At 58.1% G+C, this 57,671-nt stretch carries 50 protein-coding genes (2 of these 50 running past the window's edge); 24 read left to right on the plus strand and 26 right to left on the minus strand.

Going from position 1 to position 57,671, the window contains the following annotated elements; translation table 11 throughout:
• The 7 genes from ACJO5Y_RS03155 to ACJO5Y_RS03185 form a co-directional block, all read left to right on the plus strand.
• Positions 1–683: the 3' portion of a carbohydrate ABC transporter permease gene (locus ACJO5Y_RS03155; protein ID WP_406984969.1), read on the plus strand. The gene continues 124 nt to the left of window position 1, outside the view; only the last 683 of its 807 coding nucleotides appear in the window; its start codon lies off the left edge, out of view; its stop codon occupies positions 681–683.
• An 11-nt stretch (positions 684–694) separates the two neighbouring features.
• Positions 695–970 carry a DUF2160 domain-containing protein gene (locus tag ACJO5Y_RS03160; RefSeq protein ID WP_406984970.1) on the plus strand — a complete coding sequence of 92 codons (276 nt, stop codon included), beginning with the start codon at positions 695–697 and terminating at the stop codon, positions 968–970.
• A 294-nt stretch (positions 971–1,264) separates the two neighbouring features.
• A complete protein-coding gene (locus tag ACJO5Y_RS03165; RefSeq protein WP_406984971.1) occupies positions 1,265–3,013 on the plus strand; it encodes an ABC transporter substrate-binding protein in 1,749 nt (582 codons plus the stop codon).
• A gap of 257 nt (positions 3,014–3,270) precedes the next feature.
• Entirely contained in the window at positions 3,271–5,277 is a 2,007-nt protein-coding gene (locus tag ACJO5Y_RS03170; RefSeq protein WP_406984972.1) for a HAMP domain-containing methyl-accepting chemotaxis protein, read from the plus strand.
• A gap of 173 nt (positions 5,278–5,450) precedes the next feature.
• Entirely contained in the window at positions 5,451–6,752 is a 1,302-nt protein-coding gene (eno, locus tag ACJO5Y_RS03175; protein ID WP_406984973.1) for a phosphopyruvate hydratase, read from the plus strand.
• 33 nt (positions 6,753–6,785) lie between these two features.
• Complete coding sequence (gene tpiA / locus ACJO5Y_RS03180) at positions 6,786–7,583, plus strand: triose-phosphate isomerase (protein ID WP_406984974.1); 798 nt, start codon at positions 6,786–6,788, stop codon at positions 7,581–7,583.
• Between the two features lie 15 nt (positions 7,584–7,598).
• Positions 7,599–9,227 carry an NADP-dependent glyceraldehyde-3-phosphate dehydrogenase gene (locus ACJO5Y_RS03185; protein ID WP_406984975.1) on the plus strand — a complete coding sequence of 543 codons (1,629 nt, stop codon included), beginning with the start codon at positions 7,599–7,601 and terminating at the stop codon, positions 9,225–9,227.
• A gap of 13 nt (positions 9,228–9,240) precedes the next feature.
• On the opposite strand, the gene ACJO5Y_RS03190 is transcribed toward ACJO5Y_RS03185, so the two are convergent.
• The 3 genes from ACJO5Y_RS03190 to ACJO5Y_RS03200 all read right to left on the minus strand — a co-directional run bounded on the left by ACJO5Y_RS03190 (position 9,241) and on the right by ACJO5Y_RS03200 (position 13,375).
• Positions 9,241–10,491, minus strand: a complete 1,251-nt coding sequence (locus ACJO5Y_RS03190; RefSeq protein WP_406984976.1) for an ABC transporter substrate-binding protein — start codon at positions 10,489–10,491, stop codon at positions 9,241–9,243.
• A gap of 167 nt (positions 10,492–10,658) precedes the next feature.
• The gene (locus ACJO5Y_RS03195; protein WP_406984977.1) at positions 10,659–11,546 is read right to left on the minus strand and encodes an aldo/keto reductase; all 888 of its coding nucleotides are present in this window, start codon (positions 11,544–11,546) and stop codon (positions 10,659–10,661) included.
• Positions 11,547–11,548: 2 nt separating this feature from the next.
• A complete protein-coding gene (locus ACJO5Y_RS03200) occupies positions 11,549–13,375 on the minus strand; it encodes an alpha-amylase (RefSeq protein WP_406984978.1) in 1,827 nt (608 codons plus the stop codon).
• Between the two features lie 262 nt (positions 13,376–13,637).
• On the opposite strand from ACJO5Y_RS03200, the gene malE reads away from it, so the two are divergent.
• The 3 genes from malE to malG all read left to right on the plus strand — a co-directional run bounded on the left by malE (position 13,638) and on the right by malG (position 17,397).
• Positions 13,638–14,837 (plus strand): maltose/maltodextrin ABC transporter substrate-binding protein MalE, encoded by a 1,200-nt coding sequence (malE, locus tag ACJO5Y_RS03205; protein ID WP_406984979.1) that lies wholly within the window; start codon positions 13,638–13,640, stop codon positions 14,835–14,837.
• Between the two features lie 165 nt (positions 14,838–15,002).
• Positions 15,003–16,496, plus strand: coding sequence for a maltose ABC transporter permease MalF (gene malF / locus ACJO5Y_RS03210; protein WP_406984980.1), 1,494 nt, complete (start codon positions 15,003–15,005; stop codon positions 16,494–16,496).
• Between the two features lie 10 nt (positions 16,497–16,506).
• Positions 16,507–17,397, plus strand: a complete 891-nt coding sequence (gene malG / locus ACJO5Y_RS03215) for a maltose ABC transporter permease MalG (protein ID WP_012137814.1) — start codon at positions 16,507–16,509, stop codon at positions 17,395–17,397.
• Positions 17,398–17,599: 202 nt separating this feature from the next.
• Here the strand turns inward: malG and malK are convergent, their stop codons facing one another.
• From malK to ACJO5Y_RS03230, 3 genes are all read right to left on the minus strand, one after another.
• Positions 17,600–18,715 carry a maltose/maltodextrin ABC transporter ATP-binding protein MalK gene (gene malK, locus ACJO5Y_RS03220; RefSeq protein WP_406984981.1) on the minus strand — a complete coding sequence of 372 codons (1,116 nt, stop codon included), beginning with the start codon at positions 18,713–18,715 and terminating at the stop codon, positions 17,600–17,602.
• Positions 18,716–18,752: 37 nt separating this feature from the next.
• Positions 18,753–20,366 (minus strand): alpha-glucosidase family protein, encoded by a 1,614-nt coding sequence (locus tag ACJO5Y_RS03225; RefSeq protein ID WP_406984982.1) that lies wholly within the window; start codon positions 20,364–20,366, stop codon positions 18,753–18,755.
• Positions 20,367–20,595: 229 nt separating this feature from the next.
• A complete protein-coding gene (locus ACJO5Y_RS03230; protein ID WP_406984983.1) occupies positions 20,596–21,969 on the minus strand; it encodes an SLC5/6 family protein in 1,374 nt (457 codons plus the stop codon).
• A 171-nt stretch (positions 21,970–22,140) separates the two neighbouring features.
• Here ACJO5Y_RS03230 and ACJO5Y_RS03235 point away from each other — a divergent pair, with 171 nt between their 5' ends.
• Positions 22,141–22,461 (plus strand): TraR/DksA family transcriptional regulator, encoded by a 321-nt coding sequence (locus tag ACJO5Y_RS03235; RefSeq protein ID WP_406984984.1) that lies wholly within the window; start codon positions 22,141–22,143, stop codon positions 22,459–22,461.
• A gap of 45 nt (positions 22,462–22,506) precedes the next feature.
• Here ACJO5Y_RS03235 and malT read toward each other — a convergent pair whose 3' ends face one another.
• On the minus strand, positions 22,507–25,263 hold the full coding sequence (malT, locus tag ACJO5Y_RS03240) for an HTH-type transcriptional regulator MalT (protein WP_406984985.1): 2,757 nt from the start codon (positions 25,261–25,263) through the stop codon (positions 22,507–22,509).
• Positions 25,264–25,523: 260 nt separating this feature from the next.
• Between malT and ACJO5Y_RS03245 the strand changes: the two genes are divergently transcribed.
• The 4 genes from ACJO5Y_RS03245 to ACJO5Y_RS03260 all read left to right on the plus strand — a co-directional run bounded on the left by ACJO5Y_RS03245 (position 25,524) and on the right by ACJO5Y_RS03260 (position 30,402).
• Positions 25,524–26,324, plus strand: coding sequence for a C39 family peptidase (locus ACJO5Y_RS03245; protein WP_406984986.1), 801 nt, complete (start codon positions 25,524–25,526; stop codon positions 26,322–26,324).
• A 329-nt stretch (positions 26,325–26,653) separates the two neighbouring features.
• On the plus strand, positions 26,654–27,664 hold the full coding sequence (locus ACJO5Y_RS03250; RefSeq protein ID WP_406984987.1) for a transporter: 1,011 nt from the start codon (positions 26,654–26,656) through the stop codon (positions 27,662–27,664).
• Positions 27,665–27,701: 37 nt separating this feature from the next.
• Positions 27,702–29,327: an OmpP1/FadL family transporter gene (locus ACJO5Y_RS03255; RefSeq protein WP_406984988.1), complete on the plus strand. Its 1,626-nt coding sequence runs from the start codon at positions 27,702–27,704 to the stop codon at positions 29,325–29,327.
• 43 nt (positions 29,328–29,370) lie between these two features.
• Positions 29,371–30,402: a MalM family protein gene (locus ACJO5Y_RS03260; RefSeq protein WP_406984989.1), complete on the plus strand. Its 1,032-nt coding sequence runs from the start codon at positions 29,371–29,373 to the stop codon at positions 30,400–30,402.
• A gap of 2 nt (positions 30,403–30,404) precedes the next feature.
• Here ACJO5Y_RS03260 and ACJO5Y_RS03265 read toward each other — a convergent pair whose 3' ends face one another.
• The 3 genes from ACJO5Y_RS03265 to ACJO5Y_RS03275 are packed head-to-tail and all read right to left on the minus strand — an operon-like array spanning position 30,405 to position 32,800.
• Positions 30,405–31,436 (minus strand): polysaccharide deacetylase family protein, encoded by a 1,032-nt coding sequence (locus ACJO5Y_RS03265; protein WP_406984990.1) that lies wholly within the window; start codon positions 31,434–31,436, stop codon positions 30,405–30,407.
• Positions 31,437–31,459: 23 nt separating this feature from the next.
• On the minus strand, positions 31,460–32,128 hold the full coding sequence (locus ACJO5Y_RS03270) for a DNA-J related domain-containing protein (protein WP_406984991.1): 669 nt from the start codon (positions 32,126–32,128) through the stop codon (positions 31,460–31,462).
• A gap of 27 nt (positions 32,129–32,155) precedes the next feature.
• Positions 32,156–32,800: a TetR/AcrR family transcriptional regulator gene (locus ACJO5Y_RS03275; protein WP_406984992.1), complete on the minus strand. Its 645-nt coding sequence runs from the start codon at positions 32,798–32,800 to the stop codon at positions 32,156–32,158.
• 73 nt (positions 32,801–32,873) lie between these two features.
• On the opposite strand from ACJO5Y_RS03275, the gene ttcA reads away from it, so the two are divergent.
• A complete protein-coding gene (ttcA, locus tag ACJO5Y_RS03280) occupies positions 32,874–33,794 on the plus strand; it encodes a tRNA 2-thiocytidine(32) synthetase TtcA (protein ID WP_406984993.1) in 921 nt (306 codons plus the stop codon).
• Between the two features lie 22 nt (positions 33,795–33,816).
• Here the strand turns inward: ttcA and ACJO5Y_RS03285 are convergent, their stop codons facing one another.
• The 9 genes from ACJO5Y_RS03285 to ccoN all read right to left on the minus strand — a co-directional run bounded on the left by ACJO5Y_RS03285 (position 33,817) and on the right by ccoN (position 42,470).
• A complete protein-coding gene (locus ACJO5Y_RS03285) occupies positions 33,817–34,518 on the minus strand; it encodes a sulfite exporter TauE/SafE family protein (protein WP_406984994.1) in 702 nt (233 codons plus the stop codon).
• A complete protein-coding gene (ccoS, locus tag ACJO5Y_RS03290; protein WP_406984995.1) occupies positions 34,518–34,733 on the minus strand; it encodes a cbb3-type cytochrome oxidase assembly protein CcoS in 216 nt (71 codons plus the stop codon). Before ccoS ends, ACJO5Y_RS03285 begins: the two co-directional genes overlap by 1 nt.
• A 51-nt stretch (positions 34,734–34,784) precedes the next feature.
• The gene (locus ACJO5Y_RS03295) at positions 34,785–37,232 is read right to left on the minus strand and encodes a heavy metal translocating P-type ATPase (protein WP_406984996.1); all 2,448 of its coding nucleotides are present in this window, start codon (positions 37,230–37,232) and stop codon (positions 34,785–34,787) included.
• 5 nt (positions 37,233–37,237) lie between these two features.
• On the minus strand, positions 37,238–37,738 hold the full coding sequence (locus ACJO5Y_RS03300) for a FixH family protein (protein WP_406984997.1): 501 nt from the start codon (positions 37,736–37,738) through the stop codon (positions 37,238–37,240).
• Positions 37,739–37,782: 44 nt separating this feature from the next.
• Complete coding sequence (gene ccoG, locus ACJO5Y_RS03305; RefSeq protein ID WP_406984998.1) at positions 37,783–39,213, minus strand: cytochrome c oxidase accessory protein CcoG; 1,431 nt, start codon at positions 39,211–39,213, stop codon at positions 37,783–37,785.
• A gap of 124 nt (positions 39,214–39,337) precedes the next feature.
• Positions 39,338–40,228 (minus strand): cytochrome-c oxidase, cbb3-type subunit III, encoded by an 891-nt coding sequence (ccoP, locus tag ACJO5Y_RS03310; RefSeq protein ID WP_406984999.1) that lies wholly within the window; start codon positions 40,226–40,228, stop codon positions 39,338–39,340.
• Positions 40,225–40,410 carry a cbb3-type cytochrome oxidase subunit 3 gene (locus ACJO5Y_RS03315; protein ID WP_213478695.1) on the minus strand — a complete coding sequence of 62 codons (186 nt, stop codon included), beginning with the start codon at positions 40,408–40,410 and terminating at the stop codon, positions 40,225–40,227. The genes ccoP and ACJO5Y_RS03315 overlap by 4 nt, the downstream gene beginning before the upstream one ends.
• Before the next feature lie 5 nt (positions 40,411–40,415).
• On the minus strand, positions 40,416–41,024 hold the full coding sequence (gene ccoO, locus ACJO5Y_RS03320) for a cytochrome-c oxidase, cbb3-type subunit II (protein ID WP_406985000.1): 609 nt from the start codon (positions 41,022–41,024) through the stop codon (positions 40,416–40,418).
• A gap of 15 nt (positions 41,025–41,039) precedes the next feature.
• Positions 41,040–42,470 (minus strand): cytochrome-c oxidase, cbb3-type subunit I, encoded by a 1,431-nt coding sequence (gene ccoN / locus ACJO5Y_RS03325; protein ID WP_406985001.1) that lies wholly within the window; start codon positions 42,468–42,470, stop codon positions 41,040–41,042.
• 232 nt (positions 42,471–42,702) lie between these two features.
• On the opposite strand from ccoN, the gene ACJO5Y_RS03330 reads away from it, so the two are divergent.
• Positions 42,703–43,344: an alpha/beta family hydrolase gene (locus ACJO5Y_RS03330; protein ID WP_406985002.1), complete on the plus strand. Its 642-nt coding sequence runs from the start codon at positions 42,703–42,705 to the stop codon at positions 43,342–43,344.
• Here the strand turns inward: ACJO5Y_RS03330 and ACJO5Y_RS03335 are convergent.
• Entirely contained in the window at positions 43,341–45,182 is a 1,842-nt protein-coding gene (locus tag ACJO5Y_RS03335) for a sensor domain-containing diguanylate cyclase (protein ID WP_406985003.1), read from the minus strand. The genes ACJO5Y_RS03330 and ACJO5Y_RS03335 overlap by 4 nt on opposite strands.
• Before the next feature lie 119 nt (positions 45,183–45,301).
• Here ACJO5Y_RS03335 and rlmM point away from each other — a divergent pair, with 119 nt between their 5' ends.
• On the plus strand, positions 45,302–46,378 hold the full coding sequence (gene rlmM, locus ACJO5Y_RS03340) for a 23S rRNA (cytidine(2498)-2'-O)-methyltransferase RlmM (RefSeq protein ID WP_406985004.1): 1,077 nt from the start codon (positions 45,302–45,304) through the stop codon (positions 46,376–46,378).
• A gap of 13 nt (positions 46,379–46,391) precedes the next feature.
• On the opposite strand, the gene ACJO5Y_RS03345 is transcribed toward rlmM, so the two are convergent.
• Complete coding sequence (locus ACJO5Y_RS03345; RefSeq protein WP_406985005.1) at positions 46,392–46,676, minus strand: antibiotic biosynthesis monooxygenase family protein; 285 nt, start codon at positions 46,674–46,676, stop codon at positions 46,392–46,394.
• 101 nt (positions 46,677–46,777) lie between these two features.
• On the opposite strand from ACJO5Y_RS03345, the gene tusA reads away from it, so the two are divergent.
• Entirely contained in the window at positions 46,778–47,005 is a 228-nt protein-coding gene (gene tusA / locus ACJO5Y_RS03350) for a sulfurtransferase TusA (protein WP_406985033.1), read from the plus strand.
• Here tusA and dsbD read toward each other — a convergent pair.
• The gene (dsbD, locus tag ACJO5Y_RS03355) at positions 46,986–48,812 is read right to left on the minus strand and encodes a protein-disulfide reductase DsbD (protein WP_406985034.1); all 1,827 of its coding nucleotides are present in this window, start codon (positions 48,810–48,812) and stop codon (positions 46,986–46,988) included. The genes tusA and dsbD overlap by 20 nt on opposite strands.
• 214 nt (positions 48,813–49,026) lie before the next feature.
• On the opposite strand from dsbD, the gene ACJO5Y_RS03360 reads away from it, so the two are divergent.
• From ACJO5Y_RS03360 to pdxB, 3 genes are read left to right on the plus strand one after another with little or no spacing between them, the layout of a single operon-like run.
• Positions 49,027–49,605, plus strand: a complete 579-nt coding sequence (locus tag ACJO5Y_RS03360; protein WP_406985006.1) for an elongation factor P hydroxylase — start codon at positions 49,027–49,029, stop codon at positions 49,603–49,605.
• Between the two features lie 6 nt (positions 49,606–49,611).
• Positions 49,612–50,907, plus strand: a complete 1,296-nt coding sequence (locus tag ACJO5Y_RS03365) for a DEAD/DEAH box helicase (protein WP_406985007.1) — start codon at positions 49,612–49,614, stop codon at positions 50,905–50,907.
• Positions 50,908–50,927: 20 nt separating this feature from the next.
• The gene (gene pdxB, locus ACJO5Y_RS03370) at positions 50,928–52,082 is read left to right on the plus strand and encodes a 4-phosphoerythronate dehydrogenase PdxB (RefSeq protein WP_406985008.1); all 1,155 of its coding nucleotides are present in this window, start codon (positions 50,928–50,930) and stop codon (positions 52,080–52,082) included.
• On the opposite strand, the gene htpX is transcribed toward pdxB, so the two are convergent.
• From htpX to ACJO5Y_RS03385, 3 genes are all read right to left on the minus strand, one after another.
• Complete coding sequence (gene htpX, locus ACJO5Y_RS03375; RefSeq protein WP_406985035.1) at positions 52,083–52,967, minus strand: protease HtpX; 885 nt, start codon at positions 52,965–52,967, stop codon at positions 52,083–52,085. It abuts the gene before it with no gap.
• 94 nt (positions 52,968–53,061) lie between these two features.
• Entirely contained in the window at positions 53,062–53,544 is a 483-nt protein-coding gene (locus ACJO5Y_RS03380) for a hypothetical protein (protein WP_406985009.1), read from the minus strand.
• Positions 53,545–53,556: 12 nt separating this feature from the next.
• Positions 53,557–54,771: a pyridoxal phosphate-dependent aminotransferase gene (locus ACJO5Y_RS03385; RefSeq protein WP_406985010.1), complete on the minus strand. Its 1,215-nt coding sequence runs from the start codon at positions 54,769–54,771 to the stop codon at positions 53,557–53,559.
• 229 nt (positions 54,772–55,000) lie between these two features.
• Between ACJO5Y_RS03385 and ACJO5Y_RS03390 the strand changes: the two genes are divergently transcribed.
• Positions 55,001–55,483, plus strand: a complete 483-nt coding sequence (locus ACJO5Y_RS03390; RefSeq protein WP_406985011.1) for a glutathione peroxidase — start codon at positions 55,001–55,003, stop codon at positions 55,481–55,483.
• Positions 55,484–55,486: 3 nt separating this feature from the next.
• Complete coding sequence (locus ACJO5Y_RS03395; RefSeq protein ID WP_406985012.1) at positions 55,487–55,954, plus strand: MarR family winged helix-turn-helix transcriptional regulator; 468 nt, start codon at positions 55,487–55,489, stop codon at positions 55,952–55,954.
• On the opposite strand, the gene ACJO5Y_RS03400 is transcribed toward ACJO5Y_RS03395, so the two are convergent.
• Positions 55,905–57,671, minus strand: partial view of an ATP-binding protein gene (locus ACJO5Y_RS03400; RefSeq protein ID WP_406985036.1) — the 3' portion only. Its footprint extends 168 nt past the window's final position; the window shows 1,767 of its 1,935 coding nt (coding positions 169–1,935); the start codon falls outside the window, past its right edge — the gene reads right to left on this strand; it ends in the stop codon at positions 55,905–55,907. The two genes, ACJO5Y_RS03395 and ACJO5Y_RS03400, sit on opposite strands and share 50 nt — an antisense overlap.

Below are 57,671 nucleotides of genomic sequence, written 5' to 3' on the forward strand. Positions count from 1 at the left end.
TCTGGCCGCAGAATTTCACGCTGGATAACTATGCGGTGATATTCACGGACTCCAGTTGGTACTCGGGATACATCAACTCAATGATCTACGTGTCCATGAACATGACCATCACGCTGCTGGTTGCCCTTCCGGCTGCCTATGCGTTCAGTCGCTATAAGTTCGTGGGCGACAAGCATCTGTTCTTCTGGCTGCTCAGCAACCGTATGGCGCCACCGGCGGTATTTCTGTTGCCGTTCTTCCAGCTCTATTCGTCGGTGGGGCTGTTCGATACCCACATTGCCGTGGCACTCGCGCACTGTCTGTTCAACGTGCCGCTGGCGGTCTGGATACTGGAAGGCTTCATGTCCGGTGTACCGCGCGAATACGACGAGATGGCCTATATTGATGGTTACAGTTTCCCGAAATTTTTCATCAAGATCTTCCTGCCGATGATCCGCTCAGGGATTGGTGTCGCCGCATTCTTTGCCTTCATGTTCTCGTGGGTGGAACTGCTGCTGGCAAGAACACTGACCTCCGTGGATGCGCAGCCGATCGCCGCCATCATGACCCGAACGGTCGGGGCCAGTGGTGTTGACTGGGGTGTGCTGGCAGCAGCCGGTGTGCTCACCATTGTTCCTGGCGTACTGGTGGTCTGGTTTGTTCGCAACCACATCGCTAAAGGCTTCGCACTGGGTCGGGTATAAGGAGAATTATCATGATCGCGTGGATGAACTGGACACCTACCGTTGCCATTTTCTTTGCAGTGATTGCAGGAATACTGGCGGTGATGACGGTATACGAAGTTGTTTCGCCGTGTACGGAACGTAAGGGCTTCCTGCCAATTTCGACAACCCGTGGAGACCGGCTTTTCATCGGCCTGCTGTCTGCGGCGTATATTCATCTGGCATTCCTGGCTGTCAGCGACATAAGCCTTTGGGTTGCGTTGGCGGTATCGGTGATCTGGCTTCTGGTGCTGTTGCGCTGGGGGTGATGGGCAGTGATAGGGAGTGATAGGGAGTGATAGGGAGTGATAGGGAGTGGCGTCAAACTTTCGTTTGCCAGGGATGGCCCTAAAAGGTCCTTGTAATTTATCGTTGAAAATGGTTGTAAAAATTTCTATAACGAACTATTTTCATCTCTAATGATCGGAAACGAATATATTTCGGTTCGGCTCCGGTTCCAGGAATAGCGGTCAAAACGCTATACAGGGAAAACCTGAACGCAGTGCAGTGAAGTAAAGCCGTCGCGTTTCGAACAAACCAAAACAACACGAACGAGGTTGGATATGTTCAACAACAATAAATATCCGAAAACCCTGCTCCTGGGTGCCGCTATTGGTGCCGCAAGTTTGGGGCTCAGTTTTCAGGCCAGTGCAGATCAGTATTCTGATGCTGCCCAGAAGTGGATTGACGAGGCATTCAAGAATTCGACTCTGAGCAAAGAAGAGCAGATGAAAGAGCTGGAGTGGTTCATCAAGGCCGCCGAGCCTTTCCGTGGTATGGAAATCAACGTTGTTTCCGAAACCATCGCTACTCACGAATATGAATCCAGGGTGTTGGCTGAAGCTTTCACCGAGATCACCGGCATCGAGCTCACCCACACCCTGATTCAGGAAGGCGATGTTATCGAGAAGCTGCAGACCCAAATGCAGTCCGGTCGAAACATCTACGACGGCTGGGTCAACGACTCGGACCTGATCGGTACCCATTTCCGCTACGGTAAAGTCATGCCGGTTGAGGACATCATGAATGGTGAAGGCAAGGATCTGACCCTGCCGACGCTTGATCTTGAAGATTTTATCGGCCTCGATTTCACCACCGGCCCGGATGGTAAGCTTTACCAGCTGCCGGACCAGCAATTCGCCAACCTGTATTGGTTCCGCGCGGATTGGTTCGAGCGTGAAGACCTGAGAAAGCAGTTCATGGACATTTATGGCTATGAACTGGGCGTGCCGGTTAACTGGTCTGCCTATGAAGACATCGCGGAGTTCTTCTCGGTGCATGTCAAGGAAATCGACGGCGAGCGTGTCTATGGTCACATGGATTACGGCAAGAAAGATCCCTCACTGGGTTGGCGCTTTACGGATGCCTGGTTCTCCATGGCGGGCGCCGGCGACAAGGGCTTGCCGAATGGTTTGCCGGTCGACGAGTGGGGTATCCGTGTAAACGAGTGTCATCCTGTGGGTGCCAGCGTTAGCCGAGGTGGTGCCACCAACGGGCCCGCTGCCGTTTACGCAACCACGAAATACGTTGACTGGCTGGAAAAGTACGCTCCGCCTGCAGCGCCGGGTATGACCTTTTCGGAAGCTGGTCCCGTGCCCGCGCAGGGCAACGTCGCGCAACAGATCTTCTGGTACACGGCCTTTACCGCCAGCATGATCGAGGATGGCCTGCCGGTGGTCAACGAAGACGGCACGCCGAAGTGGCGTATGGCTCCCTCACCACGTGGACCCTACTGGGAAGAGGGCATGAAGCTGGGTTATCAGGATGTAGGCTCCTGGACCTTCATGAAGTCCACGCCCAAAGAGCGTCGCCTGGCGGCCTGGTTGTACGCGCAGTTTACGGTTTCCAAGACCGTATCCCTGGAGAAAACCATCGCTGGCCTGACACCCATCCGCGAGTCTGACATCGAATCGGATGCCATGACCGAAATGGCCCCCAAGCTTGGCGGCCTTGTCGAGTTCTATCGCAGCCCGGCCCGTGTACAGTGGTCGCCGACCGGCACCAACGTACCGGACTATCCAAAGCTGGCACAGCTCTGGTGGCAGTACATCGCCCAGGCTGCAAGTGGTGAAGCAACACCACAGAAAGCACTGGATGGTCTGGCGCAAGCCCAGGATCGCGTCATGGAACGCCTCGAGCGGGCCAACGTCATGCCTAACTGTGGTCCCAAGCTGAACGAGCCGCGTGACCCGCAGTACTGGCTGGATCAGCCGGGCGCACCCAAGCAGAAGCTGGACAACGAAAAGCCGCAAGGCAAGACCGTCCGCTACGAAGAGCTGCTGAAAACCTGGGAAGAAGCTCGCGAGAGTTAATTTCCGACGCAACTTATCAGCAGTGATTTACCTGTAGTGCCCTGCTGCTGTCCCGAGTCTCCAGGGGCAGCAGCAGACCTAACACCGTCAGGTCGGTGGGTCTTGGCCGGTTGCTTTAATCCCCCCCTTATTAGCATCTCAGGTGTTTCCCGTGCGTTGCGGGTTGACCCTGCCGGCCCTTTTTGCCCGCGTTCTGTACCTGCGCTGTCCGTGGAAAGCCCTGAACATTGGGGCCTGCAGTAGGGAGCCTATAGGGCATGAAAAACATTTCAGTCATCCATCGTCTTTACCTGGGTTTCGGCCTGCTTTGTCTGATCATCGCGGGCTGGGGTCTTTTTAATGGCAGCATGATGGCGTCCATTTCCGATGGCACATCAGAGGTAAAGGAAAGGATTTTCCCGTTCCAGCGTTCGGTCCAGGCCGTCGAGGCAAACACTGGCAGCAGTGGTATGGCTGTAATCTCTCTTGCCAGAGTGAGAGACAATCAGGAACTGGAAACCCGCTATGGAAGGCTGAACGAGAGAATGGCCGGTCTTGAAGAGCAGGTCGGACGACTGGCATCCGATGCTGGCGAGATTCGTCTGTTAACGGAATTTGAAGCGCCTGCACAACAGTACCGTCAGGCCCTTGGCACCCTCCGGCAACAGGCGGCTATGCTTCGGGATCATCAGGCCGAGGTCATCAGGGTGTCGGAGTCGGTAAATCGGGATCTGTCTGACTTTCTCGCCAGGGCATCCGAAATGAAGCAGTTGCTGCTTCGTGAGGCGTCAGCACCCGCAGGGTCCGATATCTACCTGAAGGATCTGCTGATGACCCTGATGGGAAACCTGTCGAATATCGAATTACTGATTATGCAGTTGGTCAGCACGGAAGATGCTGAGCAGTTGAAAGCGGTGGTGGAAAATCTTCGTTTTAACACCGTGACTGTAGAGCAGGACATCGAAGCCATTATTGAAGAGATTGCATCGCTGGAGGATCTTGCGCCGATTGCGCAGGAGTTCTTCGAGTCGGTCAGCAGTGAGACCGGTATTGTCAGCCAGTATTACGATTACCGCAGCAATCTGCTGGCGGTAAACCGGGCGGTCGCGGACATTGAAGGCGGTCTTGAAAGCCTCAACCGTCATATTGACGACATGGTCACCGCTGCAGGAGAGGCGGCCGTTCAGGCTGTGGACAACCTGGATTCCACCGCACGCTTCTCCGAACAATTGGTGTATTACCTGGTGCCGTCGATCCTGTTCATCGCTGTGGTGATATCCGTATGGCTGGGAGGCCTGATCAGTATTCCGTTGCGGGCAACGGTAAACCATCTCTCGGCCATGGCCGGTGGCGACTACAGCCGTGAGCTGACGTTTCGCGCCAACGGCGAGTTCATCGAGCTGAGAGACTCGGCCAACCAGCTTGCCGCCGCGATGCGCGAAGTGTTAGGCAGCCTGCAGAAAGCCGGTGGTGAAATTACCGGCGTGGCTTCGTCCAACGCAGATTTCTCTCACGATCTCAGCCAGCGAATTCGCGGGCAGGCGGAGGATCTTGACTCGATTGCGACCGCCATGACGGAAATGGAAGCCTCCTGCCACCATGTGGCAGAAGCGGTACGGGATACCCACCAACTGGTGGAGTCTGTTAACAGCCGCGTGGATGAGAGCAAGGCCACCGCGCGGGCCAACATGGATTGCGTCAACGAACTGGAAGAACAGATCCAGCAGACCTCCGGCAAGCTCAAACAGCTTGAGAGTGCCTCCCACGACATCGGCCGGATCACCGAATCCATTGACGAAATCGCCAATCAGACCAACCTTCTGGCGCTCAATGCCGCCATAGAGTCAGCCCGGGCGGGCGAGTTCGGCCGTGGCTTCGCGGTAGTGGCCGATGAAGTGCGACAGCTGGCCCAGAAAACCACCAACAGCACGGACACCATTCGGGGGCTTGTCACTGGTCTTCAGGGCGAAGCGGCGGAGGCCGTGAGCTCCATGGAAGACAGCTTCCAGCGCCTGGAGTCGGTGAAGTCCCTGATCACCGACGCCTCCAAAGGCGTCGAAACCATACGGGAGGCGGTCGATCAGATCCGCGACAGCGCGGAGCATGTTCGTTCAGGCATGGACGAACAGGAAGACGTGAGCCGTTCGGTTTCGCGCAATGTCACCGAGATCAGCGGTTCTTCCTCCGACAATCTGTCGCAGATAGAGCAATTGGTGACCACCAGCGATCAGCTTAAACGGTCAATGGGCGACATCGAGGCACTGATCGGGCGGTTTCGTGTGTAGTTCACGCTAACCGGCACCCGTATCCGGCTTTTCCATATAACAAAATCATATTGGGTTTTGTTCTTTTTTGCTTGTTAATGTTCGCAAACGAATATTACAATCGTATTTACTGTTCGATTATGCACGCAGTCGGTGCGTAAACAAAAACAACACGACCAGACAGGTTAATGATTATGGAACGTATTCAATCCGTGTTCGCCCGGGAAATTCTGGATTCCCGCGGTTTTCCCACAGTGGAGGTGGATGTCGACTTGGGAAACGGGGTGGTCGGACAGGGTCGCGCGCCCTCGGGAGCCTCCACCGGTTCCAGGGAAGCACTGGAGAAGCGGGATGGCGACCCGGACCGATACAACGGCAAGGGAGTATTGGGTGCGGTGGAAGCGGTAAACCATCATATTGCCCCGGCCATTGAAAACCGGGTGGTGTTTGACCAGTTGGTCATCGACCGCTTGATGCGGCAGCTGGACGGCACCGATAACAAATCCGGCTTTGGCGCCAATAGCATTCTCGCGGTGTCACTGGCCGTTGCCAACGCTGCCGCCAATTTCCGTCAGCAACCACTGTATCGTTATCTGGCAGAGCTCTATGGGTGCTCCGGCCCCTGCGTATTGCCGGTACCCATGATGAACATCATCAACGGCGGTGCCCACGCCGACAATACAGTGGATCTGCAGGAGTTCATGATCCAGCCCGTTGGGGCGCCCAGCTACAGCGAAGCGCTTCGAATGGGTGTGGAAACCTTCCACGCGCTGAAGGCCCTGCTGCGAAAGAAAGGCCTCTCCACAAGCATCGGCGACGAAGGCGGGTTCGCGCCCAACCTGCGTTCCAGTGAAGAGGCGCTGGACCTCATTCTGGAAGCCGTGGTCAAGGCGGGCTACCGCCCGGGCACGGATATCGTACTGGCACTGGACTGCGCAGCGTCCGAGTTCTATCGCGATGGCCGGTATGAACTGTCAGGTGCCGGAGAGAGTTTTGACTCCGCAGGTTTTGCCGAGTACCTGCTGTCGCTGGCCATGCAATATCCCATCGCTTCGATCGAGGATGGTATGGATGAGGACGACTGGGATGGCTGGAAGCTGCTGACCGAAAAACTGGGTGAACGGGTACAGCTGGTGGGGGACGACCTGTTTGTCACCAATACCTCCCTGATTTCCGAGGGCATACGGCGCGAAATCGCCAATTCCGTGCTGATCAAGTTCAACCAGATCGGCACCCTCTCGGAAACCTTTGAAGCCATCGGAATGGCGCAGGATGCCGGCTATACGGCGGTTATATCCCACCGCAGCGGTGAGACCGAGGATACCTTCATCGCAGATCTTGCCGTCGCGACCAGGGCCGGCCAGATCAAGACTGGCTCGCTCTGCCGTTCTGACCGGGTAGCCAAGTACAACCGGTTGTTGCGAATTGAGCAGGACCTCGGTGCCCATGCCTTTTATCCCGGTGTTGGTGCGATTCGCTGTGCCTTGGATACCTGAAACGACGCCACGAGGAATCACAGGAGACAAATCATGAGAAAACCCATTCTGGTTGCGAACTGGAAAATGAATGGCAGTCTGCATTCAAATCAGGCGCTACTCGTACGAATGCTGGCAAAACTCCGGCCATTCCGGAAAACCGTCGAGGTGGCCATCTGCCCACCTTTCCCTTACCTGTTCCAGGTGCGGGATCTGCTGGGGTACACCGGCATATCCCTTGGTGCACAGAATGCCAGCCGCGCGCCGTCCGGCGCCCATACCGGCGAGGTGAGTGCAACCATGCTTCAGGAAATGGGCTGTCGTTACGTCCTGGTCGGGCATTCGGAACGGCGGGCCCTCTATCACGAATCCGACAACGATGTGGCTGCGCGATTCAGGCAGGTACGTTCTGCCAATATGACCCCGATCCTGTGCGTGGGTGAAACCCTGGAAGAGCGGGAGCAGGGGCAGACAATGGCGGTGATTGAACGACAGTTACGGGCCGTGATTGACGACATCGGGATGGCGGGCCTGACGGGCTGCATCATCGCCTATGAGCCGGTCTGGGCCATTGGCACCGGCAGGACGGCAACCCCGGAGCAGGTCGCTGAAACCCATTGGGCCATTCGTCAGTTTCTGGAGAACTGCGAGGCGGGTGCCGGAGAGTCTCTGCGCATTGTCTATGGCGGGAGTGTGAAGGCTGGCAACGCAGCCGACCTGTTCCGGTCTCCCGAGGTTGACGGGGGGCTGATCGGCGAGGCGTCCCTGCAGGCAGATGAGTTTTCGGATATTGGCGCCGCGCTGGCAAACAGGGTCGCAGAGACAGAAAGCGCGTGCGACACACTGGGTTAATCGGAGGAATTGCTTTTGGATATGGCAACACGCATGCGTGATTTCTTCCCGGTTATCGGGGATGTTCCGGACAAATTCCGGCCGGGAAACGGGCTGAAGCTCGATCATTACCTGATTGCCGGCCAGATGAGGCCCTGGCAGGGCGAATACGCCGATGTGGTCAGTCCGGTGTGCCTGCGGGGGGAAGACGATGCCCCTGAGGCACTGGTGATTGGTCAGACACCATTGATGGACAGAGATCATGCACTCTGTGCATTGGATGCCGCGGTGGAGGCCTACGGCCAGGGCAGTGGTGAATGGCCAAGGCTCTCTGTCGAGGAAAGGATAGGCCATGTGGAGTCGTTCCTGGCCGCTATGCGAGAACAGCGAGATGAAGTGGTCGAGCTCCTGATGTGGGAAATTGGCAAGAGCTATAACGATTCATGCAAAGAATTTGACCGTACCTGCGATTACATCGCACACACTGTCCACGAGCTGAAAGACCTGGACCGGCGCTCCAACAGGTTTGAACTGGTTGGTGGTGTGGTTGCTCAGATACGCCGCCTGCCCGTGGGCGTCGCGCTTTGCATGGGGCCGTTCAATTACCCCCTGAACGAAACCTTTACCACCTTGATCCCGGCGCTGATCATGGGCAACACGGTCGTGTTCAAGCCGGCGAAATACGGCGTTCTGTTGATGGGGCCGCTGATGCAGGCCTTTCAGTCGTGTTTCCCGCCTGGTGTGATCAACATAATTTTCGGTCGTGGCCGTGACACGGTCGGGCCACTCATGGAAAGCGGTAATGTCGACATGTTCGCATTTATCGGCACCCACAAGGGGGCGTCCGCACTCAAACAGATGCATCCCAGGCCCCATCGCCTGAAAGCTGTACTGGGCCTGGATGCCAATAATCCGGGTATTGTGATGGCCGATGCGGACCTGGACGAAGCGGTCAGTGAATGCGTTACCGGTGCGCTGTCTTTCAATGGCCAGCGCTGCACTGCGTTGAAGCTGCTGTTTGTTCACGACAGCGTGGCAGAGGTCTTTGTTGAAAAGCTGGCGGAGGCGGTGAACGACCTGGTGTATGGCGTACCCTGGGAACCGGATGTGAAGCTGACGCCGTTGCCGGAGCCGGGCAAGACTCAGTATCTGGGTGCTCTGGTGGATGACGCGGTCGCCGGTGGTGCCAGGATCTGTAACCGGAATGGCGGCGAGGTGTGTGGCACTTACTTCCATCCCGCCGTGCTTTTCCCGGTGAACGCCTCCATGCGGGTGTTCCGTGAGGAGCAGTTCGGCCCGGTCGTGCCGGTGGTCAGCTACTCGGATATCAATGAAGTGATCGATCACGTCCGGCAGTCGGATTTCGGCCAGCAACTGAGCATTTTCGGGTCAGACCCGGAGCGGGTGGCCCACCTGGTGGACACACTGGCCAATCAGGTTGGCCGGATCAACCTGAATGCCCAGTGCCAGCGCGGCCCGGATACGCTCCCGTTCAATGGCCGCAAGGATTCCGCCGAAGGCACACTGTCGGTTTCCGATGCCTTGAGGGTATTCTCCATCCGCACCACCGTTGCCACCAAGGCGAATGATAGCAACAAGGGTCTGATCAACGACATCGTCAAGAGCCGGTACTCAGGATTCCTGACCACTGACTACATCCTGTGATGCCGACTGCCCACTAAAGAGTGAGTGGCTGGTCTGCCTCCTTACGGCGGGATTCCCACTCCTCGCGGGTTTGGGCGGCCTGATCGCCGGGCATGGAATCGATGATCTCGAAATAGTCGGCTGAGTACTCGTCTTCCATGATCTGGTTTCGGGGTTTTATCCGGACCACATAGACCGTCTGGATATTCTGGTGGTCGAACGCCCGCCAGTACTGCTCATCCTTCAGGAAGGTGTAACGATGGTCCTCCAGGGCTCGGATAAGCTGGCGTGTGTCCGTGGTGCCCGCCCGTTCAACGGCATCCTTGTACTGGTAGACAATGCTGTAGGCGGATGCCGCGGCGGTGGAGGGGCGCATCTCATAGCGGCTCGAGAAGGCTTCCACGAACTCTTTGCCGCGAGCATAGTTGTACTGGTGGGGAACGCTCCATACCCAGGGCGATCCGCCCACGACGCCCTCCATAATGGTGGGGCCCACCTGGCGGGCCATGCCCAGGGTAAGGTTGGGTACCACAACCTGCATCTTCTTCGTCAAACCCATTTCATAAGCCACGTTCAATGCACGCACCATGTCGTCGCCGAACAGGACCATCATCAGCACTTTCGCGTCACTTTGCTCTGCCTGCTCCAACGCCTGGCGGAAATCCGTGATCAGGGCGCGAGGGAAGGGGGTTTTTACACCCTGATGAGCCTCAGTGTCGTTGGTGTTGGTGAATTTGCGGACCGATTCTTCCACCGACCAGCCCCAGGTGTAGTCTGCCGTAATGTAAAAGTATTCGTCGCCAGAATGCTGGGTGTTGAGATACTGGCTCAAAACCTTTGCCGTCATCCAGGCATTGTAAGGCTCGCGGAACATGTGGCTGTGGCCGGCGGCGCCGGTGGTGGCATTGGAGTAGGTCAGGGTGCCGAAGTAGATACGGTTACGGTCCCTTGCTGCGCGGCCGGAGGCGATCGCAACCGCACTGGAGACGCCACCAAACAGCATTTGCACACCTTCGCGGTCGATCAGTTCGGCGGTGTTTTTGGCACCCTTTTCAGGTTCGCCAGACGTGTTCCGAATCACCAGTTCCACTTCACGCCCCATAATGCCGCCAGCCTTATTGATTTCATCAACCGCCAGAAATGCGCCCAGGCGTTGCTGCAGGCCCTGATCCTTGTAGCGGCCGGTTTGAGGGTAGTTGAGCCCGATTTTCAGGGCTTCCGCTGTAACGGGAGCGGCCACGAGCAGGGTTAGTAAGAAAGAGAGAAGCAGCTTCTTGCAGAGCATTGGCACAGGCCTCCTTGGTCGCGCCGGGCCGGGAATGCGGACCCTGATATTGTTGTTGTGGATCAGGACCAGTTTCGCGGGTGTCTGCAATGGCAACAATCGTACTAAGGTGGAAGGTTGTGTAACAATTTGTCAGATCCTGATGGCGGTTACGAAGTCAGCGTGTATCAGGCGACAGGCGTATTGCGAACGGATTCCAGAAGCCGATACCAGAGTGGACGGGGCAACTGGCCCTGGGCGCCACGAAGAGCCGAATGGATCCGCTCGGGGTTCATGGAGCCCAGTACCGGAACCGGTGTTCCGGGAATCTGGTGCAGCCAGGCAACAGCCAGGCCGGTATCATCCAGGCCGGTTTCCTCGCGGGCCTGATTCAGCACCTCTGCGGGAATGCGGTCAGCCAGGCTGCCACCGCCCAACGGCGACCACGCCAGCCAGCGCAGTCCGTCCGTAAGGTGAGCTTCCAGCGTGCCATCAAACAGCGGGCCGGTGTGGGTGAGGGACAACTGGCTTTGGTTGCACACCAGTGGCAGGCCGGTATTTTGGGCCAGCCATCGCCACTGTTCCGGCAGGAAGTTGGACACACCGATCTGGCGCACTTTCCCCGACGATACCGCGTTTTCCAGAACCCGGGCCACATCTTCCGCTTGCAGCAATGGGTCAGGTCGGTGGATCAGGAAGGTATCAATCTGCTCCACGGCCAGTGACGCAAGGGCCTTGTTGATGGCGTTCTCCAGGTAATCGGCTTCGGCACGGTAGTGCTTTACCTGCCACGGCGAACGGTCCTTGCCAGCCGGTACGATACCTGCCTTGGTGATAACACGAACCCGTTTAGCCAGTGCCGGGTGTGCCCGCAGCGCATCCCCGAACAGTCGTTCACAGTCGCCCGCGCCGTAGATGTCGGCGTGGTCGAACACATTCAGACCCTCATCCAGCCGGGCGGCTATCCAGTCTGCGAGCCTGGCCGGATGCGTGAGCTCGGGATGATCGTGGAGCCGCATCATCCCCAGAATCAGGGGTGTTTCCGGTGTGAATCCTTCTGTTGGGGTGTTTTGCACGGTTACTCCTTGCCGAAGGCGATGACCACGCGGTCGTTGCCATGGGTTCTTGAGAAAACGTAGGGTTCGGTGCCAAGTCGCTTGTGCTCGCCTGCGCCAATGGCTGGATGGCGATCCCGGAACTGCCCCAACTTTTTCCAATGGGACAAGACTGGTGCGGCTTTGCCGTTTTCGATGTCGGCCCAGTTCATATCCGAACGGGTGCCCTGGTGGCCGTCTGAACCGGTAGGCCCGAATCGGCGCCCGGTCTCATCCCCGTAGAATATCTGGCTGGTACCCGGCGTGAACAACAAGGCGCTGGCTGCGCGCTTCTGCATGGCAGGATCGTTATCGGCAATGCGGCTGAACAATTGGGTGTCGTGGGAGGAGATGTAGCTCATTACGTTGAATGGCTTGTCGCTGTTCATCTTGTCTGCGTAATCGCTGTAGATGGTCTCCATCTCCGGCAGGCAGGCGGCACCGGCAAGGGCTTCTTCCTGCAGGTCGAAGTTGATCACCGCATCGAAGCCGGCATCAAAGTAGCTGCTGCGGGTGACGGTGTGGGGGAAGACCTCCGCCACCATCCAGAAGTTCTTCGCTGGCAGCGGTTGCCCGGGGTTCTTGCTGCGATAGGTATCCAGTGCCTTCTGGGCTTCGGCCTTCAGTTCCTGCCAAGCTTCCGGCTCCACGTGTTTGGCGGTATCCACCCGGAAACCGTCAACACCGAATTCCCGCACCCAGTCTGTGAGCCAGGTGATCAGGTAATCCCGCACGGTAGCGTCATCAAGCTGTGTGGCGCGGGTGTTCTCCTTGTTCTGGAGGAACACTGGCAGGTCAACCGCTTTGGCGGATCCGGTCTTGAAGTCCGGCAGGAAAGCCAGGGAGCCACGGACCGGGTCAATGGAGGCCTTCGGCGGGGTATCATAGTCGCCGATGCCGGCGCGAACCCAGTCCTTGCCCCACCAGCTGCTCCAGTTCGGGTGATCGTAGTCGATCAGGGCGTGGTAGGCATGGAAATCCTCCCAGGACTCCGGTTGCCAGTGGCCCCACGGGTCCGGCAGGTGTTTCTCGAATCCATCACGTAGCCCGCCAAAGTTGAAGGTTTGCATATCCTGGAGTGTGGCGTAGCCCGGGTGGTTCATGACCACGTCCACGACCACCCGAATGCCGCGGGCATGGGCTTCTTCCACCAGGGTGCGGAATTCCTCGCGGGTACCGAAGTTGGCGTCAGGTCGGGTAAAGTCCAGGGCGTAATAGCCGTGGTAACCGTAGTGCTGGAAATCCCCACGGTCGCCGCCACCCACCCAGCCGTGAATCTGCTCGAAGGGCGGGGTGATCCAGACCGCGTTGACGCCCAGCGCTTCGAGGTAATCCAGCTTTTCGGTCAGGCCGGCAAAATCCCCGCCATGGAAGGTGCCGATTTCGTCCTTGCCGTCGGGCTGGCGGCCGTAATTCTGGTCATTATCGGTCCGGCCGTTGGCGAAACGGTCGGTCACGGTAAAATACACCGTGGCACCGGCCCAGTTGAAGCTCTGTTGGGGGGCATCTGCCGCCTCAAGCAATAACAGGCCTTCGGCTTCCGGGGCCGGTGTCAGAGTGACTGCGCCGTTTTCCACCCGGGCCTTCTCGCCGCTGTAGAAATCCCGCACCCATTCACCGTCGGCAAACGTGTCACCCACGGAAACGGTCATTGCCGACTGGGTGGCGATACACAGGCCGTCGCCGTTTGCAGCAGACGGGTTGCCGGAGGGTGGGGCGGCGGTCTCTGGCTGGCCGCCGGCGCAGCCGGCAAGAGAGAGACACGTCACAAGGCTGGCGGTTAACCTGAGTTTTTTCGGGTGGCGGTTCATGCAATGAGCTCCGGTTCTGTTTATTGTTGTGGTACCGCAATCAAACCAGAGTTGAGGGGAGGGGGGTAGACGGAATTTTCTCCTCCTCACTACTCCCCCGTTCTACGCCTCAGGGAATGAAAACAGGGCTGATGCCAGCAACGGCAAATTGCAACACAGTTCGGTTACTCGCAATAAAAAGATTTGCGTTAAGCCCGCCCGGCCAACCTCGTGCCAGGGCGGACAACAAGAATAAGGCTAGAACAAGCAGAGGAATCACCTGATGAATCGTCGAACCTTTATCCGCAGCACGCTCGCCGCTTCCATTGTTGCAGCAACCTTTGGTTTGTCCGCACCCGCCCACGCTGAGATCGAGGAAGGTAAGCTCCTGATCTGGATCAATGGCGACAAGGGCTACGACGGCCTGCAGGAAGTAGGCGACTGGTTTACCGAAGAAACCGGTATTCCCGTTGAAGTGGCTCACCCGGACAGCGCCACCGACAAGTTCCAGCAGTCCGCCGCCACCGGTAATGGCCCGGACATCTTCATCTGGGCACACGACCGCTTTGGCGAATGGGCCCAGAGTGGCATTATCTCTGAGGTCAAGCCGTCACAGCGGGTCATCGATGCCAATTTCGATTTCACCTGGGATGCGGTGACTGTCGACGGCAAGATGTATGGTTACCCCATGGCTGTGGAGTCTATCGGTCTGATCTATAACAAGGATCTGGTGCCCGAGCCGCCGACGGCGTTCGAGGATATCCCCGCCCTTAACGAGAAACTCGCGAAAGATGGCAAGCGCGCCATTCTGTGGGATTACAACAACACCTACTTTACCTGGCCGATGATTGCCGCGGCTGGTGGTTACATCTTCGCCCAAAACGACGATGGCACCTACGACGTAAAAGATACCGGTGTTAACAACGAAGGCGCTCTGAAAGGCGCCAACATGCTGGCCACCCTGATTGAAGAAGAAGTCATGCCCCGTGGTGCGGACTACAGTGCCATGGAGTCCGGCTTCAACAAGGGCGAGGTTGCCATGATGATCAACGGCCCCTGGGCCTGGGGCAACCTGGAAAAAAGCGGTATCAATTTTGGTGTGACCACTCTGCCGACCGTTGACGGCCAGCCAAGCAAGCCGATGGTGGGGGTCATGGCGGCAACGCTGAATTCTGCAAGCCCGAACAAGGAACTGGCGGTTGAGTTCCTGGAGAGCTACGCGCTGTCGGTCAAGGGGCTGAAGATGGTGAATGACGACGTGCCCCTGGGGGCCGTTGCCAACAAGGAATTCATGGACGAGCTGTCGGCTGACCCCAACATCGCGGCAACCTTCGAAAACGCCGAACTGGGTGAGCCCATGCCGAGTGTGCCCGCCATGGGCGCGTTCTGGTCATCCATGGCGCCGGCCTTGCAGAACATCACTTCTGGAAGACAGTCCGTTGAGGATGCCCTGAACTCCGCAGCACAGCGCATTACACGGTAATGCCTCAGCCGGAAGCGCCGTCAGCCACCAGGCTGTCGGTGTTTCGGGTTGTGCTGACCTGTTGTTGAACATCTGCCCTCGCCGATCGTGGCGACGGATTTAAACAGGCTGACTACAATGATAACGGAATCCCTGTCCTCCTACGGACACGAAAGCAGACTTCCAATGATGCGAATGACTCTTAAGTGGGGCGCTCTGGCCGCGTTGGTGGGAATGGCGCTCTACCTGATACTGGCGCTCTATGCCCAGCAGGAATTTGTGTTTGCGATGTTGTTCCTGGTACTGACGGCATCCGCGGTATTTGTCTTCGTAAACAAGAAACTATACGCCCATCGCTACATCTTTCCCGCTGTGGCCGGCATGGGGCTGTTTGTTATTTTCCCGCTGATATATACCGTAGGCATTGGTTTTACCAATTACAGTGCCAGTAATCTCCTGAGCTTCGAGCAGGTACAGGATAACCTGCTGGACCGGACCTATCAGTCCGGTGACATTCGCTATGATTACGGCTTGTACGAAACCGATGCCGGTTACGTGATTTACCTGGAGGGTGAGCACCAGAACCTGGTCACGGCACCTCTGGAACTGGACGGCTCGGAAACGGACGTGCCGGTTCTGCCCGCCTCAACGAAGCCGGCGGGAGACCCACTGGCGATACGGGATATCATTCAGCTCAGATCGGAGCTGTCGCAACTGGATCTGCTGACCGAAGACGGTCGTGCGCTGAGCATGGCCAGCCTGCGTTCATTTGCAGCGATCAGTGACCAGTTCACCCTGCACGACAATGGCAGCATTACCAACAATCAGACGGACGTGACCTATTTTCCGGATCACGACACCGGCTTTTACCGAAGTGCCGATGGTGAAGCCCTGTCGCCGGGATGGACGGTGAATATTGGCTGGGACAACTACCTGAAGGTGGTTTCCGACCCGACGATTCGCGGGCCGTTTTTCGAGATCTTCGTGTGGACGCTGTCCTTTGCGGTGGCCACGGTGGTGTTTACCCTGGCGCTTGGGTTGCTGCTGGCAAACCTGCTGCAGTGGGACCAGATCCGCGGCAAGGGTTTCTACCGCACCATGCTGATCCTGCCCTATGCGGTGCCGGCGTTCATCTCAATCCTGGTGTTCAAGGGCCTGTTCAACCAGAACTTCGGTGAGATCAACCTGGTCCTGGAGGGGCTGTTCGGCATGCGACCAGACTGGTTCAGCGACCCGGCTCTGGCCCGCACCATGATCCTGATCGTCAATACCTGGTTGGGCTACCCCTACATGATGTTGCTTACCATGGGCCTGCTGCAGGCGATTCCACGGGATCTTTACGAGGCATCCGCCATGGATGGGGCAGGGCCGGTGAACAATCTGTTCAATGTCACCCTGCCGCTGATCATCAAGCCGCTGATGCCGCTGTTGATCGCAAGCTTCGCGTTCAATTTCAACAACTTCGTCCTGATCGCCCTGTTGACCGGTGGTGCGCCCGATATTATCGGCGCCAGCACACCTGCAGGCACCACTGACTTGCTGGTGAGTTACACCTACCGCATTGCGTTCCAGGATTCCGGACAGAACTTTGGCCTGGCGGCTGCTATCGCCACAGCCATCTTCCTGGTGGTTGGCGCCCTGTCGCTGATCAACCTGAAACTGTCCAAAGTCAAAGTATAAGGAGCTACCCATGGCGATGGTTCAACCCCGCTCCACGAAGTATCGCGTTCTGGCGTCCCATCTCGGGATGCTGGGGTTCATCGTGATCATTCTCTTTCCACTGCTGATGGTGATTTCCATCTCCTTCCGCAGCGGTAACTTCGCTTCCGGCAGCCTGCTGCCGGAGAATCCTTCGCTGGAGCACTGGTACCTGGCGCTTGGCATTCCCTATACCGGGGAAGACGGCACAGTGACTCAGCCGCCGTTCCCGGTACTGCTGTGGCTGTGGAACTCCATCAAGATCGCGGTGGTTTCCGCGGTACTGATCTTGGCGCTTTCCACTACCAGCGCTTATGCCTTCGCCCGCATGCGCTTCGCGGGTAAGGGCTTTGTGCTCAAGTCCATGCTGATCTTCCAGATGTTTCCGCCGGTGCTGTCCCTGGTGGCGCTGTATGCCCTGTTTGACAAGATAGGCAATCACGTCAGCTGGCTGGGGCTCAATACCCATGGAGCCGTGATCGTTGCTTCCCTGGGGGGCATGGCGCTGCATATATGGACGATCAAAGGCTACTTCGATTCCATCGACCGCTCCCTGGAGGAGGCGGCCATCGTGGACGGCGCCACCACCTGGCAGGCGTTCCGTTACATTCTGCTGCCGTTGTCCGTACCGATCCTGGTGGTGGTGTTCATCCTTGCCTTCATCATGACCATCATGGAATACCCAATGGCCTCTGTGCTGCTGGTAGACACTGACAAACTGACCCTGGCGGTGGGCGCGCAGCAGTACCTGTATGAGCAGAACTACCTGTGGGGCGACTTTGCCGCCGCAGCAGTCCTCTCGGGGCTGCCCATCACACTGATCTTCCTTTACTGCCAAAAATGGATTGTGGGCGGTCTGACCGCCGGTGGCGTCAAGGGATGATGCCGTTGCTGTTCTCCTGGCTTCGCTGAAGTCTCTCTCCCGGGCCGTGACGGAAGATCCCGCACGGCCTTTCCGCGATCTCTGCGTCTTCCAGCGTTAACTTTCGCGACCCGGTCAGGCTAAATCCCCCCCTACTGACCGGGTTTTTTTACGGCCAAAAAAAAGGGGGCTGTTGCAGCCCCCGGATTGGTGTCAGTAACGTTCAGAAATCTATGCAGGGTTCCTGGAACAGGCGAGGGCAGGCACTGCCGTCCTGACGGAACAGATGGCACTTGTTGGCATTCATGCCCAGGGTCACTGGTGTGCCTTCCTGTACCGGGTTACTGCCGTCGGTCCGCATGGTAAGAACGCCTTCAACGTTATCGATTACCAGATGCACCAGAGTCTGGTACCCAAGGCGCTCTACCACATGAACTTCACCTTCCAGGTACATGTCAGCTTCCTGGTTTTCGCTCAGATGCTCCGGGCGTATACCCAGGGTAACCGTTTCCCCCTCGGAGAGCTCCGAGCCATTGACCGGCACCTCCAGGCGATGGTTGCCGGGCAATACGACGGTCGCGGACTGGCTGCTTGCGGATGCAACCGTGCAGTCAATGAAGTTCATCTTCGGCGAACCGATAAAGCCGGCAACAAAGCGTGTCGCGGGGTAGTGGTAAAGCTCCATGGGTTTGCCGACCTGGGCAATGGCACCGTTGTCCAGAGCCACGATTTTGTCGGCCATGGTCATGGCTTCCACCTGGTCGTGCGTTACGTAGACCATGGTGGCGTCAAGACGTTTGTGCAGCCGGGAAATCTCGATACGCATCTGTACGCGCAGTGATGCATCAAGGTTGGATAACGGCTCATCAAACAGGAATACCGCCGGCTCGCGAACAATGGTGCGGCCAATGGCAACCCGTTGGCGTTGGCCGCCGGACAGGTCCTTGGGCCTGCGTTCAAGCAGTTTGTCCAGCTGCAGCAGGTTTGCCGCATCCTCGACCCGGCGGTTGATTTCAGCTTTGTTGGTCTTGGCGAGCTTCAGACCAAATGCCATGTTCTCCGCCACGTCCATGTGAGGGTAGAGCGCGTAGGACTGGAACACCATGCCTACTTCCCGCTCCTTGGGTGGCAGGTTGTTCACCCGGTCGTTGCCGATGTACATGTCGCCGGACGTAATGTCCTCCAGCCCGGCGATCATGCGCAGCAAAGTGGATTTGCCACAGCCGGAAGGGCCGACAAAAACCACGAACTCACCGTCTTCAATATCCAGGTTCACGTTACGTGTAACCTGGACCTCGTCATAACTCTTGCAGATGTTGCGTAAGGTTACGCTGGCCATAACTAGACTCTTCTTGTTTGATCAGTGTGATATTGAATCAGCCGCGGGCTATGTCGATGCCCCAGGCCCCGAGATTGAGCTCCCGGTCTTGCCACTGGCCACCGACAAAGTCTGGAGTTCCTGCCAGTTGGGCACTTCCTTGCGGGAGGTTGATTGCCACCGGATTGTTGCTGAGGTTCAGTGCAATATACAGGGTCTCCCCCTGGTACCGGCGGGCGTACAGCAGGGTATCCTTTGGTGACTCAAGGAACTCGATGTCCCCCTTAAGCAGTGCCGGTTGGCCTTGTCTCCAGCCGAGGAACGAACGGTAGGCGCCCAGAACCGAGCTTTCATCATCATTCTGGAGTGAGACAGCATCGCTGTAATGTTTATCATAAACCGGTAGCCAGGGAGGTGCATCGGAGAATCCACCGTGGGGCTGCTCGTGATGCCATACCATCGGGGTGCGGCAGCCGTCCCGGCCCTTGTATTCGGGCCAGAAGTTGATGCCATAGGGATCAACCAGATCCTCATACGCCAGTTCGGCTTCCGGCAAACCCAGTTCTTCGCCCTGATAAACGCAAACGCTGCCACGTTGGGTCAACAGCATGACCATGTAGGCCTTGAGCTGCTGATCCGATGTCGCCCCCCAGCGGGTGGCGACCCGGGTCACATCGTGATTTCCGATCGCCCAGCAGGGCCAGCCATCGGTGAGCTTGTCTTCAATGGTGTTGACGGTTTTGCGGAAGAAATCCGCACCGTGCTGTTCGGTCAGCAGGTCGAACGAGTAGGCCATGTGGAGCTTGTCGCCACCACTGGTGTAGTCCGCCATGGTCTGTAGTGAATGATCGTCGCCAATTTCTCCCACAGTGGTGGTGCCGGGATAATCATCCAGCAATGCGCGCAGACGCTTGAGAAAATTCAGGTTTTCCGGCTGGGTCTTGTCATACTTGTGGAACTGGTATGCATAGGGGTTTTCCTTGCGTACGCCGATGGATCCTTCCGCGACAGACTCGCTGGGCGGATTGTCCCTTAGCATGCGGTCATGGAAACAGAAGTTAATGGCATCGAGCCGGAATCCGTCCACTCCGCGGTCCAGCCAGAACTTCACATCAGAAAGCACCTGATCCTGCACTTCCGGGTTGTGGAAGTTCAGGTCAGGCTGACTGGTCAGGAAGTTATGCAGATAGTACTGCTTGCGGCGACTGTCCCATGACCAGGCCGGGCCTCCAAAAACGGATAACCAGTTGTTGGGTACTGTGCCGTCCTGCTTGGGATCAGCCCACACATACCAGTCCGCTTTTGGGTTATCGCGACTGGCGCGGCTTTCCACAAACCACGGATGCTGGTCGGAGGAATGGCTGAGCACCTGATCGATCATGATCTTGAGGCCGCGCTTGTGGGCCTCGGCAATCAGGGTGTCGAAATCCTCCAGGGTGCCGAAGATCGGGTCGACGTTACGGTAATCGGCCACGTCGTAGCCGAAGTCTTTCATGGGCGACGTGAAGAACGGTGACAGCCAGATCCCATCCACATTCAGGCTGGCGATATAGTCCAGCTTGGCGGTGACTCCGGGAAGATCGCCGATACCATCACCGTTCGAGTCGTAGAAGCTGCGTGGATACACTTGATAGATGACGGCGCCGCGCCACCAGTCCGGGTTCCTGATCATATTTCCTCGCTTACACCCTGATGGTGAAAATTATTATTTACTCCGTATCCGTCCATAGTGCGGTGGGGCTGGCAAGCGTTCATCCTCCTGTCTGACTTTTTGGTGGCGTAGATGGGGGGAGGAGGGGGGAGTAGGAGGGCGGAGGCAGGATCGGTCTCCATTTCAGGCAGATAATCAGAATTGGTGGGCCTGGCCGGACAGCTGAAACTCTCCGGCCAGTCATGGAAGCTTAGGTTGCCTTTTTCCGGCCGGCAAGGGTCGCCAGTACCACACTGACGACCGCCGAGCACAACAGCGCCCCAAGGAAGGGGGGCAGGGTGGGAATGGCTCCGGGGAAACTGGCTGCCTCAAGGCCTGCAACCAGGGTTCCACCGCCAATCCAGCCGGGCAGGATGGCACCGATCAGGCCCGCCAGCCCTCCACCGACGGCTGCGGTTGTCGACATTTTCTTCCACAGTCCCATGAGGACCGGAATCACGGCGGTTGCGCACAGCAGGTCGGCGATCAGGAACAGCCGGAGCACGGAGATGCCCTGTAGCGCCACCAGCACCACGGGAATCATCAGCAACACCGTAATCCAGCGGGCGGATGTCAGTGACAAGCCTTTCTTCTCGGTAACGGCCAGCGAGGCCAGGGCATTCTGCAGGGTATCCACCGAGGAAGCGACCAGGGTCAGCGCCAGTACCAGGGCCGGGATGGTCAGCCAGGCCGGTGCACCTGAGAGCATGGCAAAGAATGGAATGGGGGGTGAACCCAGGTCAGTGCCGCTCATTGCCGCCGCGATTCCCAGCGATCCGACCGCGGCCACCACGGCAATGGTAATGATGCCGCCAAAGAAGGCACCGCGCTGGAGGGAAGAGGTATCGCGGGCGGACCAAAGGCGCTGCCAGTAACCCTGATGAAACAGGTTGGCGGCAGTCACTGCGATGACCAGGGTCAGTGCCACGCCCAGCGCGCTGGGCACCGGCACCGAAGCGGCGTGCTCCATGCTTACTTCCGGCAGCCGGTCAGTGGCCACCACACCGACAATCACCAGCAGGGCAATCAGCAGGAACGCCTGCCACTGGTCAGTCACAAGACTTGCCCGCAAACCGCCCCAAGCCGTGTAGATCAGTGTTGCAGCGGCAACACCCACCACCGCGATATTGCCGTTTATCGTTGAAAGCATGGAGGTGATGGCGCCAATGGCGGTAAGTTCCGCGGTGAGGAAACACAGCATATACAGCACGGAAATCAGCGATACATAACGGCGAACACTGTTGCCGTAGCAGGCCTGCGCGAACTCGCCAATGCTCCGGCCCTGGGGCAGGAAGCGACGAATGGCTGGCCCGCAGAAGGCGAATACGATAAACGGCAGGGCGGCCCCCAGTGCGTAGCCGGCCAGCGCCAGGGGGCCGACCAGGGCACCGACTTCCGGTGGCGCGAACAGTATCCACCCGCCCATGCCAGACGCCAGGAAACTGAAGCCCAGGGCCCGCGCGCCCTGAGAGTTTCTGGCGGTGACAAAGTCATCCAGGCCCCCATCCGCCAGTCTTGCCCGAACGCCGAGCCAGGTGAACAGAATGAGGGCGACAGCTATTGCCGCTGTGGTTGTGTATAGCATCCGATTTGCTCCGCCGAAGTGATGGGCGAGATAGTGCCATATCTCTGGCGGCTCAGCGAGGCCCGGACTTTACCTGAACTGCAATTTTGACAATCATTCCTGGAAGGTTCAGCTTATCATTTAGGTCTATGGCTCAATGATAGGATTGGCCGATAGCCGCGGAGGTTTGCCATGACTAACCGACAATCAGAACTTGAAACCCTTCGGGCGGATCTCAAGACCCGCCTTTCCCGTTTCGAGGCCCACCAACACCGTGAGGATGGCGCCCTGGAAAAGGATTTCGAAGAGCAGGCAGTGCAGACCCAGAACGACGAGGTGGTGGACTCTCTGGAAACGGAAACCCGTTCCGAGCTCCGTCAGATTGAACATGCCCTCGCCCGCATAGCTGAAGGCCTGGGCGATGAGTGTGAGCGCTGTGGTGAAGCCATCGACCCGCGCCGCCTTCAGGTGCTTCCCTACACGACGGTCTGCGTACAATGTGCTGAGGATTAACGGCCCGACGGCCTTGTTCAGGGCGCGTGGACCGTTGACCTGTGTTCACTCCCCCTGAATCTTGCTGAGAAGGTCCTTGGCCAGTTCAATGGCTTCGGCGCGATGGCTGATGTTCTGTTTCTGGTACAGACTGCGAATGTGGGTTTTCACCGTGGTGGAGGCCACCTTCAGGTGCTCCGCAATCTGGTCATTGGACAGGCCGGCATGAATCAGGCTCAGGATCTGCCATTCCCGGCGGGTGAGGGGAGACGTCCGGATCAGCTCCGGCACATCCGGCCGATCGATAATGTCCTGGATAATGGCTTCGTCCAGTGAAATGCGGATCGCGCGGCTGAAATCCCGCTGCTGCTGGGCCAGTTGAATCAGCCGCTCGGCACGCTGCAACTCCATGCCATCAATGGTGCCTTCATTGATCAGCGCCTTCAATATAACGATCAGCACCTTCCCCATGCGCAGAAAACTGCCCACGGCACCGGTGGTACTGGCCAGTGTTAACGCCATTCTCATGTGGGTCAGGGCCTGGTCCCGGCTTTCCATTTGCCAGTACAGATAGGCCAGGGCAATGTGATTGCGGTTGAGATCGGTTTTCAGGCCGATCCTTTCCGCCACTTCGGTAAGTGCGTTCAGCAACGGCAGGGCCTGTTCGAACTGCCCGAGGCTCATCAGGGCCCTTGCCCGGTTGCGGCCGTTGCACTGGTGGAAGTGGTTGGTCGCAGCGGTCGGATCGCAGGGCGGGGCTATGGTCAGCCACCGTTGGATCGAGTCATGATCGCGCACCGCATCCCAGTAGGTCAGCATTGTGGCATGGGCGTTGGCGACCCAGTCCAGATGGTAGTCGCCGGCGGCCAGCATTTTCTGGATACGGGCGATGTAATCGGCGCACAGGGTTTGCCGGCCGCGGGCATGCGCGACCTTTGCCAGCGAGGTATGGCTTTGCACATACCAGCGCTCGCCCTGGGCTTCGAGAATCTCGATACCCTGGAGGGCGCAACGCTCGGCGCTCTCAAGATGATGCCATTCCCACATGATCTGGCTACGAATCCGGAACAGGAATTCAAGGATGGGCAGATGATTGAGGTGGTTTTCCTCGGCGTACTGGAATGCCCGCTCCTGAATGTTATAGGCCTTCTGCAATAATCCCATGGCAACGCTGATCTCGGACTGCTGACACAGAGCCCAGAGTACGTTCTGGTGTGCATGGTGGGTGCGGGCGAGGTGCTCGGTATCCTGCATCCGTTCCAGGGCTTCCTCAAGCTGGCCCTGAACGAACAGCGCCTCGCCGATCACGGACGCTGCCGCAACCCGGGAGGTCGGCAGAAACCGGGCTTCCTGGTTGATTGCTTCCTTTGCCAGTGCCAGGGCCCGCTCATGGTCCCCGTAGTTCATCGCAACCTGGGCGCGAATGGCGCTGAACTCGCCTTCGATCGCCCGCTGGGTGTCTTCGTTCATCGACGCCTGCAGGCGGGTTTCCGCCGCAGACAGCCAGTTTTCGACTTCATCAAACCTGTATTGTCCCTGGGCAACCCAGGCGCGCAGCAGCGTCAGGGTCGGGTCCTGTGCAATGACATCCTGGGGCAGGGTGTCCAGGCAGCGCTGAAGGAGGCTGAATTGACCCTCAGTGAAGAACTTGCGGCCATGGGCGGTCAGTACACGGGTAATGCGGTCCGAATCCTTCGCTGCAATGGCGTGCTTTGCGGCTTCCTCCGCGTGATCCAGATCCAGCCACGCATCGGCTGCGCGTTGATGGAGTTCCTGCTGGTTCTCCCGGGTGGTGCAACTCAGCAGGTGGCGTAAATAGACCGAAAACAGTGGGTGGTAGCGGAACCAGAGAGCGGAATTGTCAACGGGCGTGATAAACAGCCCGAGGGCCAAAAGACTGCTGAGCAGGGCCTGGCCATCGTTGTCATTCATCACCCGCATGACCATGGCGGCATTAAAGCGGTCAAGGATGCTGGTGCGCAGCAGGAACGTCCGTTGCTGCTCGGTCAGGCTCTGGCCAACCAGTTCATCAAAGTAATCGAATATATGCTGGTTGCCGTGTTCCAGCTGGTCCACGAAGTCACCGAACTCGATGCTGGTAACCGCTGAGGCCGACAGTAGCTGCAGTGCCGATATCCAGCCTTCCACCCGCCTGACTGCACGTTCAATACTTTCCCGTGAAACCTCGAAGGGCAAACGTTTTTCAAAGTATCGCTGGGTCTCGTCCGCGCTGAACGCCAGGTCACGGGCAGTGATTTCGCCCATCCGTCCCTGCATGCGCAGTTGAGCGACGCCGACGGGGGGCAGGGTGCGGCTTATCAGCACCAGGGTGACGTGGGCGGGAAGATGGCGAAGCAGGAAGCGCAGGCTGTCATGGATAGCCTGATTTTCAATCAGATGATAATCATCAAGGACCAGGTACAGCGGTTCGTCGTCCTGGGGTAACTCGGCCAGCAGATCGGTCAGAAAACCTTCCAGTCCGGGGTAGCCGTTGGTTTGCAGCGTTTCCAGCGTGCCGGAGCTGGCGCCCGGTGACTGGATCTCAAACGCCTGGGCCAGATAGCCGGCAAACCGGGCGGGATCGTTGTCACTGCTCTCCAGCCGGTACCAGGCGGTTCTGGTCTCAAGCACCTGAAGTCGTTCGGCGATACAGGTGGTTTTGCCATAGCCGGCTGGCGCATGAACCAGCAGCAGACTGATGGGTTCCGGCCCGTGCAGCAGATCATCGAATTTCTCCCTGGGCAGGAGTGCTGCAGGTAAAAAGGGCCGCTGGTTTTTGGCAGCGATAAATGTCATGCGACCCGGGTTAAGTGTTGTTGTCATCAGGATCTTCAGGTTGGGTTACTGGCAACTTCAAAGGGTGTGATACCGGCTTTCGCCCCGGTAGTCAACTTCTGTGCCTGTGGTGGCAATGCCTTGAACCAGTTCTCAAAACCTTGCCCCACGGCCTCTTCTGCAGCGACAGATTTGAGGCACAGTTATCTTTAAGGCCCGGGGCTTTTCGGTATCTTACCGTAACAATATGTAACTCAATAATACGTGCGACAGACCGAAACCAATAATAACCAGGGACTTCTTCTGACATGCTGCTGGTGCTCGCCGGATCCATTCTAACTTTCACCATGGTGCAGGAAGCGACCGTGGTGGAACCCTTTGACAGAGGCACGGTGGTCATCGAACAGGATGTCGACAGCGGGCCCGTGAAGTTGCGTTCGGATGTCCGGGTAGAGCCGCTGGTAGAGCAGAAATTCCGTAACATTGTCCGCCAGGCTTATGACTACAGTTGCGGCAGCGCGGCCCTCACCACGGTGCTGAACTTTTACCTCGGGCGGACGCTGAACGAACGCCAGGTGATGGAAGGCCTGCTTCATTACGGGGAGAGCGAACGGATCGTTCAGCGCCGTGCCTTTTCCATGCTGGATATGAAACGCCTGGTGACAGCCCTGGGATATCCCTCCGGCGGATTCAAGGCCAACATTGAAGATCTGATTGACCTGGATCACCCCGCCATCGTTCCGATTCACCACGCCGGCTTCAAACATTTTGTTGTGCTCAGAACCATCCGCGACGGTCGGGTTTATCTCGCTGACCCGGCGGTGGGGAACATTTCCTTCACCCTGGCCCAGTTTGAAGAGAAGTGGGATGACAACGTGCTGTTCATCGTGTTTCCGGGCAGCGACCAACCGCTGGATTACCTTGAGCTCAAGGAAGAGGATCTGCGTTTCGTAGACGACCAGACCATGACCCTGCTGGCGCTGCAGCAGGTCCCCGAGTTCCATGAATCAACCGCCAGGCGCATTCAGAATCTGCTTGAACGCCAGAAAAACAATCCGGATGGCAGCGTGGAGAACACGCGCAAGCAGCTTCATTACCGCCGGAATTAAGGAGCCGCTGATTGACTCCTGAATCGCCTCTGGCTTTCAGAGCGATTCACAATCAAGGCGCGACTTTGAAGTAATGTCTGGACCTTGCAAAAAGGCGCAACGCGGAGTGTGGATTGCTCTGAAAGCCCCGAAGGGCGCGCTCTGAAGGCTGCATCTGCGGCGTTGCGACTCTTGCCAAGGGCTACGGCCATTGGCGGCGAGCCACGCCTTGCATCTACAGCCTTCAGATCGTGCAGAGGCTATTCAGGAGTCAATCAGCGGCTCCTTGACGGCCCGGATTCAGTGTCCGGGGATCAGGAATAATAAAACCAGAATTTAAGGGAGTCAGGATGAATCGTTGGTTTGTGCGAGGTTTTATCCTTTGTTCTATAGCCGGCCTGTTGCCCGGGATGGCGATGTCACAGGAAGGCAGTGTCGACCAGGCGAGGGAGGCACTGTCGAAACAGGAGGGTGACGAGGATTCCACCCGTCAGCTGGAAGAGGTTTTTCAGGCATCCGAGAAGAACTACTCGCTGCAGAAAAAAGGCTCCCATTCCCTGAACTATTCCTTTGATTACAGCTACACCGCTGATCAGCGGCTGGACCTGGCCATTACCAACGGTTCGGTTCGTAATCTCGATGTCGTGCCATCGGCCACCCACAACTTCACCAACGCTTTCTCCTATGACTATGGGTTCCTGGACAACCTGACGATTGGCACCCGGGTACCGCTGGTGGTCAAGTACGACACCCAGGACGAACTCAGCGTTTACGATTTCGGGGATATTTCCTTTACCGCCCGCTGGCAACCGTTTGCGTATGTCCCGGGCAAGATGTCCACCACCCTGTTCGGTACGCTCACTTCGAAGACGGGTGTCAGCCCCTACGAAATTGATATTAACGAGCAGCTCTCCACTGGCAGTGGCTATTATTCGATCGGTGGCGGCGCGAGTCTGTCCAAGGTGCTGGACCCGGTTGTCGTGTTCGGTTCCCTCAGCGCCACCTATAAACTGACTGAATCCGGCCTGCAGCAGGTTCGCGGGGCGCGATTGCTGGAGAAAGTGGAACCCGGTTTCGGCCTGTCAGGTTCGGCGGGATTTGCCTACTCCCTGTCCTACGACATTTCCCTCAGTGTGTCTGCCCAGCTCAGTTACAGCGATGAAACCATCCTGAGTTTTTCCAATGGTGACCAGGCGGTTGCCCAGGACCAGATGACCGGCTTTCTCAGTCTTTCACTGGGGACCCGCGTCAGTGACACCACCATCGTGAATACCAGCCTTGGTATTGGTCTGACCGAGGATGCCCCGGACTTTTCTCTGGGTGTGTCCCTGCCCATTAAGTTCTCCGGCCTTAAAGAGTGATCGAAGCCGCTGACGTTTTACGGGAAGGGAAGAACCCATGGTAATGACCAGCCACCAGAAAAAGATACTCGGGGCAGTGATCGCCACGACCATCTCATGTGGTGCCGAGGCCCAGCTCGCGCAGAACCTGACGATTCACCCCAAGGCCCTGGCGTTGGGGAACGCAGTTACGGCGGATCCGCCCGGTATTATGGCAATTCACTACAATCCGGCGGGCCTGACCAAGCTGGACGGTCGCCAGCTTGAAGTAAACCTGATGAGCGTTTATCTCGATGTCGATGCCGATTTCCATGCCCCGGATGGCTATGAAATATTCGGTATTGATGGCCTGGAGACCGATCCGCTAACCGGCGAACAACGGGATCCGGTCGCCAATAGCCACAGTCACACCAATAACGTGGCGTTGTACCTGCCGGGGTATGGCATCCTGCGCGCCCCTCCGGGACCTGCGATCGCGCCATCGGCGGGCATCAGCATTAATCCGCCGGGCTCCAAGCTGACTTTCGCCAACGCATTTTATCTGCCGCTGGCGGCCGGTTTTTACCGCGACAAAGACGATCCGGGCCGCTATCAGCCCCAGGCGACAGCGCTGCAAAGGACCACCTATCTGGCGCCCACCATTGGCTATGAGATCAATGACGAGTGGTCCGTGGGCGCGGGCATTCACCTGTCCCACATGGGGATTGCCGCAGACCAGTACATGCGGGCGCCCAATATGCTGCTGGGGGTAGCGGAAGTGCTCCAGGACGCCTTTAACTGTGAGAGTGGTGACGAACCACTACAGCCATGGCTGGCGTTATGCGGCGGTAACGTGGGCCCCTGGGACGATATTGGCGCCTTGAGCATCGATGTTCAGGAAACCCTGTCGCCCACCTATTCCCTCGGGGTGATGTGGGAGCCGACTGACTGGTTCAGTTGGGGCGCGAGCTATACGTCCGAAGCGGATATGAATCTCAAGGGTACCTTCGAGATTGAGTACACCGATGACTGGTCCGGCTTCTGGCAGAGTGTGAACGGCTCGGTACTGGGCGCGATTTCCTCCGCCATTCTCAGCTTGCCTTCCGGCGCCCCCCGTGAAGCCGGTAACGTCAGCATGGACCTGGTGTATCCGCAACATTTCCAGACCGGCGTCAGCGTGGATGTCCACCCGAAACTGACCGTGAACGTGGATGTGGGCTGGACCGACTACAAGCAGTGGGATGCGTTCCTGTTCCGCTTTGACCGCAACCTGGAATTCCTCAATGCGGCGCGGATCCTGTCTCCGGATAACGCCACACCGGACACCCTGCGGCTGCCCCTGGGTTTCACCGACCAGTGGAACTGGGCGTTCGGGGTTGAGTTCCATGCCTCATCCCGCCTGGACCTGCGGGCCGGGGTGGAGATCCGCGATTCGGTGATTCCGGATGACCAGAGGTCCATCATGGCGCCGTTCGGGGGCGCCAACCTGTACAGCATCGGCATGGGGTACCAGTGGGACAAGGACACCGAGATCGATATGAACCTGAGTTACCTTCACTCCATCGAAACCATTCCGGCGGATACCAGTTGCAACGTCAACTGTGACAATATAACCAATATCATTTACAACCCTTACGCCGGGCTGGATGTGAAAACCTCCCTGCGAGTGGTTATGGCGGGGCTCAGTTTCCGGACCAAATTCTGACGCAGGCCGGGAATCGGTGGCGTCGTTGAGGTGATCAGCCGTTATGTCGAACAGCCGACCCCTGCATCGGGGAGCCCTTATAGCCTCGCTCACCCTGGCGGTGGTCCTTTTGGCCGGTTGCCAGGGCAGTGGCGGCACATCGTCGTCCCGGGAGGGCTATTTCACCTGGGTGGACGATCAGGGCAGGGTTCAGCATTCCCGGATCATTCGTGAGCCCGAACCTGAAACCGAGGACCCTCGCCCGGATCCAGAACACCCCAGCCCATCCGCTTCTGACGAGAACGCCGAGTTCAATCTGGAAAACTACCCGGACGGAAACGAACTGGAGCGACGGGGCTATGTCCGCCCAGGGGAACCCCAGCCTTATTTCACCTGGCAGGACGCCGATGGCAATATCCGCACCAGCTATTACCAGCCGGATACCCGGTCCGACGTGGAAAAAGGGCGCATCAAACCGCCGGTGCAACTGACGCCCGCCAGTATCTACCAGCGCAGCGACTCTCCAGACCCCGTTGTGGAACGGGAGGGCGGCGATCCCGATGCCTTTGCTATTCTCGGTGTTGAAACGGCCGGAGACAGCTTCCTGGAGCGTTGGGCGGAGAACTGTTGCGAGGATTTCGGCCGGGGCAATGTCGAGGGCTGGCACAGTGATCGTGAGTTTGGTCTGACTGTCGATGACAGTTCCCCGGTCCATTCGTTCATCACCGGGCACAGCCACTATCGACTGGTTCGGATTCCGGCGGGAGCCGGCAGGCGGGATTTCATCATGCGCCTGCGATCTTTCGCGAGGGAAGGGATGTTTGTGCCGTCCGTGGCCTTTCTGGATGCCACCATGAAACCGGTGAGAATCGTGACCGACCTGGTGGCGGACTATGTACCGGAAACCTGGCACCGCCGTGGTTACCTGGAATCCTTTATTCCGGTGTTTCCCGGGCACGGTGAGCGCTGGATGGTGATCTTCACCCGGGACGAGGACCTGAGGGGCCAAACCGTTATCGAAGATAAGCGGGGGCCCCGTGCCATCAAACACAGCCGGCAGGGTGAGCTTGGGCTGGCTGAGATCCGGGAGCGTTAGCTTTAGTCTTCCGGTTTACTCAGATCCAGCCATTGCTGTGACAGCCAGTAATAGCTGCCGTCATCGGTGGGGTGAGTGCAGTTGTAACGGAAGCGCCGGCTGTTGAACGCGTCCGGAGCTCGCACTCTGACGACACCCGGACCGCTGGGCTTGATGTCGATACGACCCTGGCCCGATGCGAAGCAGGTCAGTCGGTTTACGCTGATGTGATCGGGGAGCGTCAATTCCAGAGTTGGCGGGTTGTCGGTCACAATACCCGCCGGCAAGGTGCTGGCATCCACTGGCAGTGCCTTGCTGAGGAGTTTGTTCTTCAGGCTGTTGAGTTGACCGTACGCGTTGGCCATGGGGAATCGTGGCAAGCGGGTAATACCGGAGGTTTCCCCCACCGCGCCGGACTGCTGGCCAAAACCGATCCATTCTCTTTCCGCCAGTTTGTCCTCAAGCCCGGCATCGAACTCGCCATAGGGATACGCAAACATGGGAACATCGGTGCCAAGTTTCTCCTTCAGGATCGACTGAGCCTGGTCCAGGCTGCTTTCCACTCTTTGCTCCCAGCCCGACTGGCTCTCATCGGGTCGCTTTGCCAGGTGTCCGTGATCGTGGCTGTGGTTCGCGATGGTGACGGAGGCTTTGCTTTCGAGCTCATTCAGTTGATCCCAGCTCATGTATCCGCGGCCCCCGACTGCGTCGGTGTTGACGAAGACTGTGTAGGGATAGCCTCTGTCTTCCAGCATGGGAGCCGCAGTTGTGTAGACGGAATCGTAGGCGTCATCAAAGGTAATCGCGACCTGTTTGCTACCGTCCAGCTCACCGCCGAGCGCGGCTTCGGTGCCTTTCTGCAGGTCGACCACATCCAGCTCCAGTCTTTCAATCATCTCCAGCTGTTCCTTGAACAGCGAGACGGAGGTACTCGTGGCAGGCGGAGTGGCATCGCTGACGTGGTGGTACTGGAGAACCACGAGATCGGCCCTGGCGCTGATGGCGGCACTGATAAACAGAAATCCACAGACAAAACGTGTGGTTGTTTTGACCATTCGTTAATCCTCGGTCTGGCTATTTATTGAAAGTGGGCTTTAAGTATCGCAAAGGCCTGGTTCAGGCTCTGAACGCTTTCGGTATCGCCACCCCGATCCGGGTGAACCTGCATGACGGCGCGGCGGAACCGGTGTTTGACCTTGCCGAAGCTGTCCGGAAGGTGGTCAAAGCCCAGGATCCCGGCGGCATCCAGCGCTTCCTGGTGTGGTGGACGCTGCGGGTAATGTCCGTTCCAGAAGTCGTTCATCATTTTCTGGATGCTGTCCCCGGACATCCGGTACTGGGTCAGGTCCAGGTAAAAGGTTCTCAGGGCATCGACTTCTCCGGCGACACCGGAGCCGGAAACAACCGGATTTTCGTAAAGCCGCAGGTGCATGGGTGAAATGGTGATGGTTTCGCCCGATTCAGCAAGTTGATCCCGCAACCGGTACAGGGTGTGAAACAGCAGAAAGTGGACCGGGTAGAGTTGCTCCGGTTCACCGAATGAGACGTCGCCGATCAGCTCCCAGGGCGATCCCTGGAGGCGTTTGATGAGTGTCAGCTCATTCATGCCCGCAGGGTGTCGGCGTAGTTCGTGCTCAACCGCAATCAGCAGGTGCTGGATCTGCAGATCCAGCACCGCCTCCTTGTCGGACTCCGATGGTACTGGCCCGTCGGCCGTTGGGGTATTGGTCGGTGATGATTCGTTCATGGCTCCATGTTAGGGGACCGGGCAACGTTAGGAAAGCGTGGCCAGGCGAGTCAGCCCGCCAAGAAACAGTGTGGAGGCAAAGTGCGCGGCCCGGTGCGCTTCCCGTTCCCCTTTGTTCGGCGTCTGGAGGGCGCGTTCCGCAACGCGCAGGCTCATTTCGTAGGCAACGCCGGAAAACACCGCGCAAAGGTAGTCCTGATCCACGTCGGGCAGCAACTCTTTCTCGACGGCCCGTTGTACGTCTTCCTCCAAAGACAGCATCGCCAGCCCCAGAAGATCCGCCCCGAACAGATCCCGGATGGCGTGATCGTTACGGTGTGCCAGCTCATAGACCAGTGGGTCAGTCGCAGTGGCACGGAACAGGGCGAGATAGGCCGAATGGATAAAGTCTTCCGTGGTACCGGGCGTTTGTCGTAAACCGGTCAGGTTGGCGTTGAGGTGGTTGAGAAAGTCGTTCAGCAGGGCGGCAAAAATGTCCTGCTTGCTGGAGAAATAGTTATAGAACGTGCCCGCCGCCAGGCCGGTCCGGCGCACAATGTCGCGGATGGTGGAGTTATCGTATCCCTTTTCCCGAAAGCATTCCCGGGCCGCCAGCAGGATGGCGCTGCGGTTGCGGATCCGGTTGGTTTCCCGTTTGCCAACGGCCTCATCCCTGCTCTGTAACATATCCATGTCGGTATCCTGTCCCTGAGTGTTTCACACGCGTATAATCCTGAGCCCACCAATCCAGTGAACGTAGTGTTTTATGTCCGATGCAATGACTGCCAACCCAGATCAAACCCTGTCGTCCGAGGCGGATCGCAGGAACAAACTGGAACTTAACAAACTGCAGAAGCGTCTGCGCCGTGAAGTCGGGCAGGCCATTGCAGAATTTTCGATGATTGAAGCCGGTGACAAGGTTATGTGCTGCCTGAGCGGCGGCAAGGATTCCTATGCCATGCTGGATATCCTGATGAACCTGCAGAAAAGCGCGCCGGTCTCCTTTGAGCTGATTGCAGTCAACCTTGACCAGAAACAGCCGGGTTTCCCGGAAGAGGTGTTGCCTGGATACCTGCAATCCATGGGTATCGAGTACCACATCATCGAAAAGGACACGTACAGTATTGTTAAGGAAAAAGTGCCGGAAGGGAAGACCACCTGCGGACTTTGTTCCCGTCTACGTCGTGGAATTCTCTATAATTTTGCGGAAGAGCACGGTGTCACCAAAATCGCGCTGGGGCATCACCGGGATGACCTTCTGGAAACCCTGTTCCTGAATATGTTCTATGGCGGCAAGCTGAAGTCGATGCCGCCGGTACTGCACAGCGATGATGGCAGAAATACTGTCATCCGCCCGCTGGCATTCAGTCGCGAAAAGGATATTGCCCGCTACGCGGCATTGCGGGAATTTCCGATCATTCCCTGCAATCTGTGTGGTTCCCAGGAAAACCTGCAGCGCCAGGTGATCAAGGAAATGTTCCAGACCTGGGACAAGCAGCACCCGGGCCGGCTGGAAACCATGTTCCGGGCCATGTGCAATGTGGAGCCGTCGCACCTGGCGGATAACTCCCTGTACGATTTCCGTGAAGGCAAGCGGCTGAGCGGGAATGGGCAGGCCGCTCCGGCCGTTGGTTCCGTAGAGCCTGAGCCGGAAGACTTCGGCCGTCTGGACGTGCTTAATATCTGAATCCGGAACCCGTTTCCCTTCCTTACCCGCCATGCCCCCCGTGTATAACCATACCGAGGGGCAGGGTCCAGATTCCGAAACCAATCAATAACACGCCGGTGAGCTGGCGAACCTGTTTCTGGCCCTGAAGTTTTCGTATCCAGGTGGCGGCGTATCCGGTCGCCAGCATGGAGGGCAGGGTGCCGAGGCCAAAAAATGCCATGGTAGCGGCGGCACTGCCAACGGAGGGTTGCAGCGCGGCCCAGCCCAGGGTGCTGTAGACCAGGCCGCAGGGCAGCCAACCCCACAACCCACCCAGGGCAAGGGCCTGCCAGGCATGCTGAACGGGAAGGAAACGGCGGGTCAGGGGAGATATCCGTTTCCATATCGGTGCTCCCGCCCGTTCAATATAACGAATACCCTGCCACCACTGCCCCATGGACAGGCCCATCAGAATCAACAGGACGCCGGCGATGGTTCTCAGTACCGGAGCGAGCTGGGCCCATTGCGCGGCGGCGCTGGTGCTTAGCAGTGCAACCAGGGCTGCGATCATTGTATAGCTGGCAATACGCCCGCCATTGAACGCCAGTAACATCAATGTCTGACGCAGGCGAAAGCCTTTGCCGACCGGCAGGGCCATGGACAGCGATGCGCTGATACCGCCACACATACCCAGGCAATGGGTGCTGCCCAGCAAGCCGATCAGAAAGGCGCTGGGGTAGCTCAGATACAGGCCTTCGCTCATCAACGGTCTTTTTTCTCGTCTTCGGCCTTGTCCGTGTCGGCAAGCTTCCGTTCACTGGCCTGCCTGGCGTCATCCGGGATCATATCCTTGTCGTCATCGTACAGTATCCGGTGTGCCGGGCCGTCCAGGTCATCGTACTGGCCATTTTTGACGGCCCAGGAGAACAGGACGATACCCAGTGCCACCAGGATCAGCATGACGGGGACCAGAATCATTACTATTTGCACGGTGAAACCTCAAGGTAACCGGGTAGTCGGACTACGGTATCAGGACGTTGTCGGGACGCCAACCGCATGCTCCGATGGATGGCTGTCAGGCGCGGTCCGGCCGAGTCTCAGGGCGTTCAGCACCACCACCAGGGAGCTCAGTGACATGCCAATGGCCGCAAGCCAGGGCGGTACCATTCCCGCCGCTGCCAGCGGCAGCGCCAGCACATTGTATACCAGCGCCCAGCCCAGGTTCTGACGAATAATCCTGCGAGTCAGGCGACTGGTGTTCATGGCCTCGGTCAGTTGCATCAACTGGCCATTGAGCAGTACGGCGTCCGCCTTGAGTTGCGTCAGGTCGGCTGCGTTACCCATGGCTACGGAGATTCCGGCACCGGCCATGGAAGGCAGATCGTTCAATCCGTCGCCTACCATCATCACCTTGTGGCCCTGGGCCACCAGCTTCTGTAACGTTTCCAGTTTCTGTTCCGGTGTCGCCTGACCAATGGCTTCATCAACACCCACCTGTTGGGCGATCTGCGCCACGTGCCCCGATCGGTCACCACTGAGTAGCAGTGTCTGGATGCCCAAAGACTTCAGTCTGGCGATGGTGGCTCTTGCGTCGAACCGGGGCTGGTCGTCCAGCGTAAAGCAGGCCAGCCACTGATCATCGGTAGCCAGCCAGATATCGATTCCCTGACCGGTCGGCACGGATGGTTGCGTGGCCCGGGTATGCTGCCTGACAAACTCACTGTGGCCGATATAGACCGGTCTGCCATTATGGGTGCCGGACAACCCGCCACCCAGGTGGTTGGTGACGGCGGATACGGAAGCGCCGGCGAACGGCTGGAATACCCGGGCAATGGGGTGCTCGGAGTGTTTTTCCAGACCAGTGGCGAGACTGATGCAGGTTGATTCATCCAGTGAACCGGTTACCCGTGTTTCGATCAGGCTGAGTTCACCACGGGTGAGGGTGCCGGTTTTGTCGAAAATAACGGTGTCGATGTCATTGAGGGATTCCAGGGTGTGGCCCCGGGTAGGCAGGAATCCCAGCCGGCGAAGCCTGACCGTGGCCGAAGTGATTGCCGTCGGCGTTGCCAGCGACAGCGCACAGGGGCAGGTGACCACCAATACCGACAGGGTAATATCAAACGCATTGTCGGCTCCGGCCAGCCACCAGCCTATCCAGACCAGCGGCGTCAGGATCAGTACCCGGCTGACAAAGGTGCCGGCGATGCGATCGGCCATCCGCGCCACCGGCGGTTTCTCGGACTGCACGCGGTCGAGAATGCGAAGGATGCCCGAGAGCCGGGTCTGGGCGCCGGCGCTGGCGACTTCGATGTCCAGCGGGTTCTCCCCGTTGACGCTGCCGGCATGCACGGTATCGCCCGGCTGGCGGGTTTCCGGCAGGTATTCACCGGTGAGGGCGGCTTCGTTGAGTGTGGAATGACCGCTGATGATGCGACCGTCCACCGGTAGCGTTTCGCCGGGACGCACCCGGATGGTATCTCCGGTTCGCAGTTCATGGGTGGCGACAATGGCGGTGCTATCCCCACTGACACGGGTAGCGACACCGGGCTGGAAGCCGGCCAGGGCGTTACCGGTGAGTCCCGCCCGGTATCGGGCCTGCATCTCGATGTAGCGGCCCAGCAACAGGAAAAAGGTAAACATGCATACAGACTCGAAATAGACTTCGTCACCACCCATGACGGTGACCCAGGCGCTGGCGGCGTAGGCCAGGCCAATGGCTATGGCGACAGGTACATCCATGGTCAGGTGCCGGCTACGCAAGTCCCTGCGGGCGTTGCGGAAAAAGGGCCGGGCGCTGAACAATACCACCGGCGTGGCGACCAGCAGGCTGAACCAGCGAAAAAAAGAAATGAAATCAGGAGACAGGCCGTTGATCATCTCGAAATACAGGGGGAATGCCAGCATCATGCTCTGCATGGTGCCGATACCCGCAACCGCGAGCCGAATCAGCATGGTGCGGTGCTCCGCCTTGAGAGCCTGCTCGGCCTCGTCCGCCTGGTAGGGCCGGGCCCGGTAGCCGAGTTCGTGGATTGCGATAAGCAGGTCGCTCAGTTTCGCCTGCTCGGCAGACCAGACCAACCGTGCGCGCTGGGTGCTGTGGTTCACCGAGAATGACTGCACGCCGGGCTGTTTGGCCATGTGGTGTTCCAGCAACCAGATGCATGCTGCGCAGGTGATGCCTTCGATCAGCAGTTGGGCTTCCTGGCCGCCTTTGGTGGCGGATACGAAGGCTGATTGAACCAGAGGGTGATCCACTTCCCGGATCCGGTCCAGTTCGTTACTGGTGAGCTGTTTCGGCGTGGCGGCGGGTTCGGTCCGGTATTGATAAAAGCCGGTCAGTCCTTCGGAGCGGATCGTCTCACACACAGCCTTGCAGCCCCGGCAACAGAAGTGACGGGTCTCGCCATCCAGTTCAAGAGTGATGGGCGGCGAGCCGTCAGCGGGCTCGCCACAGTGGAAGCAGGACAGGGCGTTCACGGGGATCAGCGGGTTGCCGCGCCAATGTGAATGGCTTTATCGGAGGGCAGGGAGGTTTCCCCCTTCAGGCGCCAGTCGTTGTCAGGCCCCCGCAGATCAAAGTACCAGCGGCCCTGGATGCTCTGGTTCAGGGTGGCGCGGTAAGTGGACTGACCGGTGCGGGAAAACTGCACGATCTGATCTTTTTCGGCGATGGTCGGGTGAAACAGGTTGAGGATCAGGTAAGGGTAATCCTGCTGCTCATCGCCTGTCAGGGACAGTTTTATATCCCGTTCTGCGAATGAGAATTCCGCCTGCAGGCCCAGATCCTTGGCTTTCTGGTCACGGGCGATCTGCATATTGATGCCGCGACCCTCTTTGGCGTAGTCATCCGTTACCATCGCGTTTTCGGTGTTCATGGCGACGGTGATGGCGATGGTGCACCAGGTGATGGAAGCCAATGGAAAGGCCAGCAGGAACCAGAGCCAGGGTTGGCGGTACCAGGGTTTAACGGTTTCTTCGGTCATAACTCACAATCTCTGGAATAGGTCCATAACGCACAGCGGGCATGCTAGCGGGTAGGACCGACAAATCGGCTTTCGGTTTCAATTATCAGTGACTCATCGGTTTGCGAAGTGATGCGGAACCGGATGACGTTATTGCTCTGGGTGATTGTTTCAGGGGCCACATCGACGACCGTCGGAAGTGCCCGATTTTCGCCGCTGTCGACCTCCACACTGGTATCTGTTAACAGCTGGATACCCTCCATGCCGGAAACAGAGATGTCGAAGGTTTGCGGTACCTCCGTCATATTGGCGATTTTGAGGGTGTATGAGTTCTCGACTCGTCCCTGGCCATTGAAGCCGAACGGCGCGCCGCGGTCCTTGATGACATCCAGCTGTGCCGGCACCCGGGTCGCCAGGACAAACACAATGGCGCCGATCATTAATGCCAGCACCGCGCCATAACCAAAGGTGCGCGGCCGCATGAGTTTTGACGGCCTGCCTTCCAGTTCGCTCTCGGTGGTGTAGCGAATCAGTCCCCTGGGATAGTCCATTTTATCCATGATTTCGTCGCAGGCATCGATGCACAGCGCGCAACCAATGCACTCATACTGCAGACCGTCCCGGATATCGATACCAGTGGGACAGACCTGGACACACTGGCCGCAGTCGATGCAGTCACCCAGTCCGAGTTCGTCCGGGTCCACGCCTTTCTTACGCCCGCCGCGGGGTTCGCCGCGATTGGGATCGTAGGAGACCACTCTGGTGTCGGGATCAAACATCACCGACTGGAATCGGGCATAGGGGCACATATACAGGCAAACCTGCTCACGCATCCAGCCGGCATTGAGATAGGTCGCGAGGGTGAAGAAGCCTACCCAGAAATACGCCCAGCCGTTCGCCTGCAAGGTACCCAGATCCGTTATCAGTTCTCGGATAGGGTAGAAGTAGCCGACAAACGTCAGGCCCGTGGCCAGGGCAATCAATAGCCAGGCCGTGTGTTTCAGTGACTTTTTCACCACCTTTTCCGCGGAGCGGGGGGACTTGTCCAGTTTCATCCGCTTGTTTCTGCTGCCCTCAATGCGCTCTTCCACCCACATGAAAATGAAAGTCCACACGGTTTGCGGGCAGGTGTAGCCACACCACACCCGACCAAACAGGGTGGTGATAAAGAACAGGCCAAAGGCGGCAATAATCAGCAAACCCGACAACAGAAAGAAATCTTTCGGGTAGAAGGTCAGTCCGTAGAGGTGAAATTCCCTGGCGGGAAGATCGAAGAGAATCAGTGGCTGGCCGTCCAGGGTAAGCCAGACGAACAGGAAGTACATGCCCATCAGCACCAGCAGGCTGACATTACGGATACGCTGGAAGAAGCCTTTAACTTCCTTGACGTAAATCTTCTTGCGACTGGCGTATAACTCGACGGTTCCGGATTTGTTATTTTTATCGGAGGGGTCAGAGGACGGGTCAATCTGTTTGACCGGAATCTCACTGCTCATCGCTACCTCCCGATGAAAATTAGCCGCTGAGGAACCCCAGGGGCTTGGGCCTTCTCAAGCCTGTGCCCGCGTTGGCAGACACAGGGTTGAGCAGACCGGGCCGGCACGGAGGCCGGCCAGGCTCTCAGTTGGACAGGCTGTAAACGTAAGCAGCCAGGATCTGGATCTGATCGTCGGAAAGCCGGTCGCCCTGGGCGGGCATCTGGTTCTGACGCCCGTTGACCACGGTTTCCTTGATCCACTCATAGGTTGAGCCGTACAGCCAGGTGTCATCGGTCAGGTTGGGCGCACCCATGGACTGGTTGCCCTTGCCATCACTGCCATGGCAGGCGGAACATGCCTGGGCGAAGACTTCCTTGCCGGCTTCAGCGGCCTCGGCATCCTCTGCACGATCACTGAATGACAGCACGTAATTGACCACCTGGTCAACCTGCTCGGACGTCATGTCGGGCATCATACCCTTGGCAGGCATATTGCCGTTACGTCCATTGGTTATGGTGGCGAGGATGGTGTCCGGCTCGCCACCGTAGAGCCAGTCGTCATTGGTCAGGTTCGGGAAGCCAAGGGAGCCGCGGCCAGCGGAGCCGTGACAAACCGCGCAATTGTTGGCGAACAGGCGCTGCCCCATTTTCAAGGCGTCATCATTGTCGGCGAGTTCCACAACCGGGGTATCACCGTACTTGGCATACAGTTCGCCATAACGGGCCTCGGCTTGCTGGACTTCCGCTTCCCACTGGTTGTAAGAGGTCCATCCCAGCAGGCCCTTAAAGTTCCCCAGGCCAGGATAGAGCGCCAGGTAACCCAGAGAGAAGACACATGTCGCGATGAAGAGATAGAACCACCACTTGGGCATCGGGTTGTCATATTCTTCAATGCCATCAAAGGAATGGCCTGTAGTCCGGTCTGTTTCGGTGTCGGTGGTCTGGCTCTTGCGGGTTGCCAATAGCAGCCACCAGCACCCGAAAATAGTACCGAGCACGATCACACTGATCCAGATGCTCCAGAAGGTACTCATTGCTTTTTCTCCGTTTTTTCCTGTTCAAGAGTACGCTTTTCCACCTCGTCATCGTCGAAGGGCAGGTGCGCCGCTTCGTCGTTCGGCTTCTTGCGGTGGGCGCTGTAGGCCCACCAGACGATGCCGAGAAACATTGCCATGACAAGAAGGGTGTGAATACCACGTAACTCGTTCAAATCCATCGGGATCACCGTTTCTCAGAAATCACTGTGCCCAGCTGTTGCAGGTAGGCCACCAGCGCTTCGATTTCGAACTTGCCTTCCACTTCCGCAGACGCTTCGGCAATCTGCTCATCGGTGTAGGGCACGCCCAGTGTCTGCAGTGTTTTCAGCTTTGCTGCTGTGTCGGCATGGTCCACGTGATCCTCAAACAGCCATGGGAATGCCGGCATGTTGGACTCGGGAACAACGCTGCGGGGATCGTACAGGTGCTGGCGCTGCCAGGCATCGGAGTAACGGCCGCCGACCCGGGCCAGATCTGGCCCGGTGCGCTTGGAGCCCCACAGGAACGGGCGATCGTAAACGAACTCGCCCGCCACGGAGTAGTGGCCGTACCGTTCGGTTTCAGCCCGGAAAGGACGGATCTGCTGGGTGTGGCACACGTGGCAGCCCTCGCGGATGTAGATGTCGCGACCTTCCAGTTCGAGTGCGGACAGGGGCTCAAGGCCCTCGATCGGCTCATTGGTTTGCTTGCTGAAAAACAGTGGCACCACTTCAGCGAGGAAACCGCCACTGATGGTGAGGATGATCAGCACGATCATCAGGCCAAGGTTTTTCTCTACGATTTCGTGTTTCATCTTGATTGTCTCCCGTTACGCCGGCTGAGCTGCCGCGTTGTCCTGTGCGACGGCATCTTTCTGGCGAACGGTCATGTAGGTGTTGTAGGCCATGACCAGCATACCGGAGAGGAAAATTACGCCGCCGATAAAGCGGACAAGGTAACCGGGCCAGGAAGCTTCAAGCGCTTCAACAAAGCTGTACGTCAAGGTGCCGTCCTGGTTCACTGCGCGCCACATCAGGCCCTGCATGATGCCGTTTACCCACATTGCAACGATGTAGAGCACGGTACCGACAGTTGCGAGCCAGAAATGCACGTTGATCAGGCTGGTGCTGTACATGGCAGGCAGTCCCCACAGCTTGGGAATCAGGTGGTAGATGGCGCCGATACTGATCATGGCAACCCAGCCCAGTGCGCCGGAGTGTACGTGGCCGATGGTCCAGTCGGTGTTGTGAGAAAGCGCGTTGACGGTTTTGATCGCCATCATCGGGCCTTCAAAGGTGGACATGCCATAGAACGACAAAGAAACGACCAGGAAGCGCAGAATCGGGTCGGTGCGCAGTTTGTGCCACGCGCCGGACAGCGTCATCATGCCGTTGATCATACCGCCCCAGGATGGAGCCAGCAGAATCAGGGACATCACCATGCCCGCAGTCTGCGCCCAGTCAGGCAGCGCGCTGTAATGCAGGTGGTGGCCACCGGCCCACACGTATGTGGCGATCAAGGCCCAGAAGTGGACGATGGAGAGGCGGTAGGAGTAAACCGGACGGTTGGCCTGCTTGGGAACAAAGTAGTACATCATGCCCAGGAAGCCGGCGGTCAGGAAGAAGCCTACGGCATTGTGGCCGTACCACCACTGCATCATGGCGTCGGTTACACCGGCATAGGCGGAGTAGGACTTGAACGCCGTGGCCGGCAGCGCAAGGTTGTTGCCGATATGCAGAACCGCGACGGTCAGGATAAACCCGCCATAGAACCAGTTGGCAACATAAATGTGCGGTGTGCTGCGCTTGGTAATGGTGCCGAAGAAAACCAGTGCGTAGGTCACCCAGACCAGGGCAATGAGGATATCAATCGGCCATTCAAGCTCGGCGTATTCCTTGGTTGAGGTAAGACCCATTGGCAGGGTAATGATGGCGGCGACCATAACCGCTTGCCAGCCCCAGAACGTGAAGGCGGCCAGCCCGTCCGAGATCAGGCGTGCCTGGCAGGTGCGCTGCACGACATAGTAGGAAGTAGCAAAGAGTGCTGAACCACCAAACCCGAAGATGACCAGGTTTGTGTGAAGAGGTCTCAGGCGACCAAAGTGGGTCCAGGAAAAGTCGAGGTTCATTGATGGCCAGACAAGTTGGGATGCGATCAGCACACCCATGCCCATGCCAACAATGCCCCAGACCAACGTCATGATGGCGAATTGCCGCACCACCTTGTAGTTGTATGTCAGGTTAGCATTTACTGTGCTCATAGCCTTACCAATGGGTTTAGAGTGGGAAAATATGCGGGCGCAAGTATGGAGAAACCATTAGCGCTTTGCAATGACTCAGATCAACTCACAATGCCCGTCAAATGCGCCGGAATCAGTAACATGCAGATCGCATTTACGGATTCTTTTTTGATGCTGGGGGCTTATCGGTTATGCCGGGTTTTCACTGCTACAGGCCCCTATAATAGAAGCTTCGACTTACAAGGTGAATTGGATGGAAGTTTATAAGACCAATGGCCCCCATTCCGGGACGGGACCGGTGCTGATTCTGGCACATGGCGCCGGAGCGCCAGCGGACTCCCCCTTTATGGAAATGCTCGCCGAATCTTTGGCTGACGAGGGGGTAACCACCGTTCGGTTTGAGTTTTCCTATATGGCGAAGCGGCGGGAAGACGGCGGGAAACGTCCACCCGATAGACAACCGGCATTGCTGGCGCAGTTCGAACAGTTGATTGCGGAAATCATCGATGGATCGCTGGCCGGACGGCCACTGTTCATAGGCGGTAAATCCATGGGAGGGCGGATGGCGAGCCTGCTGGCCGCCGATCCCCGCCTGAAGGGACGTTTCAGGGGCGTGTTGTGTTTTGGCTACCCGTTTCATCCGCCAGGTAAGGACCGTTGGCGGACCGATCACTTTCCGGATTTCTGGTGTCCGGTACTTATTGTTCAGGGCACCCGTGATCCTTTTGGCAAACCTGATGAAGTGAACGCGCGCCTGGCAACGCTTTCTGAGGCTGAGCTGGTCTGGCTTGAGGGCGGAAACCATGACTTTCAGCCGTTAGCCAGGCAGCCGGAAACCCAGGTTGGCCTGATTCAGCAGGCAGCGAGGTCGGCTGCCGCATTTATGGGCAGCTAGTCAACGATAGCCACCGTCATGGTTGCAATCTGGTCCCTTCCGGACGCCTTGGCCTGATACAGCGCCTCATCGGCCCGTTGAAACAGTGTCTGTTCATTGTCATCGGGAGCCAGCAGGGCGATGCCGGCGCTGAGCGTGATGATGACGTTGGTGCCGTCATCCGCCGGGATCGTTGTGTTCCGCATGTCCTCCAGAATGCGCTGGCATACCCGGTACGCGCCTTCCTGGTCAGTTCCGGGCAGGAGTAGCGCGAATTCCTCGCCGCCAAAACGGATGGCGACATCCCTGGGGCGTTTGACGTGCCGGCTGAGGACATCGGCAATGCGTTGCAGGCACTGATCCCCGAAACCATGGCCCCAGGTATCGTTGATGCCCTTGAAATGGTCGGCGTCGATCAGGGCCAGGGTCAGGGGGTGGCCGGTCCGGCGGGCTTCAGCACACAGTTCGGGAAGCATGTTGTCGAGGTGCCTCCGGTTGTAAAGCCCTGTTAATGCGTCATTAAGACTCATGGTCGCGAGTTTCCGGTTGGCCCTCTCCAGTTCTCCCATGGTGTTGCGCAATTGGGCGGTGCGCTCATGGACCTTCGTTTCGAGCTCGGCACGAGCATTGTGTTCCACATCGAGCAATTTCTGGTTGAGCAGTCGCCAGCGCTGCACCAGGGCGTAGTTCAGCAGGATGACCTGGGCGCCGATGGCCGTCAGCATGAAAAACTCGCGGGCCAGGAAATCCGTCAGGTAGCCGAATGCCGCCAGGGCGTAGATCAGAGAGCCTACCAGCATGACTGACCAGGCCATCACATACCATAAGGCGGGCCCATAGCCTTGCCGCCACCTCAGGATGCCGATTACAAACAGGCTGGCAATCACCGTCAGCACCAGGAACGTGTTGAACAGGATTGATTTGTTGTAGGGCAGCAGAAAGGTAATGGCCAGCAGCCCGACGGATGACCAGGCCAGGGCGCGCAAGGTGCTTGCTGAGAGGGTGCCAGGCTCAATCTCCAGGAAGGAGCGTCCGAACAGCGTCATTGCCAGGGCGCACAGCGCAATGAGCAATGGAATGGAGGTGTTGGCGAAGCCGGTGCTGTCTGGCCAGAAATACTGGTTGGCAAAGCCGCCCATGGCAAACAGGAACAGACCCATGGACGCCATATAGAAGGCGTTATGAAAGTAGTAGGCCGTCCCCGAACTGAAGAACAGCAGCAGATTGAACACCGCGAAGACCAGAAGCACACCGTAGAACAGCCCGTGAGTCAGGGTAAGGTGGTTGCTCTCGGCAATAACGGTCCCCGGAGTCTCAAGGGACAGCGGCACGTTCAGGGCGCCGCTGCTCCGTATTCTGAGGGTAATGCTCTGGTTTTCACCGGAGTCCAGGGTGACGGGAAGGAGAAAATACCGGTAATCTATGCCCCGCGACAGAAACGGGCGTTGGTCACCAGTGGCCAGGGTGGTGGATGTGGAATCGCCGTCCTGCCAGAAAGTGACGTCATCCAGGAGCGGATAATTGAGTTTCAGGTACCACAATCCCCGTTTGTTTCCGGAGTTGGTCAGGTGTAAATGGACCCAGTACACCGAATCTGTGTGGCTGAACACCAGGTCATGGCCGCCGGCATCCTGCCACTCGATGGATTCCGGCAGATCGGCAGGCGTGTTTGCCAGGTGGGCGGGGTCATCCGGATCCGCTGCATGGAAACACACATGGTTCATCAGCACTTGCCGCTGTTGGGGTTGGCTGGCATCCAGGGTCGGGCAGGGGCTCACGGGGTGGGCGGTCAGCGCCGGAGCCGTGCCCGCCAGAACCAGGGCCGTCAGCGTGATGAAGGTACGCAGGTAAAGCAGCATTTGTGAATTCCTGCCGGGAAGTAGTCTGCCAGTTTACCGATTGCCGATCTGGTTCACTGTTAAACAGTTTCAAATTCTCAAGGATTTCCTGTGGTGGGAATCCCGATATAAGGTGCTCCATGGAACACATGATCCTGTTTTGCCGCCCTGGCTTTGAAACAGAAGCTGGCCGCGAAATGACCGATGCAGCCGCTGCCGTGGGTGTTTTTGGCTATTTTGAGCCTCGTGGCAAACATGGTTACCTGTTTTTCTTCCTCGCCGGGCCGGAAGGCGTCAACGAACTGCTCCGCCGGCTGAATCTGGAGGATATGGTCTTCGTCAGGGACTGGATGGTCGGGCTGGCGGAACTGGCATTGCCCGCTGCGGACCGCGTTGGCGCGGTGATTGAGAGCTTGCAGGCACTGCCCGGAGGATTTCCGAATTGCGCCAGGGTGGAGGTGCGGGTGCCGGAGGATAACGCCGACCGTGACCTGGGGAACTTCGCCAGGAAGTGGGTAGCTCCGCTTTCCCGGGGGCTACGGGGGGCCGGCCTGATGAAACCGGATCCGGACGCCGAGGCGCCCGCAAGGCTCGATATTCTGCTGCCGGGGTTTGAGCAGGCAGTCATCGGCCTCAGTCCCAGCGGCAACCGGGCCCGTTATGTCGGCGGCATTCCCCGGCTTCGCCTGCCGGCATCGGCGCCGAGTCGATCGGCGCTGAAGCTTGAAGAGGCCTGGAAAGTCTTCCTGCCACCGGAGCAGGCTCTCGATTATCTCGGGGGCGGCAAGCGTGCAGTGGACCTTGGCGCTGCGCCCGGTGGCTGGACCTGGCAACTGGTCCGGCAGGGTATGATGGTGGCTGCGGTGGATAACGGTCCAATGAACACCGACCTGATGGCATCGGGGCAGGTTGAACATGTCGAAGCGGACGGGTATGCCTGGAAACCCCGGCGCGGTGTAGACTGGATGGTCTGTGACATCGTCGATCATCCACGCCGGACCTCGAAGCTGGCGGTCGACTGGCTGAAGAACGGCCTGTGCCGTTACACCATATTCAACCTCAAACTGCCGATGAAAAAGCGGTACGAGGAATGGCTGATCTGCCGCGATATCCTTGAGAGCGGTCTGGCGGACTCGGAGATGACGTTCCGGCTCAGGGCATGTCATCTTTACCACGACCGTGAAGAGATCACCTGCTTCCTGGAGCGGGTGATGTAGCAGGCAGCCCGGGTCAGCTCTGGTATAGAACCGTGATGGCCTCGTCCTGGTCCATCATGGGTACCAGCTCGGCCATCAGGGCTTTCCGTTCCTCGGAGCAGTACCACTGATCCCACTCTGCCTCTGACCGCCAGTTGGACAGCGTCAGGCGATGGTTGGGATCGCGGGCATCGACCAGGGTCTCACCGGATATGAAACCAGGGGCGGCGACAGCCTGCTGCAGCACTTTGCGGGACCGTTCCTCATAGGCGGATTCAAGAGTCTCTGCGATATGACGTTCAATCAATACCCGGATCATGGCTTACCTCTTAACATTTTGACTGTTATAAACAATAATTTAGCATGTATTTTCAGAAATACATTGAATGAACCGACGGAGAAGCAGCCTTGCACGAGATAATGTTTGATGGCGAGCTGGATGCACGGGGGCTGTATTGTCCGGAACCGGTGATGATGCTCCACAACCGGATTCACGATGTGCCGGTGGGTGGGGTTCTCAAGGTCGTGGCGACCGACCCGTCCACCACCCGTGACATTCCCCGGTTCTGCCAGTTTCTCGACCATCAACTGGTGCACAGCGAAGAGAGCGGAGACGAGTTCTTCTTTTTCATACGTCGAGGGAGTTGAGATGCGCCAGGAACTCGTTCCTGTCCATTTCACCCAGTACCCGCGTTTCTGACGACAGTTCCCGGCCATCGCTCCGGTAGAACAGGATGGCCGGCGGCCCGAAAAGTCCCAGTTCCTCCAGGAAAGCCTGCTGAGCCGGGGTGTTATCGGTCATGTCAATTTGCAGGAGCGTATAGGGTGCGAGTGCCTGGATGACTGACGGATCACTGAAGACGTTGCGTTCCATGACCTTGCACGAGATGCACCAGTCGGCATAGAAGTCGAGCATGACCGGCCGTTGCTGCTGGCTTGCCGCTGTGATCAGCGACTTGATCTCTTCCGGGGTCTCCACCCGTCTGAAGCCGGCATGCTCCCGGGAATTGCCGGCACCGCTGTCGGCTGTTGCGGTGTAGGGCGCCAGTGGGTTCAGCGGATCCTGTGCACCGCCAACGGCGCCGGCGAGCAGCGCCAGGCCATAGGCGAACATGACCAGCCCCAAACCCTTGCGGGTTCTCTCCCAGCCAGCCCTGGCGGCATCAAACGCGCCGAGCTGGACACCGGTAATGGCAACCAGCAGGCCCCACAGCGTCAAGGCTGCCCATGCCGGAACCAGACGTTCGACCAGCCAGATTGCGACCGCCATCAGCATGACACCGTAAAAGGCTTTGACCACGTTCATCCACGGACCGGTCGCCGGCAGCAGTTTGCGACCACCGACGGCCACCAGGATCAGGGGTATCCCCATGCCCAGGCCGAGGGAGAACAGGGCAATGCCACCCATCAATGCGTCCTGGGTGGTGCTGATGTAGAGCAGGCTGCCGGCCAGCGGGGCGGATACGCAGGGGGATACAATCAGTGCTGATAGCGCGCCGATGCCGAAAATGCTGAACACGCGCGTGCCGGTCAGGCGGTGGCTGGCGTGGTTAAGTGGTTCCCGGATAAAGCGGGGCAGCTGGATCTCGAACAGGTTGAACATGGACAGGGCAAATACCACGAACAGGGTTGCGAACACCCCGAGAACCCAGGGGGATTGCAGTTGCGCCTGCAGGTTGAAGCTGGCGCCGAGAAGCCCGGTAATCACCCCGGCAGCAGCGTAGGTGAGCGCCATGCCCAGCACGTAGCTTCCGGACAGCATCAGGGCGTGGCCCGTGGTGCGGGTGTTACGGCCGGAAACCAGGGACGAAATGATCGGAACCATGGGCAGTACGCAGGGGGTAAAGGTCAGCCCAAGGCCCAGCAGTAGGAAAACTGCGGCGATGGCGAGGGTGGACTGTTCCGAGAGGAAGCCTGCCAGGCCGGTGGCCGAATTGGTGTTGACGCCTGCCGAGCTGCCGGGATTGCCATTGGTCCCGGAATCCGTGTTGGTGCTGCCAGTGTTGGTATTACCTCCGCTACCGGCGTAATACAGAACGTCCCGGGTTTGCGGCGGGTAACACAGGCCGGCTTCAGCGCAGCCCTGGTAGGTCACCCGAAGCTCCGCTTCCCTGATGCCTTCGGGCAATGAGACTGGCACGCGCGCTTCGACCGGCTCGTAAAAAACCGTTACCTCTCCAAAGAACTCGTCCTCGGTGGTGGTTCCCTGTAGTGAGAACTGCGGCTCCCCCAGGGTGACCCCCTCGGTCACCGATTCAACGGACACCCGAGTCTTGTAGAGGTAGTGTTCCGGCGCCACGTCCCAGGACAGCACCACGCTGTCGGTGTCGGTGATGTAGCTGAACGGGAGTGCCACATCGACGGGCAGAAAATCGCCGTTGTTTCCGAACAGGGAATTGCCCGAATTGCCCAATCCCCAGGCAGCGGCCGAGAACAGCAGGAGAAGCAGTGCCATGGCGCCACGTCGGGCCGGCATGGTGATGCGGAGGCGGCCGGTGGTTAAAGCAAACTCGGTCATAGAGGCTTCGGGATCCTGGCTGGTGATTTTAAGTATCGTCGCTACGGGATTATAACCCGGGAATGGCAAGCTTCAGGTTGCAATGGACAAACGTGCCACCCTAAAGTTCCCTCTGGTATTGAAGGGTTTAAAGTCGCACAATAGCGACCCAATGAATCACAATCCAGACGATCTTATCATGCTGTTCAATGACCTGTTCCGGGAAAATCACCGGACGGTCCTGGTCAGGGGCAGTGATGAACCCGAATACCTGCCTGCTTCGGAGGCCGGCGGCGTTGCACAGATTATTTTCGCTCACGGCTATTATGCAAGCGCCTTGCATGAGATCAGTCACTGGTGCATCGCCGGCGAACATCGCCGGACTCTCAGGGATTACGGTTACTGGTACTGCCCCGACGGCCGTTCAACCGCACAGCAGCAGGCATTCGAGCAGGTCGAGGTCAAACCTCAGGCCCTTGAGTGGCTTTTTTCCGTGGCTGCGGGGTCCCGCTTTCATATCAGTGTGGACAATCTCTCCGGAGACGGGGCAGCCAATGAAGCTGGTTTTCGCCGCAAGGTAAAGGCGCAGGCCAATGGTTACCTGGAGCATGGAATGCCGGCACGCGCCCGGGCATTTTTTGACACGCTCAGGTCATTTTATGGAACCGGAGACACCTTTGAGCACGCCTGGCAGGAAGAGTCCCGGCGCCTGGGTCCCCCGGGTTCCACATCAAACATAAAGGAAGACTGAGTATCTATGACATCTGACCCAAGCGATACCGGCAAGACGCTGTTCAAGGATCTTAATCTGGATCAGCGCCTGCTGGATGCCATCACCGACATCGGTTTTGAGCACTGCACCCCGATTCAGGCCGAAACCCTGCCGTTTACCCTGGCGTGCCAGGATCTGATCGGTCAGGCACAGACCGGCACCGGCAAGACCGCCGCGTTCCTGATCACCGCCATCCAGAGCCTGCTGGAAACGCCGGTTCCGCCGAAGGACCGCTTTGCCTCTGAGCCTCGTGTGCTGGCATTGGCGCCCACCCGCGAGTTGGCCATGCAGATCGCCAAGGATGCGGAACAATTGTGTGGTTACACAGGGCACAACGTGGTGACGGTCGTTGGCGGCATGAACTACGACAAACAGCGGGATCAGCTGCAGAACGAAATAGTCGATATTCTGGTGGCGACACCGGGGCGTCTGATCGATTTCCTGGGGTCCCAGGACGTGTTCCTGGACCAGCTTGATATCCTGATCCTGGATGAAGCGGATCGCATGCTGGACATGGGGTTTATTCCTGACGTCAAGCGCATCATTCGCAAGTGCACGCCCAAGGATGATCGTCAGACATTGCTATTCAGCGCCACCTTTAACCAGGACGTACTCAACCTGGCATCCATGTGGACCAGCAATGCCGAGTTCGTGGAAATCGAGCCCGAGCAGAAAACCGCTGAGCGGGTAGAGCAGACAGTTTACCTGGTCGGTGAGGACGAAAAGTTGCCGGTGCTGGTGAACTACCTGAAGCGACCGGAGGTGGAGAAGGCCCTTGTCTTTGCCAATCGCCGTGACCAGTGCCGGGATCTGGATGAGGATCTGCGTAACCAGGGGGTCAAGGTGGCCCTGATGTCCGGGGAAATCGCCCAGAACAAACGCCTGAAAACCCTGGACCAGTTCAAGAAGGGCGATATCCAGGTGTTGGTGGCGACCGATGTGGCCGGTCGGGGGATACACGTCAACGGCGTGACCCACGTTTTCAACTACAATCTTCCCGAGAACGCCGAGGATTATGTGCATCGCATCGGCCGAACCGGCCGTGCCGGTAAGACCGGCGTATCGGTCAGTTTTGCCAGTGAGGATGACGCTTTCTCGCTGCCGGCGATCGAAAGTTATATCAGCCAGAAGCTCAAAACCACCGTGCCGGATGAAGAATTGAGCGAGGCCATGCCCAATGCACCGATTACCAGAAAGCGTGGCGGGCGTCGCCCCCAGGGTAGTCGTGGACAGGGTGGACGCAGTCAGGGCGGGCGCCCCCAGCGGCAGCGCAGAAACTAAAGAGGCTGGAAGACCAGACCATGTTGATCGTAGCGGATGAAAACATTCCCTTACTGGATTCGTTCTTTGGCGATATCGGCGATATTCGCCGGGTGTCAGGGCGCACCCTGTCCCCCGGGGATGTGAATGGGGCGGACATTCTGCTGGTTCGCTCGGTAACCCGGGTTAACGAAGCGCTGTTGAAAGGCAGTCGGGTTCGCTATGTCGGCACCTCAACCATCGGGACCGATCATGTCGACCTGGCCTGGCTGGAAGCCCATGGCATCGCGTTTTCCGCAGCGCCCGGATGCAACGCCAACAGTGTGGCTGAATACGTGTTGTCCGTGCTTTCGCTGTACGCGGAAAAGCGGGGGCTGGAGGACTGGGAAACGCTGAGCGTCGGTATTGTGGGCGCCGGTAACGTGGGCAGTGAGCTGGCACGCAAGCTGGAAAAGCTGGACTTCACCGTGCGTCTGTGTGATCCGCCAAGGGCGGAACAGGAAGAAGACGGGGAACAGGACTTTTGCAGCCTGGACGAGGCACTGGAATGCGATGTCATTACCCTGCACACGCCGCTTACCAGGGAAGGCCCCCACGCGACCTTCCACATGATGGATCAGGCCAGGCTTGACCGGCTCAGTGCCGGTCAGTTGCTTATCAATACCAGCCGGGGCGAAGTGATTGATTCAATTGCACTGCAGGAACGTCTGGATGCCGCCAACGCACCGACTGTTGTGCTGGATGTGTGGGAGCAAGAGCCGAAGATCAATCCGCAACTGCTGGACAGTGTCTGGCTGGGTACACCTCATATCGCCGGATACAGCCTTGAAGGCAAGGTTCAGGGGACTGAGATGATCTATCAGTCTCTGTGCCGGTTCCTGGGATTACCGGTGCGTAAAAAGGCGGGCCAGTTTTTACCGGAGCCGGCGCTAAGCAAGCTGTCCTTTACCAGTGCAGCGGAAGAAATGGACGCCGGCAATATTGCCATGCGCTCCTGCTACGATCCTCGCAAGGACGACGCGCGCCTCCGGCTGACCATGGCGTTGCCGGCGGAGGAGCGTGGCAGCGCCTTCGACCGGCTGCGCAAGAACTACCCCGTGCGGCGGGAATTTTCCAGTGTGAAGATTCAGCTCAAGGGTACCAGCAAGTCCCTCCAGGACACGTTCCGTGCCCTGGGGTTCAAGCTGAAAATCTGATCAGATGTTCGCATTCTGAAGGGCTTCAATGCGGGTTTCCAGCGGCGGATGTGTCATAAACAGGGCGCTGAGGCCGCCCCGGGCGCCCCGGTTGATGCCAAACGCCTGCAATGATTCCGGCATCTGGTCCGGTACTTCACTTTCCTGCTTCAACCTTGCCAGTGCGCTGATCATCGCGCTACGGCCCGCCAGTTGCGCGCCGGCGATGTCAGCCCGGAATTCCCGGCGCCGCGAGAACCAGAAGACGATGGTGCTGGCCAGAATACCGAGGACAATCTCCGCCGCAATACTGACCACGAAAAAACCGATGCCGTGGCCACTCTCGTTCTTGAATACCACCCGATCGACAAAAGAGCCGATGACCCGGGAAGCGAAGATCACGAAAGTGTTCACGACGCCCTGGATCAGCGCCAGGGTCACCATGTCTCCATTGGCGACGTGGCCGATCTCATGGCCCAGAACGGCGCGGATTTCGTCCTTGTTGAAGCGATGAAGCAGGCCCTCGCTTACCGCCACCAGTGAATCGTTTTTATTCCAGCCCGTGGCGAATGCGTTGGACTGGGACGCGGGGAAAATGGCGACTTCCGGCATACCGATGCCGGCGTTCCTGGCCAGGTCCCTGACCGTGTCCACCAGCCAGCGCTCCGCTGGCGTGCGGGGTGAATCGATGACCTTGGCCTTGGTGCTCCATTTGGCCATCGGCTTGGAGATCAGCAGGGATACAATGGCGCCGGCAAAGCCGAATACGGCCGCAAAGGCGAGCAGGGAGCCATACTGGATTCCGTTCTGGGCCAGGTAGCTGTCCACGCCAAGCAGACGCAAGGTGATGCTGGCGACAATAATGACAGCCAGGTTGGTGGCTAGAAACAACAGAATGCGCATGATCGATTCCTTGGTTCTCTCGTTATCCACAAAGGCGACAAGTTTCCGCCTGTATATATTTGGGCGACCAGCCCGGGTTCAATAGGTTTACGCGGATTTAATGATCGCTGGTCAGCGCGCAAGTTCCGCCAAAGAACGCACCTTGCATCACCTGGCTGATGGTTGCCGAGCTGCCGCTTCGCAGGGCATTGCGGATAAGGTGAATGTGCGTTGAGAGATCCTGTCTGATGGATTCGGGCAACTGGTCCTGAACCCGGGGCGCGAGCGCTTCCAGCTGTGCCCGCAGCCCGGCACTGGCGGGTGTGCTGAGGCGGACAAAGGCTTTCTGGGTGAGAACAGCCTGGTCCAGCGCCTCCTGGCGAATGGTATCCACGTAGCGCAACAGCCCTTCCTCCTCAAGCCAGAGCAGGGCCCCGAAGCAAGCCATGTGACGCTTGCTGTGCAAACCGAACTCGTCCGGTTCATCGGGGCCGGCAATATCCTCCACAAACAGGTTGATGCGCCTGGGGAAGGCGCTGTAGAGCTGGACCAGGGCGATGGCGGCGTCTTTGTAAAATTCCTCTATATGTATGTCAGCCATATACTGCACCGATTATTGCTGATAGGTGGACAGGAAATGGGCAAGGCGCGTCATGGAGTCCTCCAGGGTATCGACCCTCGGCAGGAACACCACCCGCAAGTGCTGTTTGTCATCAATATTGAAAGCGGAGCCCTGGACCAGCAGGATCCTTTCCTGCAACAGCAGGTCGAGTACCAGCTTTTCATCGTTCATGATGGGGAAGCGCTTGGGATCGAGTTTCGGGAACAGGTAGAGCGCGCCTTTCGGTTTCACGCAGCTGACGCCCGGGATGTCATTGAGCAGTTGCCAGGCGGTTTCCCGTTGCTCATACAAGCGTCCGCCCGGAGCAACGAGATCATCAATGGACTGATAACCGCCAAGGGCGGTCTGAATGGCGAGCTGGGCGGGCACGTTGGCGCACAGTCGCATATTGGACAGCATCTCGATGCCTTCGATCAGGTCCCGGGCGCGATGCTTGGCGCCGCTGATGATCATCCAGCCGGAACGGTAGCCGGCAGCCCGGTAGTTCTTGGACAGACCGTTGTAGGTGAAGAAAAGCACATCATCGGCCAGGGATGCCGTGGATACGTGTTCGGTTCCGTCGTACAGGATCTTGTCGTAGATCTCGTCCGAGAGGATGATCAGGTTATGCTGGCGCGCCAGTTCGATAACCTGCTCCAGCAGCTCGCGGGAATACACGGCGCCGGTGGGGTTGTTGGGGTTGATCAGGACAATGGCGCGGGTCCGCTTGGTGATTTTCTTGCGGATATCGTCAATGTCCGGGAACCAGTCCTGCTTTTCGTCGCAGTGATAATGTACCGGTTTGCCGCTGGAGAGGGTAACCGCAGCTGTCCACAACGGGTAATCCGGGGCGGGAATCAGTACTTCGTCACCGGTATTGAGCATGGCCTGCATGGACATGACGATCAGCTCGCTGACGCCGTTCCCAAGGAAGATGTCGTCAATGTCGACCTTATCGATGCCCCGTTTCTGGCAATAATGCATGACCGCCTTGCGGGCGGAGAACAGGCCTTTGGACTCCACGTAGCCCTGGGCCAGGTGCATGTTGTAAATGACGTCCTGCTGGATTTCTTCGGGAACATCCAGTTCAAAGGCTGCAGGGTTGCCAATGTTGAGTTTCAGTACCCGGTGTCCTTCCTCTTCGAGGCGACGCGCCTCGCGCAGAACCACGCCACGTATTTCATAGCACACGTTATCCAGCTTGGCGGATTTGTAGTAATTCTGCATAGGACTCCGGTTTCCTTCACCTGATATCAGTAAAATCAAAAAGACAGGCCTGTATTCTAGCGGAGCATGACCGCCCGGCAACAGGTCAATTGTGATGAATTGTGGCTGAATCATGGAGATTTAAGGCGATAAGTTCATACCGTCTGTAGATTCGTGCAGTAAATGGGACATCGTTTGTCGAATAATGTATTGTGTGCAATATAATTGTAGAAAATAGAAGGAGCAGGGCATGGCCGACAGTATTTACGATTTCAAGGTTCAGGACATCAAGGGCAATGAACATGACATGGCGGAGTATCAGGGGAAGGTCCTGCTCATCGTCAATACCGCGAGTAAATGCGGATTTACTCCGCAGTTTGAGGGCTTGCAGTCGATGTACCGTGATCTCGGGGACAAGGGGCTGGCCGTGCTGGGCTTTCCGTGCAATCAGTTCATGAACCAGGATCCCGCGGATGATGATGCGATCAGTCAGTTCTGCAGTCTCAACTATGGCGTGGACTTCCCCATGTTCGCCAAGATTGAGGTGAATGGTCCCGGCGCTCACCCGCTCTATCGTTTTCTCAAAAGCGAGGCCAGGGGCGTGATGGGTTCCGAAAAAGTAAAATGGAACTTCACCAAGTTCCTGGTCGGCCGGGAAGGGCAGGTGATCCGTCGTTATCCACCCACCGCCAAGCCTGAGGCCATCCGCGCCGATATCGAAAAGCTGCTGTGACTGATGGGTAATACGGACGATATCCTGGCCCTGGATAACCAGGTCTGTTTTGCGCTATATGCCGCGAATCGGGCGGTGACGGCCCGTTACCGGCCGTTGCTGACCGAACTGGGACTGACTTACCCTCAGTATCTGGTGATGCTGGTGTTATGGGAAGCCGCCGCTGCTGACGAGAGTATGCGCGTCTCCCGACTGGGCGAACGTCTGAGGCTGGATTCGGGTACACTCACTCCGCTGTTGAAGCGCCTTGAGGAGCGTGGTCTGGTCAGTCGGCAGCGAAGCGCGGAGGATGAGCGGGTAGTGACCGTGGCCGCCACTGCCGCAGGCCTCGCCCTGCGTGAGCAGGCCAGGTCAATTCCTGGCCGCCTTCTGTGCAGTACCGGTGTGGCCCCCGATCGCCTGGCGGCGCTCCGCGACGAGCTCAGGTCGGTTCTGGCCCAACTGGAGAATCAGGCGCCCAGCGGTCAATAGCGGCTTTCAGTTCGTTGCGGTTATACGGCTTGGTGATGTAATCGTTCATACCGGATGCGAGGCAGTCTTCGCGGTCGCCCTGCATGACATTGGCCGTCACCGCGATGACGGGCAGTCTCTTCCAGGCCGGGTTCTCGCGAATCTTCCGGGTTGCCTCGTAGCCATCCATAACCGGCATCTGGCAATCCATCAGGACCATGTCGTAGTTCCTTTCCTCCAGCGCTTCCAGGGCCTGCTTGCCATTTTCGGCAAGGTCCACTGAGTGGCCCAGCTTGCGCAGCAGGCTGCTGGCCACCAGTTGGTTGACCTGGTTGTCTTCCACCAGCAACACATGAAGGCCTTTCACCGGCGCGGGAGTCTCTTCGATGGGCAGGGGCTTCGCTGTCTGCTGGGTTGTCTGAGTGTAGACCGGCAACGGAAGGGTGACCGTGAAGTGGGTGCCATGGCCAACTTCCGAGTCCACCATGATCTGGCCATGCATGCGTTCCACCAGCTGACGGCAGAGTGTTAACCCCAGGCCCGTGCCGCCATAGAGACGAGTTGTGTCCGTATCCGCCTGGGAGAAAGGCGAGAAAATACGGTGCAGGCCCTCTTTGGACATGCCAATGCCGGTGTCCATCACATCAATGCGAAGGTTGCCACCGAAGCGGGTAGCGTGAATTCTGACGCTGCCTTCTTCGGTAAACTTGATGGCGTTGCTCAGCAGATTGTTCAGGACCTGCCGGGTGCGGGTCGGGTCGCCCAGGAACATGGTCGGCAATTCGGGGTCGATGTCCATACGCAGCTCGATGTTCTTCATTTTCGCCTGTTGGGCATGCAGCGTTGCACATTCCTCAATCAGGTTCCGGACACTGAACGGAATGTTCTCCAGGCTCAGTTTGCCGGCCTCGACCTTGGATATATCGAGAATGTCATTGAGCAGCCCAAGCAGGCTTTGGCCGGCGGTCAGGGCGATTTCCAGCCGATCGCGCTGCTCTTGCTCCAGGTTACCTTCGAGCGCCAGGCCCAACATGCCCAGCACGCCGTTCAATGGGGTGCGAATCTCATGGCTCATGCTGGCCAGGAAATTGGCCCGCGATCTGGCCCGCCGAACCGCGTCTTCCTTGGCCTTGATCAGGGCCCGGTTACCCCGTTGCAGCGCTGAATTTTTCTCGGAGATTTCACGGGTGCGATCGTCCACTTCTCGCTCCAGCTGTGTGGAATAGTTCTTCATGGAACTTTCCGCCTGGCGAAGCTGGTCCAGAGTGCTGTCGATGGTTTCAAGGTGCTGGTTTATGATGCCCACCATTGCGCCAATCTCGTCTTCCTGGTGATTAGCGGGAATTGGCAGGCGTACTTTTTCCGGTGTATCCGCCTGTACACGTCCGAGCGTGTTAATGACAGTCATCATCGGGCGGGTGAGTACGAAATAGAAGATTCCCAGGAGCGCGGCTGAGAGCGCCAGGCTCTTGAAGAAACCACTGATCAGCGTGTACCCGGCCCTTTGCAGAAACTGCAGGCCGTAGTGATAGGTATCAATGGTGAGGTTCAGTGTTCCGAGTGGCAGGTCCGCCAACTGTTGGACTTTCAGTTCGTCACTGAACGACCGGTTTGATCCGAACAGGGCATCGCTGATCCAGCGGTAGGGCGAACTCGGGCTGCTCTCGCTGGAGGCGGCCATGGTGTGGCCGTCATTGTCGATGATTCGCGCATCAATGGTGGCCGGGTGACGGAGCAG

It is taken from the genome of Marinobacter alkalisoli (assembly GCF_045449855.1).
Classification (GTDB): domain Bacteria; phylum Pseudomonadota; class Gammaproteobacteria; order Pseudomonadales; family Oleiphilaceae; genus Marinobacter.

Coding starts and splice junctions, on each gene's coding strand:
- ACJO5Y_RS03160 (WP_406984970.1), top strand. CDS start 695: ATGATCGCGTGGATGAACTGGACACCTACCGTTGCCATTTTCTTTGCA.
- ACJO5Y_RS03165 (WP_406984971.1), top strand. CDS start 1,265: ATGTTCAACAACAATAAATATCCGAAAACCCTGCTCCTGGGTGCCGCT.
- ACJO5Y_RS03170 (WP_406984972.1), top strand. CDS start 3,271: ATGAAAAACATTTCAGTCATCCATCGTCTTTACCTGGGTTTCGGCCTG.
- eno (WP_406984973.1), top strand. CDS start 5,451: ATGGAACGTATTCAATCCGTGTTCGCCCGGGAAATTCTGGATTCCCGC.
- tpiA (WP_406984974.1), top strand. CDS start 6,786: ATGAGAAAACCCATTCTGGTTGCGAACTGGAAAATGAATGGCAGTCTG.
- ACJO5Y_RS03190 (WP_406984976.1), bottom strand. CDS start 10,491: ATGCTCTGCAAGAAGCTGCTTCTCTCTTTCTTACTAACCCTGCTCGTG.
- ACJO5Y_RS03200 (WP_406984978.1), bottom strand. CDS start 13,375: ATGAACCGCCACCCGAAAAAACTCAGGTTAACCGCCAGCCTTGTGACG.
- malE (WP_406984979.1), top strand. CDS start 13,638: ATGAATCGTCGAACCTTTATCCGCAGCACGCTCGCCGCTTCCATTGTT.
- malF (WP_406984980.1), top strand. CDS start 15,003: ATGATGCGAATGACTCTTAAGTGGGGCGCTCTGGCCGCGTTGGTGGGA.
- malG (WP_012137814.1), top strand. CDS start 16,507: ATGGCGATGGTTCAACCCCGCTCCACGAAGTATCGCGTTCTGGCGTCC.
- malK (WP_406984981.1), bottom strand. CDS start 18,715: ATGGCCAGCGTAACCTTACGCAACATCTGCAAGAGTTATGACGAGGTC.
- ACJO5Y_RS03225 (WP_406984982.1), bottom strand. CDS start 20,366: ATGATCAGGAACCCGGACTGGTGGCGCGGCGCCGTCATCTATCAAGTG.
- ACJO5Y_RS03230 (WP_406984983.1), bottom strand. CDS start 21,969: ATGCTATACACAACCACAGCGGCAATAGCTGTCGCCCTCATTCTGTTC.
- ACJO5Y_RS03235 (WP_406984984.1), top strand. CDS start 22,141: ATGACTAACCGACAATCAGAACTTGAAACCCTTCGGGCGGATCTCAAG.
- malT (WP_406984985.1), bottom strand. CDS start 25,263: ATGACAACAACACTTAACCCGGGTCGCATGACATTTATCGCTGCCAAA.
- ACJO5Y_RS03245 (WP_406984986.1), top strand. CDS start 25,524: ATGCTGCTGGTGCTCGCCGGATCCATTCTAACTTTCACCATGGTGCAG.
- ACJO5Y_RS03250 (WP_406984987.1), top strand. CDS start 26,654: ATGAATCGTTGGTTTGTGCGAGGTTTTATCCTTTGTTCTATAGCCGGC.
- ACJO5Y_RS03255 (WP_406984988.1), top strand. CDS start 27,702: ATGGTAATGACCAGCCACCAGAAAAAGATACTCGGGGCAGTGATCGCC.
- ACJO5Y_RS03260 (WP_406984989.1), top strand. CDS start 29,371: ATGTCGAACAGCCGACCCCTGCATCGGGGAGCCCTTATAGCCTCGCTC.
- ACJO5Y_RS03265 (WP_406984990.1), bottom strand. CDS start 31,436: ATGGTCAAAACAACCACACGTTTTGTCTGTGGATTTCTGTTTATCAGT.
- ACJO5Y_RS03270 (WP_406984991.1), bottom strand. CDS start 32,128: ATGAACGAATCATCACCGACCAATACCCCAACGGCCGACGGGCCAGTA.
- ACJO5Y_RS03275 (WP_406984992.1), bottom strand. CDS start 32,800: ATGGATATGTTACAGAGCAGGGATGAGGCCGTTGGCAAACGGGAAACC.
- ttcA (WP_406984993.1), top strand. CDS start 32,874: ATGTCCGATGCAATGACTGCCAACCCAGATCAAACCCTGTCGTCCGAG.
- ACJO5Y_RS03285 (WP_406984994.1), bottom strand. CDS start 34,518: ATGAGCGAAGGCCTGTATCTGAGCTACCCCAGCGCCTTTCTGATCGGC.
- ccoS (WP_406984995.1), bottom strand. CDS start 34,733: ATGATTCTGGTCCCCGTCATGCTGATCCTGGTGGCACTGGGTATCGTC.
- ACJO5Y_RS03300 (WP_406984997.1), bottom strand. CDS start 37,738: ATGACCGAAGAAACCGTTAAACCCTGGTACCGCCAACCCTGGCTCTGG.
- ccoG (WP_406984998.1), bottom strand. CDS start 39,213: ATGAGCAGTGAGATTCCGGTCAAACAGATTGACCCGTCCTCTGACCCC.
- ccoP (WP_406984999.1), bottom strand. CDS start 40,228: ATGAGTACCTTCTGGAGCATCTGGATCAGTGTGATCGTGCTCGGTACT.
- ACJO5Y_RS03315 (WP_213478695.1), bottom strand. CDS start 40,410: ATGGATTTGAACGAGTTACGTGGTATTCACACCCTTCTTGTCATGGCA.
- ccoO (WP_406985000.1), bottom strand. CDS start 41,024: ATGAAACACGAAATCGTAGAGAAAAACCTTGGCCTGATGATCGTGCTG.
- ccoN (WP_406985001.1), bottom strand. CDS start 42,470: ATGAGCACAGTAAATGCTAACCTGACATACAACTACAAGGTGGTGCGG.
- ACJO5Y_RS03330 (WP_406985002.1), top strand. CDS start 42,703: ATGGAAGTTTATAAGACCAATGGCCCCCATTCCGGGACGGGACCGGTG.
- ACJO5Y_RS03335 (WP_406985003.1), bottom strand. CDS start 45,182: ATGCTGCTTTACCTGCGTACCTTCATCACGCTGACGGCCCTGGTTCTG.
- rlmM (WP_406985004.1), top strand. CDS start 45,302: ATGGAACACATGATCCTGTTTTGCCGCCCTGGCTTTGAAACAGAAGCT.
- ACJO5Y_RS03345 (WP_406985005.1), bottom strand. CDS start 46,676: ATGATCCGGGTATTGATTGAACGTCATATCGCAGAGACTCTTGAATCC.
- tusA (WP_406985033.1), top strand. CDS start 46,778: ATGTTTGATGGCGAGCTGGATGCACGGGGGCTGTATTGTCCGGAACCG.
- dsbD (WP_406985034.1), bottom strand. CDS start 48,812: ATGGCACTGCTTCTCCTGCTGTTCTCGGCCGCTGCCTGGGGATTGGGC.
- ACJO5Y_RS03360 (WP_406985006.1), top strand. CDS start 49,027: ATGAATCACAATCCAGACGATCTTATCATGCTGTTCAATGACCTGTTC.
- ACJO5Y_RS03365 (WP_406985007.1), top strand. CDS start 49,612: ATGACATCTGACCCAAGCGATACCGGCAAGACGCTGTTCAAGGATCTT.
- pdxB (WP_406985008.1), top strand. CDS start 50,928: ATGTTGATCGTAGCGGATGAAAACATTCCCTTACTGGATTCGTTCTTT.
- ACJO5Y_RS03380 (WP_406985009.1), bottom strand. CDS start 53,544: ATGGCTGACATACATATAGAGGAATTTTACAAAGACGCCGCCATCGCC.
- ACJO5Y_RS03385 (WP_406985010.1), bottom strand. CDS start 54,771: ATGCAGAATTACTACAAATCCGCCAAGCTGGATAACGTGTGCTATGAA.
- ACJO5Y_RS03390 (WP_406985011.1), top strand. CDS start 55,001: ATGGCCGACAGTATTTACGATTTCAAGGTTCAGGACATCAAGGGCAAT.
- ACJO5Y_RS03395 (WP_406985012.1), top strand. CDS start 55,487: ATGGGTAATACGGACGATATCCTGGCCCTGGATAACCAGGTCTGTTTT.